Below are 55,802 nucleotides of genomic sequence, written 5' to 3' on the forward strand. Positions count from 1 at the left end.
GCGCAGCGCTTCCGAACTGCGGTAGCTGTTCGGAGACGTCTGCTGAGCAGCGCAGCCGGTGAAGACAATCGAAGCAAGGAAAAGCGAAATGACGCGCTTGAGCATGATGGCCTCTGAAAAAATGGGCCAACATGCCTACGGGCAGGATGGCCCGTAGGTGGGAGAAAAACAAATGTCCGGCTATACAACCGGAAAGGTCGATGCGTCTGAGACGCGGGTGATGAAGTAATGGTAGCAGGCTTACCCCGCGTTCAGCAATTGCTGATCGCAGCTATCGTTTTGACACCTTCCGCGAGATGGCTTATTCGAAGACCGGATCCACCTCCGTGGCATAGCCATCGCAGAAGAACGGACCTTTCAATGGCTTCAGCCGTCAGGACAGCAGCTTAAGGACTACCGAGCGGGTCGTCACCTTGATGCGGATCTTCTTGACGGCCGGCTTAGCGAGTGCTTCTCGCAGGTCGGCGACTTCCATGTCTATCCCGACATCGTCGCCGCCAAAAATCAGGAGAGTGTTCTCGTAGTAGTCCTCGTCCTTAGACGGATCGCAGCCTTTAAAGTAGAAAATGCATTGCTTGTCCGGGGTGAACCCAGTCATATAGCCGACGAAAGCGCCGCGGTCTCTGGCAACGTAGTACCTCTCAGATCCGGCGGCTTCGCAGAATGCGACCAGGGATTCGACTTGGGAACGGGAAAGGGTGATTTGCGCCATGGATAAGTGCTCCAGAGGATTGGCGGAGCACTCCCCTACGGGAGACGCCCCGCACGGGTTAGAAAGGGTTGGTTGGGTTCAGATTCCGGCGACTTCGCGTGCCAGTTGGTCGAGCATGGCTTCGACAATGCGCTCGCGTCGATGCTGCAACGCCAGCGCATTAAAGGTCGCATCGGAACTCAGGTGCGCAAGCGCATCCACGATGCCGACCCTGCTCTCCACCACTACGGCGACGCGGACGACATTCGGGCCGACTGGCGTCTTGCTTGCGATACACAGGAGTGCCTCGAAGCGCGAGAGATCCAGCGCGTGCTGAAGCTCCATACGTTGTTCGACGTAACCGGCAATCAGGAAGGAGCAGAAAGCGGACTGGCCAACGTACGCGTCGGCGGCCAGCGACTGAATCCACTCCAGCACGGCGGGCCGCACGTTCACAAATAGCGGCTCGCCAGAGGGCACTCGGTCAACTTCCGACAGCTTCCAACCCCAGTCCGGGCCGATGGTATAGAACTCCATCATCTTGCCATCGATGACCTGAGGCGAGACGTCAAACCACGTCACGCGCCCATCCTCGACCAGCGCGAACGCGTTCCGGCTCTTGTCGAAGCTCAGGCTGCGTATGTATTGGCACAACTGCAGGCCTTCGTGCCGCGTGAACAAAGGCGCTCGGAGTGGTTGCCAAGGCTTCCCGTTCGAGAATGCGATAGCGACCACGGGCATCCGCTGGCACGTCACAAAGATGCGACGTAGGGCCAGAGGCGATTGAGATTCAGCAACAGAGATACTCATGAATGTGCTCCAAAAAAAGTGGAGCACTCCGCCAGGGCAGGTGCCCCAACGGGTTGAGAAAGATGTGTGGCCATGGCCACGAAGTCGATGCGCCTATGGCGCGAGGTGTGGCGGCATCTTAGCAGCCAGGTACGCGCGATTGCAACGGTGCCACATAAGAAAAAGGCCACTCTCGACGTGAGTCGAGAGTGGCTGTTCAAACGGTCTGGCGCGACTTGCGCTTCTTCGGGGCGTTCAGCGTGTAGCCAAAGCGTTCCCATGCTGCAGGATCGACGGGCAGAGGACTTGTCCTGCCCGTTGCGAGGTTCACGAAGGCGCCGCAAAACTGCAGCGTGCCTGTACGGAACAACGTCCACAGCAGGTTGTAGGCCTGCACCGCGATCGCCATGTTGATAACGAGCGACTGCTTCTGCAATGCCTCCGCCATCGAGCAGGACGGCGCGGCGTCCGCCTTGTCCCCTTTCGGGTCCAGCAGCTGCGGATACAGATCGCCAACGTGCGGCAGACGCTCCGTTGCCTTGCCGCGGACTTGGCCGAGAATTACCTGACCGTCGTCCGCGTTGTTGCCGCAGTCGAGGTAGTAGCCACCGGTGCCGCGCTGCATGGCGTCCACGATCGCCTTGCGGGCGGCGCGGCTATCGACACAGCCAATGACCATGTCACACGCAAGGCGGTCAGCAGAGCCGATCCGCTGGACATGCGCTTCCCAGCGCGTACCCATCAGGTTGTTGAGCCGGTTCACGATCAGCGGCGCCTTGTGCTGGCCGACGTCGACCGGATAAAAGCCCTGCCGGCCGACGTTGGTCTCGCTGACCGTATCGTCATCGTAGACCGTACAGTCAATGCCACCGGGGTGTCCGAGTTCGAGCATCGCATGATGCAAGCGCGCGAGATTCGGCAACAGCGCACTGCCAGTACCGCCGGCACCGACTACCACGACACGCCAGGCCCGTCTCAGCATATGCTCAGGAATGCGATGAACATACGTCATACCGCAACCTCCGCCCGTGCAGCCGCGTACCACTCAAACGGGACCTTCTCGACGTTCTCGAAGATCCCCTTGGCGCACAGCCTCAGCGCCAGCGATGGCACCACGGCGTTGCAGCTACCCATGACGAACGCGAACTTCACGTCGTGGCGGTCGTCCGTATCATCGGTAGACGAGAAGAATGCCGGATGGCCACCATGAGAGTGGCAGTCCACCACCAGCACTTCGTCATCCGCCAGCGTGGGGCGTTCGTACTTCAGATGGCCCATCCCCTGATCCAGCACTCGCACGGGCATCAACCGAAACGCATGCGTGCGACAGTTCCAGACCACGAAAGCGCCCGTCTCGTTGGGATACGCAGCGCGCGCCATCACCGCGAACTCACCAATGACGTCTGGCGGGACACAACCGCAGAGCAACTCCGTCACCTCCACCGCCTCACCGTACGGAATGGCGGTGCGATGCTCGAACTTACCAAGGAGACGGACGACGCGAATCCATGGCCGCACGATCTCAAGAAACACCCCATTGGCAGCGATGAGCAGTCGCTCACCGGAGCCACCCATGGGAGCAACCTCGCCGAAGCGCGGCACCATCACGGAGGGAAACGATTGCTGCAATGCCATATCGGCAGGATGCATGATTAATTCTCCAGTTTGCCGGCGATCAGATCGGCCAGCTTCCATTTCATAGGGACGAGAACCTGCTTCGGAAAGTCAGCGAACTGACCATCGAGCATGTCCTTCCAGAAAGCAAAAGCACCGCGCTCGTACTCGACGCGCCTGGTGCCGTGATTCGGATGAGTGAAGGCGGAGTTAAAGAAGCCCTCCTCCCAGCCGGCGATTGAGGCGACGTCGATCTGCTTCGGTACGTGTGCGGTGCCGATGCAGATCCGCCCGCGGTCCCACGTGTTGAAGTACGGCGGCTCGAACAGCGCGCTGCCCGGCACCGGACGTTCTTCGTCCTGCAGCGCGAAAACGCTGAAGCCGGCATGAGACGCCTGAAACACCAACGCGGGATGCGGCACGATCGCGTTGCGCTGCCCCAGCTCTTTGCAATCGAAGAACACGCGGCGCTTCGCTGCCGGACACCACCACGTCACGGCCTCGGTGCTGACTGAAAGCACGTTCGGTGTCAGGAACTCGCCCTTGGGTAACGCATGCTCTGCAATTTCACGAACGGCGTGAAAAACAGCATCGCGGTTGAGCGGAACGCCGGCGCCAAGAATCGGCTGCCCGGTAGGGGTGGTCTCGATGCGGTGCGCGGTACCGTAGGAAAACTCGCCGGGCCGTGAGCCATAAAGCAAAATGGCCCCCTGAAGAGCCACGTCATGCGACCGCGATGCGGTCTGAAGTTCGGCCATGTGGCCCTCCTTTCATAAGAGATGCTCGAGCATTCGATCCAGTGCAGCGATCAGCTCAAGGGTGTTTTCAAGAACTGCGTATTGCTTGCGAATTGCAGCAGGCTTGCTAGCCAGGGGAATGAAGCACTGGAAGTACGTCGCAAAGCCACCCCCGCTTGCGCACTCGTAGTGGTCATCCAGCACTTCACCGACGTAGTCGCTATCCGCGTATGCGATCGTCGCCGCGGAATAGGCAGGCTCGGCCCATTGGGAGTTGGCCAGCAGCGAGCCCTTTCCCAGATGCTCCAGAGCGAGGTCGAGATCAGCAAGCGCGCCGCACAGCTTCCCGCGCCAGTCCTTCGGGCCGCGTCGTGCCAGCTCACGGAGCCGCCGCCGGCTCAACGCGGACAATTTCCTGTCCTTCTGCATCCAGGCATGTTTTGGCAGCGACTCGTCAGGCGCCAACTCCGGCCGAACCACCGACGGCAGGCAACGCTCGATATCCGAGTCGCCCTCCCCGAACCGCTCCGCAAGGCACTCACGCGCCGCGTTGTCGTCAGTGAGTGCCTCGAAGTCCCAATGCCAGCGCGCGAACATATCGAGCAGGTCGTCCGGTGTACGTACGTACAGCGATTTACCGGTCGCCGCACGAATGAGATGGAACAAGGTGTATATGAGGCAGGGATGCAGACTGCGCAATGCCTCGGCGCGTTCGGTCGTGAGCGTGTAGACGTTTTCTTCTTCGAGCCGTATGCCAAGGTAGAGCGCCGACTCCTCGCGCGGGTCCCAGCCGAACTCGGAGAGTTCATTTAGGACGCTGGCATGGTCAACCAGAACAAAGTCGAACTTCAGTGCTCGGGTCTTCGGCAGGCGCGGACCGAGCCATGCATTGAAGCCCTGCGCGAACGCGTCGCCAGCAGAATGCGGGGACACGACGGCCTCAGTGTCGAGCACCCCCGCGCGGAACTGCGCGATGACGAATTCCTTCAGATCGGCCTCGTCTCCGTAGTTCAGAAGACCGTGTGCGGGTACGACTGGCGGCAGCGCCGGCAGCGTCAGAAAATCATGGGCAGGTCGATGTCTGGCAACGGGATGTTGTCGCGCAAACGACCATCCGGGTTGCCCTCCATCGAGCGCTGGAACAGACGACCGAGGATCGAACAGCATTGTTGAGTCTCCTCAGAATGAAAAAAAACCGCCCTTCCGGGCGGCTCAGTGGTTGTGGGGAACTGGCCAGCGGCCAGTGCCTTCATCAGGTCAGCTTTGCGCATGCCGCGCCCTTGGCGCCGGCGGCGCGCACGAACGTGTAACGGGCAATCCCGTCCTTCACCTCCGGGCCGTCCACCGCAGCGGTGGTCAACTCGGGGTACTGGGCGGAATAAACGTCGCGCACCTGGTCCGGAGTGAACTGCGGACCCACGTCGACAAACGTCATGCCGTTGTAGGAGAACTGACGGATCAGCTTGATGACTTCGAGTGCCATGACAGTCTCCTTACAGCAGCGATGAGAGGTCGGTGCCCGAAGACACCGGCGTGGTGGTCGGCGCAGCTTCCGATCCGGCCTGTGCTTCACCCGTTGCCGGGGTAGCACCTTCCGTATCGTCGTCCGCGTCATCGTCATCGTTCGGCTTCGACGGCGTGGCCGCTTTCGCCAGCGCCTTCGTTGCCTTCGACGACTGGGTGGTCTTGGCCGCGTCGAGGATCGACTTCGTTGCTTCAACCTGCTCGGCAAGCGAGCGGTGCGAAGCAGTGACGCCCGCAACCGCAGCCGCAAACTCGCCGTCCAACTCCACGGGTGTCGCCGACAGCGAAAGAGGAGTGGTCAACGCAGCATCCGCAGCGCTCTTGATGACCGGAAGCACAACGACGGACATGCTGTCGCCCTGCATCGTGAGCGTAATGACCACCTTGTCGCTCGCGCGTACGAGCGGTACCAATTCAGTGAACATGGTGAATCCTTTTGAGGGAATAGGAAGACAGATGGGCGCCGGCGGCGCCCATCTGCAGAGTGGAGAGTGAATCCCGGTCAGCAGCCCAGCACTTTGGGCACCTTGCCGGTGTAGTCGAAGCCCTCGACCGCCAGAAGACCGGCGACGACTTCGGCCTTCGACTTGTTGAACAGCTTGGCGAACCCATCGCCCAGCGCCTTGCGAATGCCCAGCTCGTCCGCGAGCACCTTCATTTCGGACTTAGTGAGCATCTCCAGGAAGTCCTGCGACTTCTGCAGGTTCCAGTGCAGCTTGAGGTCAAGCTTGTGATAGCGGCAAAGGTCACGAAGATTCGTGACCTCCATGCCGTCAATCGCCGCCACAGTCAGCGCGACGGTCAGCTGATGACGCTTGCCGTCGTCCAGCGACTGCACGGCGCCAAGGCAGCCTTGCAGGGTCGAAGACGCCTTCTGCTCGGTCAGCTTCTCGAAGATCTTGCCCATCTTGTCGCCGGCGATGTTGCGCGCCAGTCCGCTCAGAGCGATCGAGATCAGATACGAGTTGGCCAGCGCAGCGTTCTGCGCGACTTCCTTGCGCAGGGCCTTACGCCAGAGATCGGTCCGATAGGCCTTGACCTTCTCCGACTCGCTGATCGACGTCACGGGTTTCTCGGTCGGTACAGCGGCTTTGCCGTCCCCCTTGGCGGGAGCCGACTTGCCTGCACCAGGTGCGCTCGCCGCAGGCTTCTGCGCTGCCGCTTTCGCGTCGCGCTCCGCCTTGAGTCGGGCGGCAACCTTCTCGGAATTGCAGACCGTGTCGAAGCACTGGCCACCATAGACCTTGCCGAGAGATCCCGGGAGGCCGCTCACCGCGGCGCCAAAATTCTGGCAGCCGTGGCAGGCCTTCGCCTGTTCCTCGCCAACCCCGGTCGGGCCATCGACCAACAACTGGACGCGAGTCTCGTTGTCGCCCGCGCGAACGATGCGGATGACCTGGTACTCGTCCTTCAGCCCGTAGGCAATGCCTTCGAGCTTTCGATCGGTCTTCTCGGTGTAGCAGGCGCGATTGGTACAGTTGCCCGTCGCGATTGCCTCGCCGAACATCTCCGTCTGCAACGAGGAATTGTGCTGGCAGGTGGTGCATTGCGCCTTATCGAAGATCGCCTTCTCAAGGCTGCACGCGGCGGCCTCGATCGTCTTCTTCAGTTCGGCAACAGGCTTTTTCTCGCTCACAATGACAGGCAGCAGCTTGTCCTGCGTGCCCTTCTCGAGCGTTGCCAGCAGTTCGGCATGGCCGAGCTGAATTGTGCGGGTGTTGAGCGATTCCAGAACGGTTTCGCTGCAGTTCATCAGCGCCAGGCGCTTGTCGAGCGTCGATCGCGACCAGCCTAGCTGACGAGCCGCCTCATCGCGGTCGCCCTGCAGCCAGCCGACGATCTTAGCCGCTTGCACCGCCTCCTCGGAGGGGGCCATGTCGGCACGCTGGATATTCTCGATGAGCGCAAAGCTATCTGCTTCGGCATCGGTCATAACTTTGATGATGACCGGGACGGGATAGCCTTCGCCGTGGGCCGCAAGGGCTGCGCGGTAGCGGCGTTCACCTGCCACGACCTCGTACTCACGGCCGCCCTCGTCTTCTTCGACAGGGCGAATCAGGATGGACTGAAGCACACCATTGACCCGGACGGACTCGGTGAGCTCGCCCATTTCGGCAGGATCGAAGTACTTGCGCGGATTACGGCCAGGACGGATCTTGCCAACAACTACGGTGGGAGTTTGCATTTGTGGGTTCTCGCGGAAATGGGGAACCCGTTGCCGCACCGGGAACGTGGTTCCCGATGGGATCGAAAGGCGAACTGCCAGGCTATGCCGGCGAGTCGCTTACTACAGATGCTGGCACCTTGCGGTGCAGGGTCGATGCGTCTTGGACGCGGTAGGTGCGCAGAGAATACCTAAAATGCTTCCGGCTTTCAAGCTGGTAAGCACGGGGGTAATGGCGACAGGAGCGGCGATCGGCTCAGCGTCCCGTGTGGCTCGACCATCGACGGCTTATCGGCATCTGTGCAACACCCCTCCTCAGCAGCAGGCCGCCTCCGCCGCCCATTCGATATCATCGCATCCAACATCCAATGCATCGCGAGGCGGGAAGAACCGGGCTATGAGCCAACATCAGATGTGGTTTCGATCGACCTTGTTTGACGCCGAAGCTGGTGGGCCGAATTACGCGAAAGCCCCGGCGGGGCGACAGTTGGCCGAATGGTTGCGCGACCGCCTCGAGAGTGAGGGGCAAGCCGTCGAGGCCGTTATCCCCGAAGACTGGGGGTGGTGCATCGTCGTGCAGCGAAAACCCTCTCGACTATGGATCGGCTGTGGTCGCGTCGAGGAGGACCCGGCCGACGCCGAGAGATCGACTGGGCGCTCTCCTGCAACGGAGGTGATCTGGTCATGCTTTGTGGCCGCTGAACGCTCGATCTTGGGAAAGCTGTTGGGCGGCCGGTCCTCGGGGAGCGCAGATGTTCTCTACCGGCAGATGTTAGCGATCGTTGAGAAAGATCCCGCAAACATGCTGGTCGAAGAACCGTGATCCCTCGACAGTGACGCGCCGTGACCGTACACAGCGTCCCAAAACGGCCAAGAGGAGTCATTTCATTGTGGCACCCAAGCAGCCGGTGTGTGCTTAGGATCGGCCATCAGGTAGCCGATCGGAGCCTTTGAGCGGCAGCTAGACGTCGCCGCTTACGGACGCGCCGGCAAGGCCCCAGCCCACGGGTCGTGAGTTATTGCGGCAGTTGGAGCAGCCGACTATCTGAGCTCACGTGTATCGTTTAATCGGACTAGGCGGTCCAGCTACGCGGCGGGCTGCAGGGCACGCATTAACGCGGTGACCTGCGCCTCGGCCTGTTCGGCGGAGGTGATATTGGTGTATCCAAGCAGCAGCGCGCGCCGGCCGGCCTTTCCTTTGCGCCAGGCCGTGAGCGAGAATACCTCAATGCCTGCTTTCCGAGCCCGATGGGCGAGTTCTACGTCGTCCTCGCCTTCCGGGACATCCAGCAGCAGATTCATGCCGCCGCTTTCCAGCGTGACCGAGTAGCCCTTGTCCGAATGGCGCCGCAGCGCCTGGACCAGCAGCGTGCGCCGCCGTGCGTATAGCGCCCGCATGCGCTTGATGTGGCGCGAGAAGTGACCCTGTTCGATAAACTCCGCAAGCGCGGCTTGCATCAGTTCGGGGCAACCGCCGTATACCGCGCGCTGGCTGGCCTGCGCGAACGCCGTGACGAGCGCCTTGGGTGCCACGATATAGGCAATACGCATCCCCGGAAACATGACTTTCGACATGGTCCCGGCGTAGATCACGCGATCCGCATTGTCCAGCGCCTTGAGCGCGGGAAGCGGGTGTCCGCGGAAGCGATACTCGCCATCGTAATCGTCTTCGAAAATCCACGCCCTGTTGGTCCTTGCCCAATTGAGCAATGCCACCCTGCGCGGCAGCGCCAGCGACACGCCGGTGGGACTCTGATGCGAGGGGGTCACGATCGCGACCCTTGCACTTCGGAACGACTGGGCGGCCATGCCGACGTTGATGCCTTGCTGATCGACCGGCACATGGCAGGGCCGAGCGTTCAGGCGCTCCACCATTACTGCGGTGGTAGGGAACCCGGGGCACTCGACCCACACGTCCGAAGGGCTCTCACGGCCTATTTCCCCGGCCAGTTTCAGCGCCGTGAACGCCAGCTCGAGTCCAGACGCATAGCAAGGCACCACGAACACCTGTGATGGCTCGACATCGAGGCCGCGCGCACGATTCAGGTGTCCAGCCAGGGCGTCTCGCAGTGGCGCATAGCCGTGCAATGCTGGCTTGAGCAGCGTGGTGATACGTCGGGCCTGACGCCCTATCAGTCTGGCCCAAACCTTATGCGGGAACTCATCCAGGGCGGGGTATCCCGGCTGCAGGATGGTCGGCGGTACGCCGGTGGCGCCGAGCGCCAGACTCTCGTCGTGCTCCATCGCTCGGAAGCATGCCATGGTCGCGGTGTTGCCGGCCGCGCCATCCGCGCCATCGCGGCTAGGCCGCTGGCGGAGGAGCGGCGTAGAGTCGGACACGAACGTGCCGGCGGGCCCTCGGGCCACCAAATATCCCTCACCCACAAGCCGGTCGTAGGCGACCTGAACGGTGCCACGCGCGACGCCGAGCTCCATGGCCATCGCCCTCAGTGAGGCAACGCGCTGACCGGGCCGGAGACGGCCCTGCTCGATTTGCGATCGAAACCGTTCATAGATTTGATCGTGAAGCGTTGTGACCGGATAAGACAGTTCGTAATCCTTGCGATCCAAATCAAATTGCTTGTTTAACAGCATATCAATTACTAAAAGCACCGAACATAAGAAAAACAAACAATTTTAATATTTCATCCGCAATCCACCATTCTTCTGGCAGATTCTTATGTGTGATTGTTTTCGTTCTTTCGCCAGTAAGCTGAGCACGACGCCCTGGTTTGTTCCTCGTGCAGCAACGATGGTATCCATCAGCAGTGCCGCCGTTCGCAGTGTCGTATAGGTTGACCAACGTTTGCTAGGCGCACTGACAGCATAACTGAGTGGACCATCTGTGCCATAACTACGCTGGATTCCGTTGGTCCCGGTAGTGGATTCTTGTCGCGGTCGGCCAACATGGTGACGCAACGCGGTTACCGGCAACGCACCAAAATGGAACGAATCTTCATCGACCATGGACCAGTCCAAGCTGCTGAATATGGCAAGATTTGGTCTTATTAAACAGACCATCCGCTGATAGGCTCGCTTGAACTGCGTCATCGAAGTCACATAACATCGATGGGTCGAGAATGAAATCAATCGCCTCAACGGAATCTGCGCACCTATCGGCAGTCGCAGGAAGGATTACCCATGCACAGCTCACTCGAGCCGATAGAAACGGTCTTGATCGTCGACGATGATGTGGGCGCCCGTCTGGCTCTCTCGAACCTGCTCCGCTCGGTCGATTTGCGTGTGCTTCTGTTCGCGTCAGCAGAGGAACTGCTCGCGATAACGCCGCCCGAGGGGCCAACGTGCCTCGTGCTGGACGTTCGGCTCAAGGGGCTCAGTGGCCTGGCATTGCAGTCGATTCTTGTGCAGGGACGGCGCGCGCTGCCGATCATTTTCATCTCCGGATATGCGGATGTTCCGATGGCCGTCGGGGCAATGAAGGCGGGTGCCGTGGACTTTATCGAGAAGCCTTTTCGCGATCAAGAGATGCTGGAGGCAGTCCGTGAAGCTCTGAAGATCGACATCGCGCGTTACAAGCGCCTGCGGGCGGCGGACGACCTGCGGCAGAAGTACGTGTCATTGACGCCCCGCGAAAGGGACGTCATGGCGCTGGTCACCTGCGGACTGCTGAACAAGCAGGTGGCGGATCGCCTAGGACTGAGCGTCGTCACGGTGAAGATTCACCGTCGTCAGGTCATGCGAAAGATGACCGCCGGTTCGTTCGCGGAACTGGTGAGAATGAAGGAACTCGTGGAAATCGCCATCTTGCCGCGCCACATGCCGGACGGCATCCCGGCCGTGACATATGTCGACAATGCTTCGCCACGGCTGGAGCTGCAATCCGAAAATGAAGTGTGTGGCGTTCACTTCAAGATGCCATCGTCTGGTGGGGGCGTGAACCTCGAATAACGTCCCTATGGCTGAGCATCTCAATATTGTCGTCACGCTGGAGCGAGGTGTGTCAGACTCTGGAGTTGCCCCCGTATCCCCGGACATGGTCACACCGTTAGATTGATAAGGCCATTGCACGCCTGAACTCCCGCGGGGAGCGGTAATTCAGGGCGCTATGGGGGTGCTGCTCGTTGTAATGCTCAAAGGCGATCGCCAGATTGCGAGCCGCCGTCTGCGCATCGGGCTTGGGCATGAACGCGACGTAGTCGCGCTTCATGGTCTTCACGAAGCTCTCGGCCATTCCGTTGCTCTGCGGACTGCAGACCGGCGTGGTCAACGGCTTCAGGCCGATCGCTGACGCAAACGCCTTGGTCTTGTCGGCCGTGTAGCCCGAGCCGTTATCAGTCAGCCATTCGACTTCTGCTGGAGCTCTCATAGCGTTGCCGAAGCGGTGCTCGACGGCGGCCAGCATTACGTCGCGGACTACGTCTCCACTATGCCCACCGGTGGTTGCCGCCCAGCGCAGGGCCTCGCGATCGCAGCAGTCCAGGGCGAACGTCACGCGCAGTGGCTCACCGTTGTCGCAGCGGAACTCGAAGCCGTCGGAACACCAACGCTGATTCGTCTTGTCAACAGCGACCTTGCCGTCGTGTCGCCGTCGAGGCCTTGGTGGAATCGGCCTGCGCTGCAGCATCAGTCCGTGTACGCGCATGACCCGGTAGACACGCTTCACGTTCACGGGCGGCACTCCATGGCGCTCGCGTTCCCGGCGCAATACACCCCACACGCGCCGATAGCCGTAACTGGGCAAGTGTGCCACCGCATCTCGGATCTCTTTGACCAACCCTGCGTCATCGATCCTTCTGGCGCCGCGACCATCCTGCCAGTCAGCAGGACGAGCCAGCTTCTCTGCCACATTCGAGCGCGCTACACCGAGAACTTCGCAGACCCGCTTCACAGGTCGTCCCCGGGCAATGAGGGTGAGCGCGCAATCCATTTTCGCGACTTCATTACCTCCACGGCCTCGCGGAGAATTTCGTTCTCCATCGTCTTCTTGCCCAGCAGCCGTTGTAGTTCTCGAATTTGCTTGAGCGCGTCACCCAGTTCGGAGGCAGGAACCACTTCCTCGCCAGCGCTGACCGCGGACAGACTGCCGTCCTGATACAGCTTCCGCCATTGGAAGAGCTGGTTGGGATTGACGCCATGCTGACGCGCAACCATCGATACGGTCTTGCCTGGCTCGCAGCTCTCGCGCACCATCGCAAGCTTCTCCTCAGGCGACCACCGCCGCCGGCGCTCCGGCCCCGTCAACACTTCTACCAATTCCTGCTTCGTTTTAGTCATAAACACAGTCGTATGCCTACCCGCTATTGTAAGTGGGTGACTGTGTCCGGCGATTCAGGGGGCTGTTCCAGACTCGGAACGAGTGAGTATCGTATCGGATCTATCGAGACTTTACGCATCGTACTTCGGGAACATTCAAGACGTTTGTCGCATCAGTTGCCGGACGGGAGAAGCCCGTTGCAAGTCCTGGCCTACGGCAAGAGGCATGCTGGAATTCCCTCTGACTGTCGACGAACTTTTGTTCATTTATGGTGAAAAACTGGATCCATCCGGTATTAGAGGTAGCGTCCACATTGTCGCAATCGCAGGAGCACAGGATCAATTAATACTACTGGCACGTGCCCCGCTACGGCCATCGGCCTGATTCAAAGGTATGCGTCACCATACCAAGTCGCAATTCCGGTTGCGCCTGATAATCAAGAATTGGATCTAAAATGCAATAGGCATACGCCATTGTTGCCGTGCATTCGGCACGTATCAAACATTAACGAGGATCTATCTTTGATGACCGATATCGATAACGCCATGCAGGTTAATTCCGCACGGCGGGACCTGCTCGCACTCGGCTTAGGGACGTTGTCCTTCGCGATGCTTCCGGCCATGCCGGCAATTGCCCAATCCACAACTCGAGTTCCAACCTCTCAGGGAAGTACGACGATGAGCTCTGTTACTACGCGCGACGGCGTTGAGATTTTCTATAAGGACTGGGGGCCCAAGACAGCTCAGCCCATCGTGTTCCACCACGGTTGGCCGCTGTCGGCCGATGACTGGGATAACCAGATGCTGTTCTTTCTGCAAAACGGCTATCGCGTGGTGGCACACGATCGGCGCGGGCATGGTCGTTCCACTCAGGTCAGCGAAGGGCATGACATGGACCATTATGCAGCGGACGTCGCCGCTGTGGTCGAGCATCTCAACCTCAAGAATGCCGTGCACATTGGTCATTCGACGGGTGGAGGGGAGGCGCTGCACTATGTGGTTCGTCACGGCCAACCGCAGAAGCGGGTGGCAAAGCTGGTGTTGATCGGGGCGGTTCCGCCGTTGATGGTCAAGACCGCGAGCAATCCTGGCGGCCTGCCCATCGAGGCGTTCGACGGACTGCGCAAGTCTTTGGCGGACAATCGCTCGAAGTTCTACGTCGATCTGCCGACGGGACCCTTCTACGGCTTCAACCGGCCGGGCGTGACACCGATACAGCCGGTGATTCAAAACTGGTGGCGACAGGGCATGATGGGCGGTGCCAAGGCTCATTATGACGGTATCAAGGCCTTCTCCGAAACCGACTTCACCGAAGATCTCAAAGCGGTGGAAGTACCGACACTGGTCATGCACGGTGACGACGATCAGATCGTACCGATTGCGGACTCGGCGCTGCTGTCGGTCAAGCTGCTGAGGAACGGCATGCTCAAGGTGTATGAGAAATTCCCGCACGGCATGTGCACCACGCATGCGGGCGTCATCAATCCGGATCTGCTGGCCTTTGTGAAGAAGTAGTATCGGGGATAAAGCGTGGAGGGATGGTCGATGGCAACGTCGATAGCTCCCGCCACGCCCGAGCACATGATTGCTTCAATGACTTTTCTCGGGCTCCCATCTGGAGATGCGCTGAGACCTTCGTACCGGTGCAGCCCAGATGGTTGACAAGCACCCCATACTGAGACTTTTCGGCGTACGCGTGATGTCCATACGACGGCGCGCGCACGTGGGCAATGCCGGAGAGTGTCCGTCGGAAGCACCGGCCTCGATCCATACCTTGAACCCTCAAGTAGCAATAGAAATGATTAGCCCGATCTACCTCCAAAGATCCGGCTCTCATTCGGATGATCGGCTGATTGGGAACGGAAAATGGCGGCCTGCTCTTCGAGCACTCCTCGGTCGACAAAGGAGTGTTGAAGGATCAGTGTTCAATTGTCTGGGCTAACCGGCTGAATGCATGCGGGTGGATTGCGTGCCTCGATTACGCCTTTGCCGCAACTGGAAGCCGAAACGGGGCGCCGAGACGATTGAATGCGTTCATGGCGGCAATCGTTATCGTGAGATCAACGAGGTCCTTGGGCGAAAATGCTGCCGATGCGGCCGCATAGGCTTCGTCTGAGGCATGCGTCTCACTGACGCGCGTCACTTCCTCCGCCCAGGCCAATGCGGCCCGCTCTTGCTCGGCGAATAGGTGCGGAACTTCATCCCACACCGGAACCAGCGTGATCTTGTCGACCGACATGGTCTTTCTGAGATCGCGACTATGCATGTCAATGCAATGCGCGCATCCGTTGATCTGGGAGACGCGGAGGAACACGAGGTGGACAAGCTCCTCGGGGAGATCCGTCTTCTTCGTGACGTAGTGGTGGATACCAAAAAGCGCCTTCGCGCCGTCAGGCGCTATCTCTTGCCAGTTCAAGCGGGTCATCTCGGTCCTTTTCTGTTGGTGATTCGGTCCAGCGTCGCGGTCAGCGCGCCCGAGCCGCCTATCGACTTGGGCCGCGATTCGTGTCATAACGCAAAGTTACTCCGCCAGGCATTGAAGATACAGGCCCAAAAATTGGAGAAACGACTGGCCCAAAATGACTCACCCGAACTCGCCCGCTGCGCTGTCCATCCTGGTGGACCGTGCCACTGCCATGCCGATCGGCGATCAGATCCATGCGAGCTTGCGACAGGCAATCGTCGAGGGTCGGCTTGCACCTGGACAGCGTCTTCCTTCCGGTCGAGACCTCGCTGCGCAGCTTGGTGTCGCCCGCGGCACCATTCGCGTGGTCTACGACCGTCTGATCGCCGAGAATCTGGTGTTCGGCGCAGGCTCTTCGGGCACACACGTATGCTCGCGGCTGGACGTCGGGAGAGCAGGCCGCGAAGCTTCGCTCGACGGGCCTCTGGCGGATTTCAACCGCCCATTTTCGAGCGCGCCGCTTCCGTTTCAAATGGGCGTACCTGCCCAGGACGCGTTTCCCGCCAAGCTCTGGGCTCGCATGCGGACGCGCGCCGTACGTGCCGATGCTATCGCTTACACGGCCTATGGCGATCCACGCGGCGAACCTGCCCTGCGGGCTCAGATAGCGAGCCACCTAGCCGTAAGCCGACAGATGCAGTGTCATCCCGACCAGATCCTCGTCACCAGCGGATACCGGCAGGGCCTGATGCTTGCACTCACCGCACTGCGCGCGCATGGACGCAAGGCGTGGCTCGAGGAGCCAGGGTATCCGCTGGGAAGACGCGCGCTGGAGGTGATTGGAGCCGAGGTCGTACCCGTACCCGTTGATGCCGAGGGGTTGCGCGTGGAAGCTGGCGTCGCCAGCGCGCCAGACGCCTTGCTGGCGCTGGTCACGCCGGGCCAGCATGCACCGCTGGGCGTGACCATGTCGCCTGAACGAAGGCGCGCGCTGCTTGACTGGGCGGCGGCACGGGGTGCCTGGATCATCGAGGACGACTATCTCGGAGAAATACAGCTCGACGGACGAGCCGCACCGGCCCTTGCGGCTGGCGAAGGTGCCGAACACGTAGTTCACATCGGAGCGTTCAGCAAGACGATCAGCCCGGCGCTGGGCCTCGGGTTCGTCGTCGCCCCACGTTCAGCGGCGGAGCGCCTGGTGGAGGTCTCCGCCGTGCTGGCCCCAGCTCCGAACCGGACAACCCAATTGGCGGTGACAGAGTTTCTGCGGGATGGGCACTACCTGCGGCACCTGCGCCAGATGAAGGCTCTCTACGCCGAGCGCCGCCGCCTCACATTAACGCATGTAAGGGAATTTTTGCCAGGCACGCTGATGGCGGGCCTTGGAGTAATCGCACCGCTCCCACAATCCGCCGACGACCGCGTCATCGTCGGCATCGCCCGCGCACACGGCCTCGCGCCTTCGGCCCTCTCTGCCTGGTACCTTCGCCGCAGTCACGCGCAAGGTGGCTTGATACTCAGCGCGACGAACGTGCACCCCGACAACATCGGTGCCGTTTGCGCGAAGCTTGCGAGTATCGTTGCTTCATCGAGTTCTGGCACACATTAGTCCAACGATCACGAACGCGGCCTCGGAACGTGGTCCCGGAAGCGGCCCTGACTGTCCGAATCAAGAAGACTTTCGATACTCTCGTCCTTCTTGGACTCTCGAAGCGATGCCAGCGGACCCCAGTTGACATCACCGGATCGACACTGGCGCCGCGCGTTGCGCTATGGCCGATCTGCCCCCAAGAACGGACAGAATAAGGGGAACGCTGACAGGCCGGAAAGGGTCGGAAGCGGCCATCCCGGGTAAAGACAAGGTCCTCATTTCGAGCATCGAACAAGTGCCGCATCGGTAACCCAAAGCTCAGTGGTCCGCCCCAACGCGCCACCTAGTCAACGAGCGGCAATCGCAATTGCTGTCTCATAAAAAAAGCCCCTCGCAAGGAGGGGCTGGTAGGAACGGGTCCATCTGAGAGAGCCTGTAGCGGTGTCGTGCTACAGAGATCATCTTATCGTCAGACCCCCGCCCCGCAGGAGGCGAAAGCTCGCCAATTTCGGGGGTGTTTTGCGGTTAGAACAGCGCGAGCTGGTCGTCAGGCACAAGGACGCGCAGTGCCGCTGCGGGAATGGGAGCTTCGTCAGCGCGCAACGACACGTCGGCCGTACGGTCGGCGCCCTCCGTCTCGTCTACGCGCTTCTGGCTCTGGAGCAGCTCCCGCATGGCCTCGGCCAGCCGGCGAAACCTGAGCTTTTCTCCCCAGCCGCCCACAACATGCGCGGGCGTGAACCACGTGGACCACGCCTCGACAGACAACGCATTGCCGTGAACGACGATGGCGGGAATGTGCAGCAGGGACAGCTGGACATAAGTCATGTGCACGCACCGCGGATCGATATCGATGCACGTGGCGTGCATCGTCAGCTGGTAGTTGTGGCCGGCATCGTGCAGCGCATCGGCACAGGCAATCGCCATGCCGCCTGCGCCGCAGGCTGGTTCGCTGAGCGTCACGAACCCATCACGCTGGATGAACGGAGCACCATCGCCGATGTTCATCCGTGCCATGAGCCGCGAGACGCTGTACGGTGTAAAAAACTGCCCTGCCTTGTCGTTTCCGAGCTCGAGCATCATGTACGTCTGGCCAAGGACATCGGCCAGGCCGTCACCGTTCGGTACCCATCCCTGCACCAAATCCTCGAACGTCTGCACGAGCGCCCCGAACATCTGGGGAAAGCGCTCGCGGTCCGCGCGCTCGTACCGCTTGATGATCTCTTCGTACCGCTTCTCGCGAGCCTCGGCTTGGTGGCGATCAACGGTGTTGCTGATGGACAGGGATGCGATCTCCACGAAATCGGAGAACACCTCGTGGACCGGGTATCGGGGGCCGAACTGCTTGAAGTGCGAGAGCAAGGCCTTGTGAGGCTCGCTCGCGGTGCCTTCGAACTTTCGTTTCGCGGCGCGGCTCATTTCGCCCACCCACGCAGAAACGGGTACGCTGCGGTGCCGGGGCAAGCCATCGGCGGATGTGTGTGGGGCATTTCGATCAGCTTTTTGGCCGGAGAAACGCCCCACCGGGACGTATCCCGGCAGGGTTAAAGAATTGGTTCAGTGCAGACGGTAAGCCGTCGTGACAGGCGTGAACCCCATGGCCCACCATTGGGCGATGGGATGGTTGGGAAACTGCGGGATCTGCCCGCTCCGGAACACGTCCGGTACGAAGGCGAGTGCTTCGGGACGGACCATCACGGTCGCCCGCCATTTCGCCTGAAGCTCGAGCCAGGTGAGTTCGGCGCGCGCGATGTGGTCCCACTGCATCGGAAGCATTGCCTCGTCGAAGCGCTTCGCGCCCTCGGCCGTCATGACGGCCACCACTTCGTGGTAGCGCCCGAGTTCATGCGGAAAGCCGCAACGAACAAATCGGAGTTCCGCCGGATCGGGATTACCGAAGATTCGCTGCAACTGCCGGATGTACACGGCACACTCGCGCCGCGATCGTTCGCTGTAGTCGTCGTGGCCCACCTGCGCGCACGGCTCTTCCGCGGGCACGGGGCCGACTTCGATGCGGGTAGTTCTGGGGTAAGACATGTTGCGTTTCCTTTGTGGATATGGGAAACGCCCCAACCGGGAGGTTTCCCGGTGAGGAGGAGCCGCGCGAGCCCGATGAAGGACTGCGCGCGGCGATGCTCAGGCCAGATGGCCAGAGAGATGCGAGAACTTCGACAACACCCAGGCGGCGGCAACCACAAGGACGGCCGTTGCGAGAGAGGTCAGTTGGAAGTACAGCAGTGCGAGGCTCGCCGTCGTGACGATGAAGAACAATGCGGCGAACAGGATCACGACCAACGCAACAACGGCGATGGCGGTCTCACGGGTCTCGATAACAGGCATGATGGCTCCAAAGAAAGATGGAGCCATGACCCATAGGGGACAAAGCCCCAATGGGTGGAAAAACAAGATGGCCGGTACGCCGGCGAGGTCGATGCGCAGTAGCGCGGAGAAGCAGGCAGATAGTAGCGTGCCCGCGCCGAGCTTTCAACTGCGTTTCGTTGCCAGGCGCGCGAGACGATTTGCCTCACGCAGCCGGTTGACCACTGCCCATCGCCGCTGGGCGACCTCCTCGGGGTTCTCGAGATTCGAGTAGTCCTGCGGCCCCATGAACGGCTCATATTCATCGGGAAGCTTGCCTGTCGCTGCGGCCGATTCGCGCAGCAGACGGGAAAGACCGTCCGTCGTTTCGCTGATGGCCACGTAGTCCCAGCGCTGGGGCACCGCGGCCTCCGAGAACCAGATCTCGCCCTCTCCCCGCCCGATCAGCGCGACCACGTCGTAGCGGCTCCCCTCTGCCGACGGGGTAGCTCGCACTTCGAAGCGCAACACATCCGGCCGCGGATGCCAGAACACGCGATCGAGGTACCGCTTGAACGTGAACGCGTCCAGGCGCGCGATATCGGCGTACTGCGGCTGCCCGGCGGCAATGAACTCGGGCTCGCTCCTCGGGCGGGTGCCCAGAGAAACTTCACGGAACTGCGGCGTTGGAACGAACGACATGGCATCTCGGGGTAAAAAGCGCACGAAATTCTAAAGCTTTCCGGGCCAAATGCAGTCCCCACTAAAGCCAGAATGGTTGCAGGCGAACTACGCCCGTCAGTTGCCTCGACATTGCGCCGCCGCCGGTATCGTGGTCTCAGACACTCAATACACAGCCACCATGCGCTTTACCCGATTCCGATTCGAACGCTACGCTCCCATCCAACGCAATGCGCGCCGCGAGTCCGCCTTTGCCCGCAAGCAGACGCGCGAACGTGAACGGTATCCGCTCTTTACCGACCATGTCGCCGCTGACCAGCACAGTGCTGACGACGAGTTCGCGCGCCGTCAGCGCCAGTCGGATCGCTTTGAGGCCACACAGCGGGCGTTCCACGCACGTGTCTGGAGAGAGTCCCGTACCCGTTTCTTCTCGTTGCCGGAGCCGGTAAAGCAGCAGATTCGCGACAAGTGGCGCCTCTGGACTGGCCCCACGACCGCACTGTATTTCAGCTTCATGGTGGACGAACTCAGCGGTGACCAGGCGCGCCGCGTGGCCGAAGCCGCAGCACGGCAGCGTGAGTACATGGCACGCCGGTACGGCGATCTGGGAAACCAGCAACCACTGGAGCTGGCGCGATGAAGCCGACTGTCGAGCAGCAGCAGGTCGTCGACACCGTGCGAGACGGGAGTACAGTCAAGGTCTTCGCCCGAGCCGGCGCCGGCAAGACATCGACGCTACGTATGAGCGCCGAGGCGCGCGGACGGGCGCGCGGCCTGCTTCTGGCCTTCAACACGGACATCGCCAAAGAGGCGGCGAGCAAGTTCCCACAGAATACCCGCTGCCGAACCTTCCACTCGTTTGCGTTCGGCGCTACCAGGCCGGAGATCACCCGCAAGCTAAGGAATCCCGTCGAGCCTCCGTATCAGCTGGCACTACGCTACGGCTTCGGAAAGCTGCGTCTCCCCACTACCATCGGCAAGGATCTGGAACTGGCCCCGGCCGCTGTCGCGCGACTGGTGATGGATGGCGTCGCCCGATTCTGTAGTTCCGCACAGGCGGAGCCGCAGGCGTGGCATATCCCCGTCGCCTCGATCGTCAGGGAGAACGAGGCGCAGCATCTGCGCGAGTCGCTGCTACCGTCTGTCCAGAAGCTCTGGGCTGAATACATCGATCCCGCATCCCCTTCCGCGATCTCCCATGGGGTGTACGTCAAACTCTGGGAGCGCAGCCGGCCGCGCATCGGCGCCGATTTCATCCTCTTCGACGAGGCGCAGGACGCCGACGGGCTGATGCTTTCAGTGCTCCGCGCGCAGCAGGCTCAGGTGATCTACGTGGGCGATCCGTACCAGCAGATCTACGAGTGGCGAGGGGCCGTCAATGCGATGGACCATATCCGTGCGCCGGAATGCATCCTGACCGAATCCTTTCGCTTCGGCCCCGCCATTGCCCAGCTCGCGAGCCGCGTACTTCAGCTGATGGATGAGCATACCCCCGTGCGCGGCCAGGAACAGATCTCATCGCGCATCGTGCATGAGTCGGTGCCGGGCCAGGATAGATATGACGCGATCCTATGTCGCAAGAACGCCACGGTGCTTACCCATCTCGCGCAGGGTATCGGTAGAGGCGATCGGGTGGCGGTGCGCGCAAAAGTCGATGAACTGCGCGCCTTCGCAGACGGTGCCGAGAAACTGATGCAGGGGCAGCGCATCAGCTACCCCGCCACGCTGGCGCTCTTCGAGACATGGGACGAGGTGCAGGAGTACGCCGATTCGTTCGCCGGCCGCGACCTAAAGCCGCTGGTGAAGCTGATCGACGACGAAGGCGTGGACTACCTCCGACTGATCCTCACGCGCGTGTCGCCCGAAGACGAGGCCGACTACATCGTATCCACCGTTCACCGCGCCAAGGGCCTCGAATGGGATCGCGTGCAGCTGGCAGGCGACTTCAAATTCAAGCACGGCGAAGACGGCAAGATGACCATGGCGGCCGAGGAAATGCGGCTGCTCTATGTGGCCATGACGCGCGCCAGGCATTTGCTGGATGTCAGCGAGATTCGCCGCGACCTCTACACGATGTTCCGGGACGCCGGAGTCTAGGAGAACAGACCATGATCACTGTGCGCATAGGCGGCACCGAGTTCCCGCTCGACGACGTGCTAGACGACCCGGGCCGCTATGCCCGCCAGCTCGAGCGGGCGAAGACGGTCCAGGGCTTTGCCGAGTGCGGCTGCACCACCGCCCGTCCCCGCCCCAAACTGGTCATCCGGCGCCACCGCGAGATTTTTCTGCTCGCGCGCTGGCCGGAACAGGCGCACCATCACGGCGTGGCCTGTCCCTTCCACCGGCAGGCGCACGCCAGCGGCGGCACTGCGGACAGTCTCGATGCGTTTCGCATCCGCGACGGTCATCACGACATCCGGCTTGATGCGACCTTGTCCGCATCCACCCATACGCCGACCAAGACCGTGCAACGCACGCCCCATGGGCAAAGCGCGAAGCCGCAGCGCCGTTCGGCGGGCCTGCTGGCGCTGCTCGAGTACGCATGGGAGCAGGCAGGCCTCAACGTCTGGCCCGGTACCGGCTCGCGCGGCTGGAGCGCCTGCTGGTCACAACTGACGACGGAACTCGCCGACTGCCGCATTAACGGCAAGGCGGCAGCGGACCTGCTGCACGTGATGGAGCGCTGGGACCCGGCACGCAAGGCGGAAATCCTCGGTGCCTTTGAGGCGTGGCAGGCCCGCCTTGCCCCGACAGCGGTCGGCAAGCCTCGGGGCATCCTGATTGGCGAGCTCAAGTCTCATGGCGAGAGCAAGTATGGCGGCAAGCTGGTGCTACACCAGAACACCCAGGCGCACTTCATGTCGGCGGAGCTCTACGCACGCCTGCAAGCCTCGTTTGGTAGTGCCCTCGCTGCGACCGAGAAGGCAGAACAGCGGTGCATCGTCGTGATGCTGGTCGAGAAATCGCGATCGAACTACCTGACCGTGGTCGATATCGCCGCGATGCTGGCCAGCCGCCAGTTTCTGCCCTGCGATTCTTCGCACGAGGTGACCATGGCCGATCATCTCGTCAGCCGCGGGCGCGCCTTCCGCAAGCCCCTGCGCCACATCGGCCGCGCGGCCGTGCACCCGGACTTTGTGCTCACCGATGTCAACCCGGAGGTCGTCATCGAAGTGCTGGGTATGACGGGCAGCCCCGAGTACGACGCACGAATGGCGGCCAAGCGCCAGCACTACCGCGAGCACGGTATCCCATGCATCGAGTGGGATGCTGTGAATACCGCGATCAACGGCCTCGAACTTGGCGTGGGCGGCAGGACACCGAATGCAGGCTGATGTGTTGTTCCAGAAAGCACTCGAGCTCGTCCACCAGCATCGCGCGGCCTCTGCGGCGCTGCTGCACCGGCACCTTGGCATTGACCCTGCGTCGGCCGAGATGCTGCTCGAGCGCATGGCGAGCGAAACAACCGCCGTCCGCCGTATGCCCAATGGCCTGTACCTCTACATCCACGGAGCGATTGGCGAAGAACTGGCCGCGCTGCACGGCTTCGCGCAGGTTGTACTGAAGGCGCTTGCGCAGGACAGGGTCGATGCTGGCCAGCTACGAGCGGCGGCCGTTCACTTTGGGCTGGCGAAGACGCTCACGAGCCCGTAGACACGAGGACGACTTGACATTGTTGCCCTGTCGATAGGCTGAGAAGGTCCAACACTTCTCCGTCGCCATGCACCTGCCCCCTCCTCCGTTGCTCCCGCCGCGCTCCGCGCCGGCCCCTAACGTCCAGCATGCCCTCGATCGCATGGACGCGCTGATCGACCCGGCATGCGGTCTGCTGACCAACCCCGCAAACTCCGCAACCGCGCAGGCCAGCCGCCGCGACATGGCACTCATTCGTGCTGCATGCACGTCCGCCGCCCTTCCACCGCCCGGGCCCTCTCCAGTCTCCGGACACTGGCGAAGTGGCAATGGCGTGATCTCATGCGGAACGCTGCGCATCTTCAGCGAGAACTTCGACACGAACCCAGCCGACCACATCAAGGCCGGCATCGTGCAATGGGTCTGCAACACGCTGAATGCCGCGCAACCGTCGCGCGCGCTCGCCGTGCAGCGGGACTGCGGGCCGGAATCCATCTATTCCCCGCCCCTCCATCTCGTGAACCACCTGGCCGCGCTGATCGCCGCGGATCTGCTGGGGCAGGCAACGGACGATGACCGGCTGCTGGTATCTATCCGTCTGGTCGAACTGCTCGTGCGCGCGAACACGCACCCGCGCTGTCCGCCGCCGCCGGACGAGGCCCGAGGCGGCCGAGCGCGAGCACCTAGGCTGCGCGAACTGCGGCACCGGCATTTACCACGCGCTCACAAATCCGCCCGCCACGAGCTAACGATGCCCAAGGACGATCGCTACTTTGGCAAGACCATCGACGAGCACTACGACGCCGGTAGCTGCTGGTTGTGCGGAAAATCCGTCGAGTACTCCCTGGGCTATCACACGCCTACGGGTGCGCACTGGGATTGTGTATCCGCGCTTCGAAGTCAGTTGGAGGATCTCGCCACCGACCGCCGGACAGTTCCGTATCTGGCCCGCGCCAACGGCGGCCACTACATCCACACCGTCGATCCCAGGACTGCCAGGTCGCTATGCGGGCACACCCCCAAGGACACGGCGCGACGCATGCGCTCGCGCGGCCGATGGATCGAAGTCCGAGACGTGCCGCGCGGCTACCGACGTTGCCCGCACTGCGAGCGCCTGGCCTCGGCCAATGGCGCCGTTGAGTATGAATCGGCCGACGCCACCAGTCGGCATGACGTCAAGAACACCGAAACCGACCGCGACACCCGCACGCGAGATTTATTCGAGGAAGAATCGCCATGAGTGAAAACAGCGCCATCGAGTGGACAGACCACACGTTTAACGCTTGGGAAAAAGGCTGCCAGAAGGTCGGCCCCGGCTGCGATCACTGCTACGCCGAGACGCACAACGCGCGATTCGCTGGCGGTCACGCCGTGAACTGGGGACCGGGTGCGCCACGCCGACGCACCTCCCCTTCGAACTGGCGGAAGATGATCCGCTGGAACGCCGCGCACGCAGCCTTCGCCGCAGTGCACGGACGGCGACAGCGAGTCTTTTGTGCCAGCATGTCGGATGTCTTCGACAACGAAGTGCCGATCGAATGGTTCGTCGACATGCTCGACGTCTGGCGTGTAACGCCGAATCTCGACAAGCTGGTATTGACGAAGCGAATCGGCAACGCCACGAGGCGGCTGGCGGAAGCCTTCGACGCCCTGATGATGCGCAACGACTGGGCGGACAACCCCCTTGTCCCGTGGCTGGCCACGTGGATCGCCGGGAACGCCCCTGCCGATATCTGGTTGGGAGCAACGGTCGTGAACCAGGCCGAAGCTGACCGCGACATCCCGAAACTGCTTCGGGTCCCAGCGAAGATCCGCTTCCTCTCCATTGAGCCGCAGCTCGGCCATATCGAGGTGTTCTCGACGCTCACGGGCGAGCTCCTCCACACATCCGGCAACAAATACGATCCGGGGGCAATCGACTGGATCATCGCCGGCGGCGAAAGCGGTCCGGGTGCGCGATTCACGCATCCGGCCTGGCCACGCTCGCTGCGCGACCAGTGCGCCGCGGCCCATGTGCCGTTTCTGTTTAAGCAATGGGGACGCTGGCACACTGCATTCGTAGATATCGGCACCGGTATATCCGTGTACCGCGAGTTCACCAGCTTCCAGCAATGGGTGAACAAGGCCGACACGTGGGTGGCAGGCGGCATCTGTATCGACCGGCATGGAAGGCAACTCGAACGCGGCGAGGATTTTATGCGCGCCCGCGATGAAACCGCCTTCCCGGTCACCGTGCTCCATGACGTTGGCAAGAAGGCCGCAGGGCGGCTCCTTGATGGCGTGCTGCACGACGCGTTTCCCGTGACGGCTTTGGCCTTCCGACGGGCAACCGAACCGAAGTGACAATGGCCCAGTACGACGACAACGAGCGCGAATACCCCGAGCCCGAGACGATCCTTGCCATCCGTGGAGCAATCAACACAGGACTACATGGTGGCCCCATGGGCCCGCCCGGACACTGGCTGAACGAATTCTGGCGAATTGGCGCAGCGCTGCGAGACCATACGGCCATGTTGCATGGTCAATTGGACACGGGACCTAGCGCGGGCGGTGACTGCTGACGTTTAGGTCTTGCTCGGCGGCCGACGGACCGCTCCCACGGCCGTCGGTAGTTTCGCGTTAGCCGGCGCGGCGCTCGTATTCGTTTCAGGGAATGCTGCGGCGTTCACACCTTACCGGAGAACACTGTCAGAGCCGTCGGAGGGGTCCCGCGCCGCGTCGGTGCATGGACGGGCGCTGCGGGGTTTCGATTAGCAAGTGCTTCATACACTCCGTAGCGAGCTGGAGAGGGAGCATTTCTGAGTCAGCCGACAGCATGACTGGATGGAGGTGCTTGGGAAGCCTCGACCCTAACCTGCGGCTGGCCTATTGCTGATGCTTTTGACGCAGTCCGTGGCGCCATTGCCTCGGCGCAAATGATCGTTTCAGTAACGGTCACGATGGGCTATACTTCACCGTTACTGAAACAAAAAGGAGCGAACGATGGCACGAGACGTTGCGTTACGTGTCCGGGAACACCGAGCCGCCAAGATCGCCAAGGGGCTCAAGATGCATCAAATCTGGTTGCCAGATACCACTGCGCCGGGCTTCGCTGACATGTGCCGACGGGCCGTGGAGGGCCTGAAGAACGCACCTGAGCAGCAGGAAGCCCAAGAGGACATTTACGCTCTCTTTGACATGGGCGACGACGAATGAAGCGTGGCGATATTGTGACGGTGGCAGCTAAGGGCAGATTCACAAGTAAGCCGCGCCCGGCCGTTATCGTCTCGTCTGACTTCTTCGAAGGGCATAGCTCTGTGGCGGTCGTACTCCTGACCGGCGAAGTGAGGGACATCCCGATGCTCCGCTGGACAGTTGAACCGAGCGCACAGAATGGACTGAAAAAGGCATCGCAGGTCCAGATTGACAAGATCACCGCAGTCGCAGTCGAAGACGTGGGCGAGCCGATCGGGCAACTGAGCACCGAAGACATGACAGAGATTACCCGCTACCTTGCGACGTACCTAGGCGTTAAGTAACGCAGCACAATGGCAAGGCCGGGACCTAGCCTCGGCGCATCCCATGTGGGGCAGCTATGGCTCAGACGCTTTTTGGCATTCGCGGGCCGCGTCTCTTCCTGAAGACGACGAGGAAGAGGCAAGTCTTCTTCCGGCCTACATGCAATAGCAACGGAACGGCGCGCGTGTGATTGCGTTAGCGAAGCTGACGTTGGGGGGAGCAGGACGCAGGGACGCTGCTCGCATTCGGGACGTGGCCCGCATCAAGGCCGTGAGTCTTCCCAACTCAGGAGTCGTGTAGGCCGCTGATCGAACAGGACAGCCTCAAACGCCTGATATGGAAGCGTCTCGGGCAGGCATAATCCCGGCTTTCAGCACCGGATTTGTGCCATGCCCAGCGGCCTCCTCCAATGCGCCCACTGCGACGGCGCCCCACTCTTCATCGCCGGCCGCCTGCAGGCCCTGATCGTCTGCGAAGAATGTGGGATCTCTACCCCACCCATTGACATGGACGGGCAGAACCGCGACGCCGCGTTCACTCAACTCAGCGCCATCTGGAACAACCGTGTCGAGCACCGCCCCGCCGACGCGACCGCCATCTCCATGACCGCGCGTCGCGCGTTGACGGCCTCCGACATCCCGTACTTCCTGAATCTTGTTGCCTTGACGGCGGCCGGCGATTGGGCAACGAATGGCCCGCGGCTGTCGGCCATGGCCGCAGCACTCGCGCAGCCAGGATACGAGTTTAAGCATGTCGATCCGCCCGAGACCGTCATCTCGCAGGCCGTGCGTTACCAGAAGCTGCTCAAGCGCGCCAAGATCATTTATGTGGACGGTGCCCCGATGGTTCGCTTCGAGCCGGTGCCCGCGCTTTGCGCCGAGATCGCCGAGGAAGCGCTGGCCGACAGGGATTGGCCGCTGCTGGATCTTCACGAGTACATTGGCAAGGCCATCGACGGCGTGCCAGACCACTGGCAGCCTTGACATTGCCACGCCGCGGGTAGGCTAGGTTTAACTCTGGCCATCAATTTCCCCAATGTTCCGCCGACCGCTTCTCATCTTCGCCCTCGCCCTGACCGCAGCAAATGCCAGTGGCAAGGAGTCCGCATCCTGTGCGCATGTACTGGAATCTGGCCAGCCTGCCGTTCATCGTTCGGCGGCTGAATCGCAACTGCTCTGCTACCGTGCCTTCGCGGTGCTCTACTCAGGCCAGACCCGGACCGCCCTATGGTCGGCCGAGCGGCTGACCGGGGCAGCGGCCGATGCGGCCCGCTCGTTGCCGCGCGATAGCGACTTCTACGAGGAGGCCCGCGTGCCTCCGGCCGATCGCGCGAAGCTGAAGGATTACGCCCGATCTGGAATGGACCGCGGCCACCTCGCTCCAAGCGGGGACTTCCCCGACAAGGCTTCGCAGGCCGAGAGCTTCAGCCTCGCCAACGTCGTACCGCAGGACAGAGATTCGAATCGCCGCACGTGGAGCCACATCGAAACGTCCACGCGGCGACTAGCGCGGCAATATGGCGTGATCCATGTCGTGACCGGCCCAGCGTTTACGCGGGACAGCCCGACGCTCAACGGTCGCATTCGGATCCCGGCGTTCCTCTGGAAGGCGATCTATGTGCCAGGCCTCGGCGCGGCCGCGTATGTTGTTCGCAACGACGCGACGCCGGCGTACAGCGTCACCAGCATCGAAGAGCTTGCGCAGTTCAGCGGCATCGATCCGTTTCCTGCGCTCGCCCGAAGCCAGCGCGCCGCCGCCATCGACCTCCCCCCGCCGGCGCCCCATCCGGGCGAAAGGGCCGCCCGGCGCGTTCCATTCGCGGCGCTTGTCTCCAGTGGCACCACGGATGTGGGCAGCAACATATCATTGGATGCGCTAGCTGCGCGCGCTGGCGCACTTGCCGGCCGCGTTACCGCTTACCTGAAGTAGTGGGTCCGATCGCGAAGAAAAACGTTCCTTTCGAACAATGCAAAAGAGGCGTCCGAAGACGCCTCTTTTGTGTTCCAAGCGCGGCGCCGTTATCGCAGCAGCCAGAATGCCAGTAGCCCGTAATAGAACGAGAGCGGTATGCCCGCGCCGAGAAGCGATGCCGCAACGAACCGCAGCCGGGAAGGTCGCGGTGCATGGGCCAACGCTCGCGCACGCTCCCTGACCGTCGGCACCATGCTGCGAACTGGAGCACTCGAGACCGCGTCGATATCGCAGCCCGCGAGCCACTCCATGTCAGAGTTATGGATCTCCCCAACGAAGAGCGATATTTCCTTCGCGCCCAGACGACGCGCTCGCTCCGTCGCAAACTCGAGCATGAACACGCTTCGCAACGGAATGTTGAGCTCAGGCTCGATCATCGCCAGCCATGCCCAATCCGGATCAGGGAACACCGGTCCACGCAAAGACCCAAGGCCCAGGCGCCGCCAGCAATTCTCTACGAGATATTCGTGCGGGCCGGGGAACCCAGCAAGCCTGCGGCGCTCGCCAGGCGCGATTTGGTGGAATGCGGCAGAGCCGCCAATGTCCTGCAGGCGCCGGGGGCCATCGCGCCCAAATCGATCGCGCCCGGTTCGTCGCTCACGCCAGCTGCTATACGCAACGCGAAACAATCTGGCGGGCGTCAACGCAGCTTTGAACTGCATGCGAAACGCATCCCGCAGCGGTATCTCGGTCCAATCGTCCATCTCGACCTGAATTCCGCGGTAGAGCTTGGAAAACTTCGTCTCACCGAATACCAGCTCCCCGGGGGCGCTCTGAATCGCTCGCTCGACCAGCGCCTTGTACTGGCGATTCGTGCCACCCGTCAGCCCGTGGAGCACCCCGAAGACATGGCATCGCACATCCGCGTAGTCGAAAGTCAGGCCGTCGATGCGCTGAGCGATATCCTCTTCGCCGGCGAGAACGTCCGAGACGGAAAGATAGGCTGGCGCGCAGGCAGCGGCGGCATCAGCCACGACCGCCTCCGTTTACAGCCTCCCTGAATTTCTGCCCAGCCTTGAATCTGACCGTCTTTGCAGCCGCAATTGCGATTTCCTCTCCCGTGCGCGGATTGCGCGCCATGCGGGCAACACGGGCCCCGGGATTGAAGGAGCCGAAGCCGACCAGCGACAGCGTCGCGCCGCTGGCAACCGCGTCGATGATCGCATTCAGCGTAGCGTTGAGAACCTGCTCGGCCTTGGCCTTCGACACGCCATCGACGCCCGCCGCGATCACGTCGATCAATTCCGCTTTGTTCACTTTAATTCTCCGCTAGGTTGGTGAACGGTCATTCAACCATGCGGGTCCTGCGGGCGACCGCCAAAACCAGTGCCATTTCCTCGACGTTTCTCAGTCTGGTCTGTCTTCCTCTAACCGCTGGCGAAACGGGACTTCGAGGAAGGACTTCAGCCCAAGCAGATATGCACTGCCTTGGCAGCATTCGCCAAGACTCTCTACGTCGGCTCGGACAAGCGCGGCGGCTAGCGACCTCCCGAGGCGCCTGCCCTGATCGCGACTTGGCAGCTTCAGCTCAGCAGAGACGCGGAAGATGCAGCCCGCCTCGTGTAGCTTGCTGGGTTCCTGCAGCCAACCGGCCCGCGTGAGCATCCGCTCCGCCAGCCTCGCGAAGTGCATCGCCACGAGATCACTCAAGTAAGTGCCGATGGCAGGATCGCGCTCCCACATCTCCCCCAGCGCCAGATAGGGATTCTCCGCAAGCCGGCCCTCGATGCCGATCTCGCGCTTGTCCGCGACATCGTAGGTATAGAGAAGGATCGTACCCCACGCGCTTCTCAACCCGCGCCTCTTCGCCACGCCTCCCCCCTGGCGGGACACCACTTGCCAGGGCCAGTCTGCAGTGGCCTCGGGCGTCAAGCCCTTCTCGAGCACGCGGGATATATCGCCGTCCGAGTACAACTTGTCTACATACATTGCAAGCTTTCGTGGATCCGGGCCGCCAAAGCCGAGAGACACGCTATGTTTATGTCGCGTTACCAAGGAAATAGGTCGAGCATGCTCGAACTTTCCGGCGCAACCATCTATCTCAGGACTGGTCTCCGGACTCATAACGCTCGAACAGCCGATAAAGTGCACGTCGGCTAATCCCCAGAGATAGTGCAGCCCGGCTCTTATTCCCCTGGTGCTCCGCAACAGCGTGAACAGCCTGCTTCGGACTGATCACAGGACGTCTCTTCGCCTCCTGCGTCGCGTAGGTAGACAAGTAGGCGTTGGCCTTACTGACACGACTGTGCCCCGCGGCCTCCGCCACCCGTCGCTGCCCTTCCCGGTGCACCTCACGATCAATTCTGTGTGAGCCTTCCTTGATCGGCGCGAGCGCACCGGTGATGTCCGAATAAAGTCCTTGCAGGTACTCGTGGCGCAGGCCGTGCGCAGTCCGTCCCAACCGGCCGTCTTTCGTTACGCCATGTTTGGCCAGCAGATCGTAGAAGTGATCGGACCAGGAGTCATAACTGTGCGCATCAGGAATAGTGGAACCCGTCCGGCTGTTCGTGAAGCGTGCGGCGATCTCCAGCAGGTCATATTGCTCTTTTGGCCGCGTGATGGGGACGGGCCGGCTCCTGCCGCCCTTCGACCCCTCGCTGACATAGATGGCACCGTCTCGCAGATCCCGCACGGGCCGGAATTTGAATGCCTCCTCAACGCGAAGGCCGAATTTCCACATCAGGCGTAGTTGAACCCCTGCAAGGACATCTTCTGCCTCGACTCTCCGGATCTCTGCTTCGATATCGATGCCCTTCGCCGACCAGCTCAGATCGTCTTGCGCTGTGTAATAGCGTTTCAAGCCTGCTGCTTTCCTATCCACGTAGCCTTCGAGCGTCAGCACGAGATTCGGCTTTCCCATCCAGTGGGCGATCGCCCGCAGGTACGTCAGCTTGTTCTCAATCGTACCGGCCGTCTGCCCCTTCTTCACCCAATACGTCACCAGCCACGCCACGTGCTTGTGACGGATCGACCAGGGCGACTCAATGGCATACCCACCGTCGTTCCGCAGCTCACGAATCGCCGCACATAAGCCGACGAGCCGATACTCCTGCGTTTTAACGCTCAGTGCATTTCGACTACGGCGCGTCTGGCTGTGAATCCGATCGACATTGTCCTCAAACAATGCGATCAACTCGCTCTCAAGGCGCTTTGGGAAGCCGTAGCTACGGATCTTCCCCCGGTAGTCAATTCTGATGCCCATCCTGTCTTTCCTGTTGCTCGTGCTGAGCCGCCGCGCTACGCGTTTCCGCGCACTTTGCTGTCCCATCCCGCAGTTGAAAGCCCCGTTCATCCAACCGCCGCCGACTGATTGTCCCCATCGGCACAGGGCACTGCCTTCCTATCCTTTAGCGATAACATCGATCAACCAGACACAGGGAAGAACTGTGCTCCGGCTGCCCGTGAAGCTGCCCAAGCGGCTCGCGCCGCCCGGTCTCCACGGATACCCCGCCTGCCGCGTGCATGACGCGTTCCGCAACCCGCGGACGTTCCGGGGTCGCAAGCCTGCTGGGCAAATCGTTCTTGCGCATTCTGTTCCGGCTGCGCCTACCGGTCGTCATGTGAAGGGATTCGCGATAGCCGAAGGCCCAATCGCTTCCAATCCCCCGTCCCCAAGTCGATTCACCTTGGCCGCAGTGTGTCGGGCCGCCTGAACCGTACCCAGCGCTATCGCTGTAAGGACGTATCTTCCGTTGGATGATGGGTGTGCGACTGTGCGCCTCCCAATCGGTCTCAATATGTTCCAGCGCACGCTTGGGCGCTGAGATCGAGTGTTATCGCGGTGTGCAGCCTTCCTCAGTGTCGGCCACTTTCTGCTTGATTAGACTGAAAAAAATGCCGGTTCAATTTCCGGCGGGCACAGTGCGGCTTCGCGAGGTTCTTCGCACGGAAGAACCGGATGCCGTTGTTGCCGCGCGAAGGCGGCGAGGTCGATGCGTCGGGGACGCGGTAAGAGCCCACAGAATAGCCGAACACCGGCGCATCGAACAACCGAAACGCGCGCGATTTTGGGAGGTTTCGACGACTTGACATTGAATTCTGCTCGGTAGAGTTGGTGACATAGGGAGGCACTAGGTGGACCTATCGGTGAGCATCTGTCAGTTGCTCGCCGATAGTCACCGAAGCATCTGCCATCAACTGTCAGATACCGGACGAAAGTCACCGGATCTGTCAGATTGAATCGGGCATTCCCTGTTCGTCATCAACCTCGCAACAAACCTCCCGGAGCGAATCCATGCAGCAACAGTACGGCGAATCGAAGATCGCAAAGACTGCCACCCTTGCGGTCGATGTGGGCTATGGCAACACCAAGACCGCCTTTGCGCTCGGTTCCGAGATCAAAACGAGCATGTTCCCTTCGCTCGCCCCGCAGGCGGCCACCTCGAGCCTCACGCCCGAAAGCGGCACGATCTTCCAGGCGCGCAAGGTGGTCAATGTCACGGTGGACGGCGCCCGGTATGAAGTCGGGCCCGGCGTGTCGCTGAGCGGGGCGTACAACACCGGACGTGCGCTGGCGGAGGATTACGTCACGACGCCGAACTATGCGGCGCTTCTCGCTGGAGCCCTCTTCTACTCCGGCGCTGCCGAAATCGATCGACTCGTCCTTGGCCTGCCGGTTCACAACACGCAGAAGTACGCCGGCTTCCTGCGCGACCGGTTCGTCGGTCAGCACGACTTCGGCTGGGGCGAAGTAATTGTGAAATCTGTGATGCCGCTACCGCAGCCCCTCGGCACGCTCGTGACCTACATGCAGCAAAGCGGCAAGCAATACGACCCCGAAAACTCGTATCTCGTGATCGACGTGGGGTACTTCACGACGGACTGGATCGTGGCCCGCGGCTACACGATGGACGATACCCGCAGCGGTGGCGTACCAGGTGGCGCGGCGCGCGTATATCAGCAGATCGCCAGCCTGATCGCGGCCGAGCAGGGTCAGCCGTTTGACGCGATCGAGCGCGTCGATCACGCGCTGCGCACGACGGGCAAGCTGCTGTTCTACAAACAGGATCTCGAACTGAGCCGCTACCTCCCCGAGGCAATGGCTGTCACCAATCCGGCGATCAAGGAGCTGCAATCGCGGGTGGGGCGCACCGATGATATCCGGGCCGTCATCCTGACCGGCGGCGGTGCGGCCCTCTACGCGCCGACGATTCGCGCGGCCTTCCCGCTGAACGACATTCACATGATGGACTCGCCGTGCTTCGCCAACGTGCGAGGTTTCTACACCATTGGCGCCGCACGTCAGGCGACCAAGGCGGCCGCTTGATCGACGGGGGGCACATATGGACAAGCTGGAGATGAAGGTCACGCTGACGTCCGACTCCACGCCAGAGCTGCTTCGCTATCTCAGCGGAATCTCCAGCGCCCGGGATCGCGCATTCATCCTGAAGCGGCTCGCAACCGTCGGGCTGTCGATGCTGGGCGACGGCGCGGGCGCCGACGCGATGCTTCTGCCGTCACCGTCCGCCGCATTGCCGACTGGGCGTCAGCCCGAAGCTGTGGAGCAACAGCAGGCTATGCAATCGACGCCGGCCGAGAAGACGCACGCCCCCGCGACGGTGCTTGAGCCTGCGGCAGTACCCTTGGCCCGTCCTGCGTCGGTGTCCCGCCCCGTCAATGATGAGGCAGTGGGCCAGCCAGATCCGGAGGACGCTCCTCTGGCTCTGGGATTCGACTTTCTGGATCTTGATGCCCTCAACGCAGCCACCGCTCAATTCGATTGAGGACTTGACATACATATCCCTCTGGCAAGCTTGTACTATCTCTTAACAAACCGAGGAGTAAAGATGTTCGATTACCTGTCCACCACCGCTGACGTGAATCGCTTTGTCTTCTACGTCGCAATCGGCTTCTGCGTCCTGCAAGCCGTCATCGAGGTCTACAAGGTGGTTCGCCGCCGTAACTAACACCTCGAGCGCGCTGAGAAATAAAAAAAGCCCCAGCAATGCTGGGGCTTTGTTCGTCAGGGATGGGCAAGCTTCAGTGAAGCGTGCCGTGGGCCAGGCAGAAGTCAGCGGCCGAGTCGAAGGACAGATTGCCTTTGACGAGCGTAAGATCGCGCGAGGGCTCGCGGCGATACACGTGAAAGAATTGCGCTTCCGACTGGATCGCCGGAACGTCGGACGTACCAGTCCGCCGCATCGCGTGAATCTGCAACTTGTTGACGATCGCGGTGAAGCCTTTTTGCGGCATTGCATTACTCCTGAGAGAGAGCCTGCCGAGGTAAAGATCCGCCCTATGGGACGAACCCACAGGGCAGAAGATAAAAAGAAGCCGCCTCGAGGGCGGCGACGAATCAGGCTGGGACGACTTGCTGCGACATCTGGCGCAACTGATGAACGGTGCGCCATTCATCGCAGAAATCGGTGCCACGCACCTTGGGTCGGTGCATCACGACCTTGAAGCCGGCTTGCCGCAAGCGCTTCTGCAATACCAGTGCATCGGCCATGCCGGGCGACTTGTGGGTCTCCGGATCAATGGCATCGAAATCGGCAAAGATATGGACCGTTTCGATGCCAAGGCCTTGCGGCACCACGAACTGGCTGAGCAGCACCCGGTTCAGGCAGTACCAGGTGGGGACGCCGAATTGCATGTATGCGGCATACGCCGTTTCCATGCCTTCGGCAATTCCGAGCTCACCATTGCGTGGCGCCATCAGCCGCACTGCGCCGCCCGCCGGCGGCAATGCCGAAACATCGTTGCGCTTGGCAGGTAGCACCTCTCCGTCCGGCGTGATGACGATGGCTTTCTCCGGCTTGCGGGGATCCAATGACGTTCGATGCACGGTCGCCATACGGCCGTCAGGCAGCGTGAACTGCGCAACGATCGTAGGGTATCGGCCGACCACCCGCTTCTCGTACCAGTAGTCCTGCACTGCGAGCCTCAAGGCCTGCGGCCGTGGTGCTCGCAAGCCCGGAATGCGGGCCGCAAGATATCGCATGGCATGGTCGCCAGCGGACAAGCATGATGCGGTCGCCCACTGCTTCTCGATCCTGCGCAGCTTGGTCGCCGAGTCGGCCCGCGTTCGAGCGGGGCTGGCCCCGGATGTCGCAGGCACGCGGGCTTCGATCGGAGCACCGTTGAGGATCCGCTTCAACTCCGAATACGACATTTCGGTGTAGCGGCGGACAAGCTCAAGCCCGTCGCCTCCGGCCGGACTGCCGTCATTGCACTTGCGACACACCCAGTCACCGCGACCACGGTTGCGGGTATAGGTGAAGCGGTCTTTACCGCCGCACATCGGACAGGGGCATGGACGCCCGCGCCAGAAGGCATCCGTCAGGACGCCGGCTGGCAGGTACTGAGCAATGAGGGCGTCCCACTGCTCAGACTTCCAGCTCTTAACAATGTCACTGATAGCTTTCATGGGATGACTCCTTTTGGGAGTGGTGGGTCGATGCCTGAGACAGGCGAAGGAACGCTTGCTCAAAAGACATCCCGGCGGCGAGCCAGAAGGTCTTTTCAGCATGGCGTTTGCGGTTGAGCGAAAGGGAGATGCGCTGCGGGACGGCAGCCAGGAGGAAGGAAAGAACTGCTACCGGAAAACCGGCAGCAGGAGGAACGTGTAACGGTTGGCGAACCCCGGATCAGCGTCGGAACGGAATGCCGTCCAACGCCAGGGGCGCCGCAAAGGGAATGTCGTCGTCCATATCTCCGAAGCCGCCATCGCGCGGTGCACCGCCGCCGCCATAGCTTCCAGCTGACTGCTGTTCGCTGTTGGAGGGCTGGCGCTGCTGGCCGCGGCCCGCGCCTCGCTGGGAGCCTCCGCCGTACGCCCCCGCATCGGCGCCGTCGTCATCGCCCGGCCGGCCACCCCGGCCCCCCAGCATCTGCATCTGGTCGGCCACGATCTCGGTGCTGTACCTGTCCTGCCCCGACTGATCCTGCCACTTACGTGTGCGGATGCGGCCTTCGATATAGACGGAAGAGCCCTTCTTCAAGTACTGGCCGACGATCTCCGCGAGCTTGCCGAAGAACGCAATGCGATGCCACTCGGTGGCTTCCTTAAACTCGCCGCTTTGCTTGTCCTTGTAGCGGTCGGTCGTCGCGAGCCGGATGTTGGCCACGGCGTCGCCGCTGGGCATGTAGCGGACTTCAGGGTCTGCCCCGAGGTTACCGACGAGGATGACTTTGTTGACGGATGCCATGTAGTTCCTTCAGTGGATGCGATTGATTGACCAGACCCAGCGGTCCCAAAGCTTCTGCTGGTTGGTCGCACGATCAATAATGGGACGCCCGGTCTTCTGATCGAAGGCCGGCACTTTTTCCTTATGAAGCCGGCGAATGCCAACGCGCTCGCCTAGCTCGCAATGGGCGCTGGCCAGGACGTCCTTGAGGCCTTCGCCCTGCAGCACCTTCTCGCCAGCACTGGTTTCGAGCTTCACGGCGAACGAGGTGTAGGTCGGCTTGCCGCCCGGCTTGGGCTTGCGATTGGGAAACTCCATCTCGCCCCACTCCACCAGCTTTCCGACTGTGTAGTTGGACGAGGAAGCTTCAGCAGCGCGCGGTTTGACATGAGGCTGCGCGACGGCGTACTCATCGCGCGCCGCTCCACTGGGTTGCGTCTCCGGCTGGGCGCTCTTTCGAGCGGGCTGGATCGATTGCATCCTCGCGTCACGCACTACGTCTTCAGCGACCTTCTGCGGCGTGACGCCAGGCTGATCGTAGGTGCGAACCTTGCTCCAGCGCGGCACGACGTCGGGCAGTAGCTTGTTACCGAATGCGGTGTGGCGAATGCGACGATCGAACTCGGCCACGAAGTGCACCACGCGATCTCCTTCATCTCGAAACAGATGAGGGATGCCATCGATCTGCATGTGGAACTCGTTATCGGCGCCAGTGCCGACCGCGATCATGTCCGCCGGCGAGGGGTGGTCGCTCTGGAGCTCAGCACGGTCGCTGACCAGCGCGGCAGCGACCTGCTTGATTAGATTGAGCAGTGACATGGGGATTTCATAATAGAGAGCCGTAGCACTGGCGCTTGACCTCCTCGAGGACAGCCGTCAGGCGAGCGTGACCAAAGACAACGTCTTGCAGGACGTCAGGGCTCACGCCGCTGATGTCGCAGACGTACTTGTAGGGAATGGCGCCATCCCAGAACCCGAAAATCCAGCCGATCGTCATGAAGAGCTCTTTGCGATCGACGGCTTCGTTACGGATGCACTCCCGGAACAGCTTTGCGCAGTCCAGCAGCGATTCGGGCATGTTGACGCCATGGCGGCTGCCACAGGCGAGGTCGATGAGCGCATCGGTCAGGCGCTCGCGCAGCGACTCGTCGACTGGCTCTCGCCGGCTGCGATCCGTCGGGGGAGGAGCAACGATGGCGGTCGCTTCTCCGAAGAAGTCCAGTTGCCATCCTGCGTTGGTTGTTTCCATGATGGTCTCCGGACGGGCGTCCGAAGACCCACCTGCCGGCGGGTATCGGATACCCGCGACAGGTGGAAGAAGGCCGCCCGGGAACCGGGCGGCGGTGGATCAGGGACGGTTGTCCGTCCCGGTTCGACGAATCGGTGTCACAACTGCCGAGCGTTCGTACTTGCGCTCGGGCTGCTCCTCCGGTTGAGGCGCGTCGGCTTTCGGCTTGGACGGATAGTCCGGCATCGATACCTTCGGTGCTGCAGGGATGCTGCGGCTGCTGTTGACGGCCTTGTTGTACAGATACGAGATCCCAACGACCGTCACGAATACACCGACGGGAAACGACTGGGATGCGAGATACAGCACCATGCAGAGCACGAGCAGTTGCAGGGGGCGCTTGACGAGATGAGCAAGGGATTCCACGGTTTCTCTCCGAAACATTGCAAGGGATGGTCCTGACGGATGTCAGGCGCTGGTTCGATGCTCAATGAGCAAGGAAGCCCGTGGACTGCGCGCGTGAACGCACTTGCGTCATGCCGCGGCATGGCGCAAAGGCGCTGGTGCTGGGGAAAGAAGGGAATGGGCGAGCGGCACGTAGCCAACTTCGCGCTGATCGATGCGTGTGGACGCGGTGTTCCGTAAATCCTAGCCGAAGATTCGAGGCTCAAGAACCCGGAAAGCTCACCAAAACCATACGTCTTTCTGCCGAAATAGGTCGAGCATGCTCGGTAGATTTCATAATACGAAACAAATGTATCTTCAGAACGGATACAAACGATTTAGATATTACTTAGATCTGATCTTCTTTTTATGCAGCTCTATCCCGTAAGTTGGGGGTAACTCACTAAAGCTGTCCTTTCTCACCCCGATAAGACGCATACATGTAACCGTCTTAAGGCCGCCTTCCGAAAAAGGGGCCCGAAAAAACGTAGCTTTCTGCCGGCTGCTGTGGCCGGGCGTTTCGTAATCTCTGCGGAGGCTTGACAACGCAAATCAAACGCTACGCTGGTTGTCATGTTCATCAACGAGAGTGAAACATGCCAGAAAAGAAGAAGAAACTTGATGGTCTATCGGTGCCGCCTGCGGAGTCGGCCAAGAAAGCCGATATCGTAGATTTTCCTGTCTCACGCCTGCAGGCCTCCATGGACGCTCGGTTGCGCGAGATCATGGGCCCCAGCCTCAGCGAGGATCAGCTTGGCCGCCTTGGCGACGCCATCCATAACATTCGGCGGGTGCGCGAGAAGATCGAGCGCGCGCTGCTCGAGATGGGCTCCGAGTTGCAGAACATTCATGACCTGTCGATGGAATCGGTCATCGGGGAGTTCGGCGACACGCGCGGGGCGCGGATGCGTGGCTGGACCAAGTTCAATCAACTCGCGAAGGAACTGCTCGAGCTTCAGCCCAACCAGGCGAAGCTGTATCTTGGCCTGTATGTCCGCTTCCAGAACCACAATGGCGCACTGAGCAAGCTCAATACCGGCGAACTGATGATCCTGCAGCCCGCCGAGTACACCGATGAGGAAGTCGACGCTGTCATCGAGTTCAAGGACACCGACCCAACGTACCGCCGCGGGAAGATCCGTGACTTCATCAAGCAACTGCGACGAAAGCACGAGCAGGTCATCGATGTGTCCACCCGTCTGGACATTGCAACCTCTGAACTTGCCAACACGGTTCAGGACAATGCTGACAAAGACCTCGAAATCCGTCGGCTCAACGAAGAAGTATCGCGGCTTGCTGCGGAGCGCGATGCCGATCGCGATGCCCTGAGTCACGTGCGCGAAGAACTCACCCGGCATAACCATTCGCAGAGCATGCAGCAGATGCGTATCCAGGATCTGGAGCGCGAGACCCGGGAGTTGCAGGAGCGCGTAGCGAGCGCGCGCGCGAATGCGCGCACCGAGACGGTGGAGGTACCGATTGTCCCCCCCGGCTACGCTACGATCGAAGAGGCGCTGGCCGCGAAGAATTCGGAGTTGGAAGCAGCACGGAGCCAGCTTGCCGATATCGAAAACCGGCGCCTCGGGATCGAACAAGAGATCAAGGACCGCGCTAGCGTTCTGGATCGTCGCGCGAAGGCCGACGGCGCACTCGCGACGCTTGTCGATCAGTTTGAGAAGACGGTCTCGGCGTTCGCGGCCACGCAACTGGCCGTGCAGATGGACGGCAGCGTCGATCAGTTCCAATCGACGCTCACGGTGCTTGACAGCATCGTGGGTCGCCTCCACGCAGATATTCGCGCTGCCCTCCAAACTCGCTGATCAGACCTGCCATGCAACAACAATCTTTGACGGCGGATTTTGAGCGCCTGCAATTGACCCGAATGACGTGCGATCGCATTCGTTCGGCCAACTACCATCTCACCGCTCACCTCGCCGAAGCGCTGAGCGCGCACCCCCAGCTGGATGCCGTTCTGCACATTGATCGCGCGCATATCGACAAGCTGCGGAAGGCCGAGGCAACGCAACGGGACCTGATGGGTACGCCCTTCCTCGTTGTGGTACCGACACTCATGGACGTGCACGACTGGAAGTGTCTGACGGAGGGTACGACTACCACCGTCGCCGTGGACAAGCTCCGCCACCAACTGCCCAAATGGAGCAACGACGACAAGCTTCGCCTCTTCTTCAACAACCGCCATTACATCTGGCTGATGGTCGAGCTGCTGCATGTGAGTATCCTCGCTGCGCCGCTCCTCGGCATCAGCAAAGAGCTCGCCGAGTACCTTCGATCGCTGCCGCAGCACGTTCTCGACATGGTTATCGCGAAGGTCGATTTCCCGATCTTCCGCTGGTGCCTCGACAACAGGCGCTTCTGGATCGACTTCGAAACATCGCGCCTGTCCTCGGATGCGATCGGCCACCATTTCTTGGCCACCGTGCCCATCCGCGCCGATCGGATCGAGGCGAACCAGAGTTGGACGAACCTCCGCCTCGACCCGTTGAAGAAGAAGGTCTACGGTGAATTGATGATCCGGCAATACTGTCGCGCCTCCACGGTCACGTCGCTGCTCGGTATCAATTCGACCAAGACTCGCCAGCTCTTCCAGTCAATTCATGGAGCCTCTTCGCCGACGGGTCAGCTGCCGACCTCGACAGCATGGTACTTCGAACAACCGTTGCATCGCATGCAGGCAACGATGATGGTGACGCTGTACCGGATCGGTCTCGCCTTTGGGGGCAGTGTCCCTGAAGCATTCATTGCCGCCTACGACTTGTTCGACAAGTTCTTCGGCCCCGATTCGCGGATCTCCGCAGACCGGGCGTGCCACATCTGCCGATCGATGTCCACGGACACACAGCTGGACCTTGCCCCCTGCCGAAGTTGCCGCACCCCTTACCTTATCGCCAACACAGCGCCCAAGATCGAGCTCAGCAACAGCTTCTCGTGCCCGGGCTGCAGCGGGGCGCTGGGGAACGGACAACTCGGCCGCCGTCGCAAGCAATAAGAGAGGGAAGCCATGGAATTCGTACTCAAGAAAATGCTCGAGATCGCGTTCTTGCACGTGCTCCCCTGCTATTTCGCCTTCAAGTGGGCGAAAAGAGTCGGGAAGAATCCGTGGATGTGGGCGGTGCTCTGTTTCCTATTTTCGTACTTCGCACTGTTCTTGTTCGGCTTTCTACAGAACCGCAAGCGGCTACCCACCTACGAGGAATACCGCAGGGCGCATCCGAGCCACACCACGGCGAACGGCGTCTCCTGCAGCGAATGCGGATCGCGCAGCATCCGCATGTGGCGTCACCAGGTGTTCCTTCATGTGTACCAGTACCACCGGTGCAATCATTGCGGAACCACCCTTTATAGATCGCGTTAGATAGCCTTACCCCCCGCAACGGGGGTAAAGGATAGACGTCAGACCGCCGTTGTAATAGCGGTCGCGGTTCTTGTATCCTTGCGATCCTGTCGAATTTGTTACTTCCCAACGATGCGCCTGCTCCTCGCTATCCTGCTCCCGTGGTTCCAGTTCTTCACGATCGGGCGACCGTTCGCCGGGATCATCTGCTTCATCCTTCAAAGCACCATTATCGGCTGGATTCCGGCGGCGATCTGGTCCACCTACGCGCTGAGCCAGTACAAGACTGATAAGAAGATTGAGGCCGCTCTCAACAATCGCGGCCGCTAGGCATTTGGCACGACTTGACATTGCCGCTCCGTCTGTAGGATGAAATCAGGTAGTCCGACGGGTCTGCCACTCATCCAAACTCTGAGAAAGAAGAAATCATGCAAAAGAACAAGATCTCCTTCGCGGGCCTTACCACTCTGGCTGCTCTCGCACTGTCCGCCTGCGGTAGCGGCGGTGGCGATGCACCGGCAGCTCAGCAACCCGGCAATACTGCTCCGCCTGCTCCGGTGATCACCGTGCAGGGCACCGCTCCGTCTGTGTCGGCTGACCCACTGGCGTTCGTCTATGTGCCTGTGGACGCCTCGTCCAGCGGCTTCTCGTCTCGAGCAGGCGCGACCGCGAACGCGCCTGCATCGCTTCAAGCCGTCACTGGCGAAGGCGCTTACAAGACCATCGCTGGCAACACTGCCAGTGCCCTCAGCCTGACGGCCGGCGTCATCACGGACGTAAGCGGTGACGGTCAATATTCGATTGGGCGTTGGACGAATGGCACGACCGGCATCGGGACGATCAGCGCGAATCAAGGCGCCCATTACGTGGTAGGACGGCCACTCGCGCTGGCCCGTGTCGCAGGCCCGACCGCGACACTCTCTTGTACTCTTAAGGCAGCGACTCTTCCGACCGCCGTGTCCGGGAACTTCCCCGCTGGAAAGGTCAACGCCGCTACCGCTCTTATCAATCTAAATGGTCCGCTGGTGGACACCCTTTCGATTGACCTCTCGATCGGGTCGGACCATGTGACCAAGGCCTTCTCCGGTGTCGCGGTCACCGGTGCTAACCTTTCGGCTAGCGGTGCGCTTCTGACCGAAACGATGGGAACGGACCAGGCAGCGCCCTACCTCTCTGTCGGCTACACGGTGGCGACTCCCTCTAGCGGCGACGTGGCCGGCACTATCGTGCTGAAGTGTCAGTGACCTATGTCCGCAAGACTTATGGAAGCCGGCTCACGCCGGCTTTTTTATTCCTAGTTGCCGTTGGATCCCCCGTTTGCGGTAGAGCCGGCGAGCCACGAAATGGTCCCCACAGGGCACGGTTGTCCGTAGGCGCCGAAGCTCGCTTCGTTCCCTTGGCCGCCAGGCCACAGGATGCACAATCCCCAACCGGATTGCTGGCTATTCATAGACAGCTTGCTCCAAGTTGCCACGACTGTTCCTTGGCCGGCTCCGCTGGCGGCTCGCCACACCCCATTCTGACATGACAACGATTTGCCATTAGGGTCGCTGCGAATCGCACCCTGTGGATCTCCGCACCCCTGGCCCTCCGAGACCTTCTGTGACGGATCAAGCGAAGGGATGAGAGCACCGGACGCCGTGATGTAACCTGCGGCCGAGACGCTGCCGTATGACGCTATCGAATTGCCTGCGATCTGATTTGCGGTCATCGCACCGGCGACGTAGGCACTGCCATTCGACTGAACGTAGTTTCCGTACACTCCATTCCCGCTGACATTCGCCCCTGCGCTAACATTCCCGTCAGCGATGAGGCTGCCATTTGCAGTTACATTGCCCCCAGCTCCGACACTGCCTGCGGCCGATACCGAACCATTCGACTGGAAATTCCCCACCCGATTCATCGCCTGATTATTGGCGTCCATCGGACCCGTCAGGTTCAGCGAGCCATCACGCTTGTAGAACTGGTTCATCGACTGCGCAAGTAGCGAGCTCGAGCCCGTGCGCATTGCCAGCACGCCGGACGGCTGACCCGCCACCGGGTTCACGGCCGACCAGCTGGCGGACATGCCCGTGATCGTCGCCGGCGTCTCCGCATAGGAGACGCCCGCATCCTGCCCCGCTTTCGCGACGGCAAGGCCAAGCAGGTCAGTCCGCACGCCACCCGTCGCGTCACGGTAGCCGGCGGTCGAGTACACCAGTCCGGGGATCGAGCATGCGCTCAGGTCCGCGCCGCAGTTTGCCGGCTTCAGATCGATTCGGAAGGACAACCCCAGCGGGCTCACATCCGAGTAGCCGATCGGCAGCAGATCGAAGTTGATCAGATCCTGCACCGTCGGGTGAAGCGGGCTCTGTATGCCAATGGTCTTGCCGCCGACAGTGAGGTTCGTGGGCCCTGCGGGACTCTTCGCGAGATCCGTGAAGGCCTCGAACGTATAGGTGTTCGCCGCGGCCGCAATATTGGCCATGTAGTTTCCAGTCCCGATAGACTGGATCTCCTCCACCTCGGCGTAGGTCCACGCAACCGATCCCAACAGCCCCACGCTGCTCAGTGCGAGGCCCAGGGCGTAATTCGACATCAGCATTTCCACTCTCCTATGCCAAAGCCCGGCCATCGGCCGGGCGTGTCATGCATGACGGTTGTGATCGGTCAGGACATGTAGAGATCGATCGTGTTGCTGTCGCTGCTGCAACGCACCTCGGTCATATTGACGCTGCTGCCGACATCTTTGATCGCCGTGCCATTGACGACGATCTTGCCCGCGCTGCTCTGGAATGCCGCCGCAATCTGCGTGCACGCCGCATCAGGCTGATTCGGGATCGTGTACTGGACGGAGTCGTTGGTGGTCAGCAGCTTCCCCGGCGCGATCGTCAGCGAGCCGCCGCCCGGCTGCACCGTCACGGTGTTGCCCTCCACCGTCATCGTGGTCAGATCCTTGAACGTGCCGTTGCCCACGACTGCGGCAATGGTCACCGTGCCGTAGCGCCCGCGATAGTTCGTCTTCACCTTGCCCATCACCTTGTTGAGCTCGGTCGTGAACTGCTGCACCTGCGAATCAGTCGAGTTGCCGGAGAACAGTACGAGGATGGCAACGAGCGAGAAGGCGACAAGCAGCAGGTAAAAGCCGTATTCGTCAAGAATGCCGCCGTGCTGGCCACGCAGCCGCGGGTTGATGCGGATGCGCTTCCATTGTTGAGCACGGCTCACCGTGCTGAGCGCGTTGGCGTTGTCCGCGATCGCGGCATCGCGGCTGTCGTTATGAGTTTGGCGATTGGTTTCCATGTTGCGTGTCATCAGTTGGATGGGAGGTGGGAGGGGCTGATACTCTTTTGATGCGTGCGAATGCCATTGGTCTGCATGCTCTGCTTGAGCTCACGCGCCATGAAGGCAGGCATGAACGCGAGCGCCGTGATAAGCAGAATGAGCAGGATCGATGCGCGGCGGTTGAACTTCGAGGCCTTATGCTCGAGTTCGCGCGGCGCGGCTTCCAGGACCGTCATCGACACCGTGTTGAGCATCTTCGACAGATCGTCTTCGTACTCGGCGATATCCTGAATCCGGTAGGTCGTGTCGCGGTCGAACAGACCCGTGTCAAACAGCTTCCCGCCGGCGTTGGGCGACTCTTCGAGCATCGCTTCCATGCGGCGGATGTGTTGCGCCAGGTAGGGATAGGCGTTGCTGCGCATCATCTCCAGCGCGTTGGTCAGGTTGTTCATGTCACCGCCGAAGTTCTGCGTCACGGCCGACATGCCCGCCAGAAACTGCGCGCCCTGAAACCTGCGGAAGAAGTCGAAGACAATGACCTTGCGATCGAGCCATTCACGATACGGACCGGTGTAGTGGCGCAGCGCCCGCACGACCCACCACACCGCCGCGGCCTCGCCGATCAGCACCAGCCAGCCCCACTCGCGAAGGAAGGTCGTGCCGACGTGGAACGCCTTCGCGATCGGCCCGTAAGCCTCCACCGGGAGCAGGTTGGCGAAGCTGCGGTCGAGCATCGGCGCGACCATGAACGCCATCGCGCCAAGATAGACGTGCAGAATGATCAGCGTGATGCCGACGCTCGCCAGCATGAGCAGGATGTTGGACTTGGCGCTGCTCATGGCGCGCAGGTTCTCCGCCAGCCGGAACAAGCCCTGCTTCACGTCACCGCCCTGCTCGGCCACCGCGATGATCGCGAGATCTTCGTCCGGTACCGTCCCGCGAAGAATCTCGGCGAGGCGAGACTCCTGCATCTGACCGTCAAGACCCTCATAGCGCGCGAGCCAGAGAGACGCCAGCAGGCCCAGCGGCTCGCCCGCGCGGCGCGCGGCATCCTTCGCAAAGTGGTTCGCAATCGCCTCGCCCGGCATCTTCTCGATGCGCATGGCCAGGTCGTAGTAGTAGTCAGCGCGCTTGGCCGAGAACTCGAGCTTTGCCCACCACAGCTTGTCCGGAAAGCGGCCGGTTGCACCGCTGAGGCTTTGCGAAGCCGCCGCGTACTTCCTGCGCTTGAACGCCGCCAGGGCTTCTTTGATTCGGTTCATCATGCGCGGGCTCCATTCATGCGCTTGAGTTTGGCCTCATAGGCATCGAGCGAGAGAATCCGCTCGGCCTGCCGGGGATCGACCGTGCCAGCGAAGACGTGGTACATGGCGACCTCGAACACCGATTTGCCAGTGCAGTCCGGAATGTCGAAGCCGGTGGTGCGCTTCTCGCGTTGATGCGCCTGCAACTCGATAGCGCGCGCATCACGGATGTACATGAGGTCGAGCTCGTCGGGTTCGAACATCTCTGCGGCCATGACGCGCCCACGGATGCCATTGAGATCGGGCAGATTGGCGCGGCGGCACTTCGGACAGCCCTCTTCACGACGCACGCGGATGCCCTCGACGTCGAACTGAAACAGCCGCTCGATCTGGCGGAGCTTTGCCGCGCCGAGGATGGCCTTCGCTTCGTCGCCGTGATGACCGCACTCGCACGTCTTCGCCAGCAGCGCCTGATACACGTAGAGGTTCACGAATCCGGGTGTCGCGAGCACGCTGCGGGGAATCTGCAATTCGCTGTCAGCCAGGCGGTCCGTCGCCGCGGTGGCGGACGGCGCGTGCACCGTCGTCATGGCGCGCAGACCCGCGCCGGCGACGTCGCGGAAAAGGCCAGCCGATTCGAAGTCGCGCACCTCGCCGATCATGACGAAATGCGGGTTCATCCGCTTCAGTTGGCGCTTCGCGACGATGAAAGGATCTTCCGCACGGTTGGAGCCGTCGAGTTTGCGAGCCACCGAGAAATGGTGCGTTCCATGCGCCATCAGTTCGACCGGGTCTTCGATCGACATCTTGTTCATCCATCCCGGCAGGCGCTGCATGACAGCGTGCGCGGTCGTGGTCTTGCCGGAGCCGACCGTGCCGACAAGCACCACACCCCCGCCCATCTGCATCGTGCAGCGGTCGATGACGTCCGCCTGCTGCTGGAAGAACGCGAGATCCTTCACGAAGTCCACCTGAGTCGTCGTCGCATTCTCGGGATTCATCCGCATGACCGTCACATGGCCATCCGCGCTTTGCATCGACGCCCACCGAAACACCATCGGGACGCCATCGACGGCAGTCCGGATGCTGGTCTGCTGCGGCAGCACGCGGCTGAAGACGCCATGCGAGCCGCCCTTACCCTTCTGGTAGACGTGCGACAGCATGTCGAGCAAGTCGGCTGTCCGGACACGAAATTCGGGCGGCAGCACCAGGTGCCCATCGATCGCGAACCGAATCTGCGACAACTCGCTGTTGTCCTTCACTTCGAAGTGGATGTCGGAGGCCTGCTCGCGCTTGGCGAACTCGGCCGCAGCGAGGAACGTCTGCCAGAGCCCATTCGCGTTGCGCAGACTGGTCGTCTGGACACCATCGATCCGCGCGCTGCCCTCCACGCCGCGAGACAGAGCCGTCATGACCTGTGGGGTCGCGGCGAAGAACAGCGGCTCGGCGGCATCCCACCGCAGGCGCGCCTGCCGTACGATTTCGTCCGTGAAGTCCGAATGTCGCATCTCGTCGAGCAGGATCAGGGCGAACTTGCCCCGTTCGCCGTCTGCCGGCGACTCCATCAGCACCGGGCAGATTTGATGGCGCAGAGACTGGGCCATGCCAAGATCGTCATACAGCGCCCGGACGAACGGAGGCAGTTCATCTGTGGTCTGCACCTCTGCTACATCGGCGCTGCCCGTCGGCAAGGCGGGCTCATGCCGTGACGGCTCGGCACGGGCGGGCGCCGCCGGCCGCGCCGGGGCGTTGCCGGATAGCACCATGATCCCGCTGGAGGCTTCCGGCACGAGTGCCTTTCTCGATCGATCGAAGAATCGCATGATCGCTCCTCCTCAGCCTACCGAAGGCGCGGCAGGCGAAGCGGGCGCGACGGGCGGCGCCATCGCGGGGACCGGCGCGGGCATCGAGGGCGCGAACGGCATCGGTGCGGCCAGATTGTTTGCAGGGTTCTGACCGGGCAGCGGCTCCGCGGGGCGCGCCGCCGCGTTCACCGTGCGCGGCGCGGGCTCCTCGAGGAGAACGGCTTCGTCGTCCGCTCGCGCCGCTGTCAGCGTTTGCTTCCCCTTCGCGAACGTCGTGCCGTTCTCGGTGATGGAGATCACCTTGTAGCCACGGACGCTTCCGCCCACGCGTGCCGCATACAGTTCGTTACCCCACTTCACGTAGCTGCGAAGCGTGACCGGCAGTCCCGCCTTGCTGCCATCGATACCAAAGACAGCCACCGTCTTCGGCACCGAATGCGCCTCGCGGCTCGGAGCCGCGGGCGGCGTCACGACCACCGGGGCCGGGTTGGTCTTCGCCAGCTCCTGATCGGCCTTTTGCACGGCAATCTGAGCGTCCTTCTCGAGCAGCACGCGGGTGACGGACTTGTCGCCCTCCGCGTGTGCGCAAGTCGCGGTCATCGCGAGCGCAATAGTTGCCAGCGTCATGTCGAAGCGGTTCATTGGTTTGCTCCATCGCGGGCGTACGCATCGCCCTTCACGTTGATCTCGAACTTGGATGTCTGGATGGTGGGTTCAGCGTCGAGCTTGACCGCCAGCTTGATCGCGGACACCGCCACGTTTGGCGGGAAGGTGGCGATCTCCCCGGCATTGCGCAGCGGGCCGTCCATCTCCCATGGCGCGCTCTTGTAGACCTGGGGCACCGCTGCCATGCCCTCGCCCGGGATGGTCCCGAAGAGCGCGATATCACCAAGCACCGCCTTCGTCGCGGCGGGTCGGAGCAGCTGGAGCGTCGAGCCGAAGTCCGTGCGCAGCGCCATCGACGTCGGGAGCGCATCAAGGAGTGCCCCGAGTTTCGTTCCATTACCGAACGGCACGTCCGCCTGCACCACGACCTCCTTGTCTTCCTTCGAGAAGACGGGTGCGGTAAATGCGTCGGGCAAAGCAGCCAGGAACGTGGCATTGGTGACGCCGCGAGGGCTTTCCTTCGCACCCTCGCCAAGGCTGTAGGTCAGCGAGCATGCCGCCGCCGGGGTCACGACCGCCGGGCAATCCACCTTGGTCAGTTTCCAGCCGCCTACAAACAGCGCGTCGGTGTCGGCAAACCATTTCGCGAACCGTGGCACGGCCTCGGATGCCCGTGCGGACGGCGCCATGCCACGCGCGAGGATGTCCTCTGCGTAGCGCTGGGCCGGGCTCTTCTGCGGTGGAGGCGGATGCTTGCGGGCTTCGTACGCGCGGTACTGTGCCATCCCGTACTTTCCGCCGATGGCAGCAACGACAGCCAGGACGGCAAGCGCCGCTGCGCGACGTTTCATGGCCGTCGAGCTTGGCTTGCGCAGGGCCGCATGGGAATCCGCCGCGTCAGCCAGCTGCTCGAGCGTCAGCGCGGAGAATGCGAGGCCAGGCACGTTCCCGAGCAGATGGCTGAGCTCAGGAAGGTTTCCTGCAAGGCGGAAGGAGCCGCCCGCGACACGCGCAAACTCCACCACGACTTCGGACAACGCCTGCTCATCGTGAATCACGCGGTCAAAGCCGACGCGCGGGCGGCCTTTGAGGACGCCGCAGACGAGATACCCGACCTGTTGTCCAGCGTGCTCGAGTCGGTAGGCGAAGAAGACATTGGGCATCAGGCCCGGAATGCGCGCCACAGTGGCGGCGGCCGAGTACAGCTTGTCCTTGACCTTCGTCTGTCCATCCTCCGGCGCGAGGTAGCCCATGTGGAGGGCAGACCCATCGTGCCAGATTCGATTGGCCTTCACCTCACGTGCAACCTTGGCCGCGAGGTCCGGGGCGGGCGCATTGCCGGTCAGCGTGCGCCACTGCATGCCGAAAGCGATCGCCTTGCCATGGACGTCGAGGATCATCGGACAACTCCCGGCGACACGGTGTCGGTATCCGCCTTCGACAAGCGCATGCGCAAAAAGGAGCGGAACTCAGCCCTCTCGGCTGCGGGACCGCGCCTAGTACCGTCGGGGCTGAAGAGATCCACGCGCGCTGTCGTCGGTAGATTCAGTCGATGGCACAGGAAGTGCTCCAAGTCCGCGCGAAACTGGTTGCAGAACCCAATCGCGTTCGGCATGAACATGCCGTAGATCACAGCACCCCATGCGACCACCAGCACAAGGCCCTTAGCCATTGCATAAGCGAATGACTCCGGGGACGTCTGAGCTAGCGCCCAAAGCTTACGCGCTAGGGCCAGCGCTGTAACTGTGTCGAGAAGCAGGCCACCAATCACGATCCAGAATGCAAGGAACGGAATGGCCCGCGTCATTAAACGGACGGAGTTGAAGGCCATCTCGCAAAGGTTCGCGATTTGGCGCAGATAGTTTGCGCCCGAGAAGGCTGCGTGATGACGCAACGAGGCGTATTCGACGTCTGAGATCACCCCGACATCCATCCCGTGGACCTGAACCGTCCAGGTGCGGTCGGTCGTGGCCAACATCCGTTGCTCAAGCGACAGGCCGAAGATAGATAAGATCCCTTGGCCAATCAGTGTCAACACGGCCGACACCACGGCCACACCAACCATATCCTCAACATGTTGTATGAGGACCAACGAAAGGCCCGGCAAGCACGTCAGGATCGCCACAAGCGGATAGCGGCGATACAACGCCAGCGCGTCAGAGAGAAGCGTTCGGATAGCCAGCATGATTACTTCCCCTCCCCATGGTCTTGCACCATGACGGTCGCCAGCAAGAGCGTGAAGGTGCGGGTCTTCGAGACGGTCTGCGAGCCACCGAGGATCATCGGCAGCGACTCGCCGAGCGTGCGACGCGTATTGGCGGTGTCGTCCTGGTCCAGAGCCGTCATCAGCACGGTTTGTCCGTTGCGGACGATGATGTCCTGCTTCGGAATGCCCTTGCCGACAATGTTGATCGTCTGCACCGACTGCTGGTTGTCGCCGGAGCCTGACGTGAACTTCTCGAGCGGGCCATCCTGCTTCGATTGGTCAAGCGCGATGGTGAGATTGACGTCATCGCGGGACGTCGCATCGGCGTATGCGGCAAGCTTGAAGCCCACCGTTGCCGTCGACGTCACGATGCCGGGAATGCCACCGGTGCCACCGGCCGTGGTCGTGGCGGGCGTCGAGCCGGATGCATACGAGAAGGTGCGACGGTTGTTGTACTGGAAGCCGTGCCGGTTCCGCATGGACACGGGGATGGTCAGACCGGATGTGACCGTGCCGTATTGCTTCAGCGCGTTCACGATGGCCTGCGTGCCATTGAATCCTCCGGACGTGATACCCAGGCCGACACTGCCGGCAGCCGATGACACCAGCGTCGCCGGCGACAAAGCGTTGACCGTAAACCCCGGGATATTCTGCAGCGCCTTGGTCAGTATGACGTTCCAGTCGTAGCCGGCCTCACCCAAGTCCGCCACGGTCAGGTCGATCATCTGAAACTTGAAGATAATGACACGCGAGTAGATCGCGATCTGCCTCCGGATGATCTCGTCGGCGGCATCGACCGCCTCTTTGGTATCGCGCAGCGTGAGCACCCCGGTCGCCGGATTGAGCTCCGGGTTGCCGACCATCGTGAGCGCAGGCAGGATGCTCGCCTTGATCCCTTCGAGATCGTTCTGTTCCTTGATCTCGGCCTTCGCCGCAGCGTCAATCTGCGCCGACTGCCCCGATCCACCGCCGCCTGCACCACCGCCACCGGACGAGTTACCCTGCGCGGATTGCTTGAACTCGGTCGTGAACGAGTTGGTGCCACCTGCCATCGGCAGCTGCCAGGTCTTCGTCACCAGACGGTAGAAGCGCACCACGCCCTTCTCGGTGTTGTATTCCCAGTTGATACCCAGGCGCGTCGCGATCAGGTCGAGCATGCTCGCGAGGGGCATCTTCTCGCTGTTTCGAAACTCGACGTTCAGCGGGGTTTCGAGCAGCGCAGTGCTTTGCGTCACGCCAGACGCGCCTCCGGCCGTCAGCGCAGTGGGGAGCGGCGAATTGAGGGCCGGTGCGGGACCAAGGCCTTGCGCGATCGGGTTGATGGCACCGGCCTGCCCAGGCTGCTGCGTGCGCAGCTGCTGGAGTGCCTGCGTGCCCAGCGATCGCGGCAGCAGCAGGTTCGGCGGCAGATAGACATCGGATTCGATCTTGACCGGAATCCCGGTGGCCATCTGCACGCGCTGGGCGGCTACCGCGAGCGACATCGTGCGCTCCGGGAACATCACCAGCGTGTCAACATTGTTCCGTAGCGCCACGGGCAAGGTCACGTTCCGCGCGACGGGGACGCGCTTGCCCGCGAGGAAAGGCCGATCCACGTCCTGCTCCGCTTCTACCGCAGCCCGGTCGCGGCGGATACGCGCGTAAAGTTCCTCGGTGGTCTGCGTGACCTGCGCGGTGGTGTTGTCCGTGGTGCGTCGCACATCGTTGAGCAGCGTGGGCGAGACGCAGCCAGCCAGCGTGCTGCACACGAGGATTGCACCGGTCGTCGGACGGAAGATTCGATTCAGCATAGGGCCGCTCACTTGGTCGGATCGCACTTCGTGGTGAGCTTCACCACACGCACAAGGTTGTTGGAGTAGAAGCAGGGTTTCAGGCTGTAGTCGGTCATCTCGGTCGAAGCGAGCGCGCGCCGCACCGCGGCCTTGAAATCCCCCGTGAAGGCGTCCGCGCCCTCGATCTGCACGTCCTGATCCGGCTCCCACGGCGCGGCCGTCCAGCCCACTTCGCGCGCCCATTTCTCGATGAGCAGGCGATAGTTGCCATCGGCCGGTGACACAGACCAGTCGCGCGTGCTGGTAGCTGTCGGTGCAGCGGCTACCGGAGCAGCGATGACAGGGGTCACGGTCGCGGCAGGGATGGGTTGCGCGGCCGGCAGCGCAGCCGAGGCACTCCCGGTCCCAGTCGCCGGCGCGGCGGCGACCGGCGCCGCGGCGAGGGTTGCTGACTTAGGCCGCGCGCTGCGGCTATCCGACAGCAACTGCCATCCGCCACCGGCCAGCGGCTTGGTTGGCTCGAAGGTTCCCGAAGCATCGGCGCCGAAGGGCGATGCGCCCGGCACTGCCGCGTGCGCGCTGAGGACAACAGCGGCGCCGCCGCACAGCAGAACCCGGCACATCCGGGAGAACAATCGAGGCAGGTACATGGCTGATTTCCGTTGAATATTCGAAGAGTTCATTTGCGCAGCATCTCGTAGACGCGTGTCGCGTAGCGCAGGCGCTTGTCCGGCGCGCCGGCGTTGTAGCAACCGACGGCGGTCCACGTCTCGCCGTAGCGGCTGAGGCAGTCGGCAAGAATCCACGTGCCCACATACGCGTTGATACAGGGGTCGAACAGGCTCTGGCGGGTGATGCCGAACTTCGCCAGGCGCGGCAGATGAACGGAGTTGATCTGCATGAGGCCGATGTCCTCGGTGCCGTTCGTGTTGCGATTCGTCGCTCCGGCGCGCATCCCGGATTCGACCTGCGCGATGCCGCGCGCAAGCGTCGGGCTCACCCGGTGGAACGCGGCCGCATCGTCGAGACAGTCGGCGTGTGCGGCCGACACCAGAGTCAGTGCAGCAACGAGAAGGAGGACTGGACGCAGCGAGCTCATTGCACACTCGCCGCACGCTCGTAGAAGCGCACTTCTGGAAGACGATCCACACGCACGATGTTGCCGTCGGCGATGACGGTCAGATGGTCAGAGACGCCGTTGAATTTGAAGTAGCGATCCTTCTGCTCCCCACCGCCCTGATGGTTGTCGCCGAACACCGAAATGCTCGCCATCGATTTGGCGAAGCTCAGGTAGGTGTTGCCGTCCTTCTCGAACACGCGCTCAAGACCAGCGTCGTTCTCGCGCGGGAACAGGAAGCTGATACCGGGCACGCGTGCGACCTCCACCCGCTTGCCGGCGGCCGCGACGGTGAAGTGGTCGACGGTGGGGAACGAGAGGACCTTCTCGGTGTCGTCCCATTTCGTGCGCAGCTTGTCGCCTGCGGCATCGCGCAGCTCCAGGCCGCTCGGCTCCGCGTCGAAGCGCATCTCGATGCGCCCATTCTTCGCGTCACGAATCGCCAGCGCGTTGAAAGCGGATGCGAGCGTAGGGCCTTCCGGCAACGGCGTGCCACCGCCGCCAGCGGCAGCCGCCGGCGCTGATGTGGCGCTCTTTGCGACATCTGACACAACGTCAGTCGCGGGCGCGCTGGTGCGCAGCATCCCGCCGGGCGCCGGAAGCTTCTCCGTCTCCACAGCGAACGCCTTGGGGGGCGTGGCGCGCAGGGAGATACTGCGGCGCCCGAAGTCGACCTCCGCATAGAGATTGCGTTGCTCGAGGACGCGCGCGAGGGCCTGCAGCCAGTTCTCGCCACTGCGCGCGTCGAGCGATACATCGTCCGTAAGCGAAATGTCCTTCTGCGCCGTGCCGCTCCATCCCGCCGGGGCTATCGACTTCACCATCTGCGCGAGGGGCAACGAAGAACGGCCCGCGCGCACAACGGGAAGGTCCGTGAAGCTGCCGATGAGCGCCAGACGGCCGGAGATCGCAGCCAGACTGCGCGGCAGATCTCCGCTCGGGTTCGCCGGCTCGGACGTGAAGCTGTTCGCACGCTTCCAGCGTGCAACCACCATCTGACCGTTCACCGAGTACCGCACCACGTCCGGCACGCCATCGATGACCCAGTACGGACCATTCTGGATCGCGCCGTCAGCATCGATCTTCTGGCCAAACCGCGGCTGGATGTAGGTGGCGACGCCGTCGTTGAAGACCATCGCCGGACGCTCGGACGCCCGTGCGACCACCTGATAGTCGAAGTCCAGCGGATCGGTATCGGCCGCAATAGCGGGAAACGCCATCAGCGCCAGAGCAGAGAAGATGAGCGGCCGGATCATTGGAATTGCGCCACGTGTTTCATGAATCGGGAGAAGTACGGACCACCGCGCTCAGGATTCGCGCTGTGGTACCAGGCCACGGCCTTCATGGGTGAGCCGCTGCGCTGGAGGTTCTCGGCAAGGATGTCCTCCGCGACGCGGATGTTGGTGGCGGGTGCCAGCGCCTCCCACGGCGAGGCAAAGCGCCTGCCGTGGTAGCACCAGTTCACCTGCATGAGGCCGACATCGAAGTCGCAACGGTCACTGGCTAGCAGGCGGTTGATGGCCGCATAGGCTTCCTCGCGCGAGGCGAAGAACATGCCCCGCCCCGCGACGTTGAGCGTCCACGGCCAGGGGCGGCCGCGATACGACGACTCGTTCATCGCGATGCCCGCCGTGATCTTGGGATCGACCCGATGGCCCATCTGCGCGAAGGGCTCGGTCTTGGGTGCGCATGCCCAGCCACCGCGGCGCTCGGCAATAGCTTCCTGTGCGGCGTCGTTCAGGACAGCAGGCCGTAGCCAGCCTTCCCGCGCGAACAGGCGCGCGATAGGCACCGACTTGCCGCCAAGCGTCACCACTGAACCTTCATCG

61 protein-coding genes (2 of these 61 running past the window's edge) are annotated in these 55,802 nt (G+C 61.8%); 21 read left to right on the forward strand and 40 right to left on the reverse strand.

Annotation, left to right across the window (positions count from 1 at the left end; translation table 11 throughout):
- From FOB72_RS17850 to FOB72_RS17895, 10 genes are all read right to left on the reverse strand, one after another.
- Positions 1-105, reverse strand: the beginning of a protein-coding gene (locus tag FOB72_RS17850) for a hypothetical protein (RefSeq protein WP_150374082.1). 369 nt of this gene lie to the left of the window's left edge; the window shows 105 of its 474 coding nt (coding positions 1-105); the start codon lies at positions 103-105; its stop codon lies off the left edge, out of view.
- 268 nt (positions 106-373) lie between these two features.
- On the reverse strand, positions 374-712 hold the full coding sequence (locus FOB72_RS17855) for a DUF3085 domain-containing protein (RefSeq protein ID WP_150374083.1): 339 nt from the start codon (positions 710-712) through the stop codon (positions 374-376).
- A gap of 78 nt (positions 713-790) precedes the next feature.
- Positions 791-1,501, reverse strand: a complete 711-nt coding sequence (locus tag FOB72_RS17860) for a hypothetical protein (protein WP_150374084.1) — start codon at positions 1,499-1,501, stop codon at positions 791-793.
- Positions 1,502-1,697: 196 nt separating this feature from the next.
- Positions 1,698-2,492, reverse strand: a complete 795-nt coding sequence (locus FOB72_RS17865) for a PRTRC system ThiF family protein (protein ID WP_150374085.1) — start codon at positions 2,490-2,492, stop codon at positions 1,698-1,700.
- Positions 2,489-3,130: a PRTRC system protein A gene (locus FOB72_RS17870; RefSeq protein WP_150374086.1), complete on the reverse strand. Its 642-nt coding sequence runs from the start codon at positions 3,128-3,130 to the stop codon at positions 2,489-2,491. The genes FOB72_RS17865 and FOB72_RS17870 overlap by 4 nt, the downstream gene beginning before the upstream one ends.
- 2 nt (positions 3,131-3,132) lie before the next feature.
- Positions 3,133-3,852 carry a PRTRC system protein B gene (locus tag FOB72_RS17875; RefSeq protein ID WP_150374087.1) on the reverse strand — a complete coding sequence of 240 codons (720 nt, stop codon included), beginning with the start codon at positions 3,850-3,852 and terminating at the stop codon, positions 3,133-3,135.
- 12 nt (positions 3,853-3,864) lie between these two features.
- On the reverse strand, positions 3,865-4,998 hold the full coding sequence (locus tag FOB72_RS17880; RefSeq protein WP_150374088.1) for a PRTRC system protein F: 1,134 nt from the start codon (positions 4,996-4,998) through the stop codon (positions 3,865-3,867).
- A gap of 85 nt (positions 4,999-5,083) precedes the next feature.
- Positions 5,084-5,314, reverse strand: a complete 231-nt coding sequence (locus FOB72_RS17885; protein ID WP_150374089.1) for a PRTRC system protein C — start codon at positions 5,312-5,314, stop codon at positions 5,084-5,086.
- A gap of 10 nt (positions 5,315-5,324) precedes the next feature.
- A complete protein-coding gene (locus FOB72_RS17890; protein WP_150374090.1) occupies positions 5,325-5,780 on the reverse strand; it encodes a PRTRC system protein E in 456 nt (151 codons plus the stop codon).
- 77 nt (positions 5,781-5,857) lie between these two features.
- Positions 5,858-7,540 carry a PRTRC system ParB family protein gene (locus FOB72_RS17895; protein ID WP_150374091.1) on the reverse strand — a complete coding sequence of 561 codons (1,683 nt, stop codon included), beginning with the start codon at positions 7,538-7,540 and terminating at the stop codon, positions 5,858-5,860.
- A 376-nt stretch (positions 7,541-7,916) separates the two neighbouring features.
- Here FOB72_RS17895 and FOB72_RS17900 point away from each other — a divergent pair, with 376 nt between their 5' ends.
- On the forward strand, positions 7,917-8,342 hold the full coding sequence (locus FOB72_RS17900) for a hypothetical protein (RefSeq protein WP_150374092.1): 426 nt from the start codon (positions 7,917-7,919) through the stop codon (positions 8,340-8,342).
- Positions 8,343-8,605: 263 nt separating this feature from the next.
- On the opposite strand, the gene FOB72_RS17905 is transcribed toward FOB72_RS17900, so the two are convergent.
- Together FOB72_RS17905 and FOB72_RS17910 are read right to left on the reverse strand one after the other, a co-directional pair.
- Entirely contained in the window at positions 8,606-10,114 is a 1,509-nt protein-coding gene (locus tag FOB72_RS17905) for a PLP-dependent aminotransferase family protein (protein WP_109584439.1), read from the reverse strand.
- A 42-nt stretch (positions 10,115-10,156) separates the two neighbouring features.
- Complete coding sequence (locus FOB72_RS17910) at positions 10,157-10,570, reverse strand: hypothetical protein (RefSeq protein ID WP_150374093.1); 414 nt, start codon at positions 10,568-10,570, stop codon at positions 10,157-10,159.
- A gap of 90 nt (positions 10,571-10,660) precedes the next feature.
- Between FOB72_RS17910 and FOB72_RS17915 the strand changes: the two genes are divergently transcribed.
- Complete coding sequence (locus tag FOB72_RS17915) at positions 10,661-11,428, forward strand: response regulator transcription factor (RefSeq protein ID WP_150374094.1); 768 nt, start codon at positions 10,661-10,663, stop codon at positions 11,426-11,428.
- Between the two features lie 97 nt (positions 11,429-11,525).
- Here FOB72_RS17915 and FOB72_RS17920 read toward each other — a convergent pair.
- Positions 11,526-12,754 (reverse strand): IS3 family transposase gene (locus tag FOB72_RS17920; protein WP_223851545.1). Its coding sequence is split into 2 segments (ribosomal slippage): positions 11,526-12,412 and positions 12,412-12,754, totalling 1,230 coding nucleotides; the frame shifts between segments, so codons are not numbered across the junction.
- A gap of 657 nt (positions 12,755-13,411) precedes the next feature.
- On the opposite strand from FOB72_RS17920, the gene FOB72_RS17925 reads away from it, so the two are divergent.
- Positions 13,412-14,248, forward strand: a complete 837-nt coding sequence (locus FOB72_RS17925; protein ID WP_109584287.1) for an alpha/beta fold hydrolase — start codon at positions 13,412-13,414, stop codon at positions 14,246-14,248.
- Positions 14,249-14,711: 463 nt separating this feature from the next.
- On the opposite strand, the gene FOB72_RS17930 is transcribed toward FOB72_RS17925, so the two are convergent.
- Positions 14,712-15,158 (reverse strand): carboxymuconolactone decarboxylase family protein, encoded by a 447-nt coding sequence (locus FOB72_RS17930; protein WP_109584440.1) that lies wholly within the window; start codon positions 15,156-15,158, stop codon positions 14,712-14,714.
- Positions 15,159-15,312: 154 nt separating this feature from the next.
- Between FOB72_RS17930 and FOB72_RS17935 the strand changes: the two genes are divergently transcribed.
- Entirely contained in the window at positions 15,313-16,746 is a 1,434-nt protein-coding gene (locus FOB72_RS17935) for a PLP-dependent aminotransferase family protein (RefSeq protein ID WP_150374095.1), read from the forward strand.
- Between the two features lie 507 nt (positions 16,747-17,253).
- On the opposite strand, the gene FOB72_RS17940 is transcribed toward FOB72_RS17935, so the two are convergent.
- The 4 genes from FOB72_RS17940 to FOB72_RS17955 form a co-directional block, all read right to left on the reverse strand.
- Complete coding sequence (locus tag FOB72_RS17940; RefSeq protein WP_150374096.1) at positions 17,254-18,147, reverse strand: N-6 DNA methylase; 894 nt, start codon at positions 18,145-18,147, stop codon at positions 17,254-17,256.
- A gap of 138 nt (positions 18,148-18,285) precedes the next feature.
- Positions 18,286-18,765 (reverse strand): hypothetical protein, encoded by a 480-nt coding sequence (locus tag FOB72_RS17945; RefSeq protein WP_150374097.1) that lies wholly within the window; start codon positions 18,763-18,765, stop codon positions 18,286-18,288.
- A gap of 99 nt (positions 18,766-18,864) precedes the next feature.
- Positions 18,865-19,068 (reverse strand): hypothetical protein, encoded by a 204-nt coding sequence (locus tag FOB72_RS17950; RefSeq protein WP_223851546.1) that lies wholly within the window; start codon positions 19,066-19,068, stop codon positions 18,865-18,867.
- A 144-nt stretch (positions 19,069-19,212) separates the two neighbouring features.
- Positions 19,213-19,728, reverse strand: coding sequence for a hypothetical protein (locus FOB72_RS17955; RefSeq protein ID WP_150374098.1), 516 nt, complete (start codon positions 19,726-19,728; stop codon positions 19,213-19,215).
- Between the two features lie 76 nt (positions 19,729-19,804).
- On the opposite strand from FOB72_RS17955, the gene FOB72_RS17960 reads away from it, so the two are divergent.
- The 10 genes from FOB72_RS17960 (at position 19,805) to FOB72_RS18010 (ending at position 28,767) form a co-directional block, all read left to right on the forward strand.
- A complete protein-coding gene (locus tag FOB72_RS17960) occupies positions 19,805-20,347 on the forward strand; it encodes a hypothetical protein (protein ID WP_150374099.1) in 543 nt (180 codons plus the stop codon).
- The gene (locus tag FOB72_RS17965; protein WP_150374100.1) at positions 20,344-21,804 is read left to right on the forward strand and encodes a 3'-5' exonuclease; all 1,461 of its coding nucleotides are present in this window, start codon (positions 20,344-20,346) and stop codon (positions 21,802-21,804) included. Before FOB72_RS17960 ends, FOB72_RS17965 begins: the two co-directional genes overlap by 4 nt.
- 11 nt (positions 21,805-21,815) lie before the next feature.
- Positions 21,816-23,042 carry a DUF1173 family protein gene (locus FOB72_RS17970; protein ID WP_150374101.1) on the forward strand — a complete coding sequence of 409 codons (1,227 nt, stop codon included), beginning with the start codon at positions 21,816-21,818 and terminating at the stop codon, positions 23,040-23,042.
- Positions 23,032-23,361, forward strand: coding sequence for a hypothetical protein (locus tag FOB72_RS17975; protein ID WP_150374102.1), 330 nt, complete (start codon positions 23,032-23,034; stop codon positions 23,359-23,361). Before FOB72_RS17970 ends, FOB72_RS17975 begins: the two co-directional genes overlap by 11 nt.
- Positions 23,362-23,503: 142 nt before the next feature.
- Positions 23,504-24,580 carry a hypothetical protein gene (locus FOB72_RS17980; RefSeq protein WP_150374103.1) on the forward strand — a complete coding sequence of 359 codons (1,077 nt, stop codon included), beginning with the start codon at positions 23,504-23,506 and terminating at the stop codon, positions 24,578-24,580.
- Positions 24,577-25,683 (forward strand): phage Gp37/Gp68 family protein, encoded by a 1,107-nt coding sequence (locus tag FOB72_RS17985; RefSeq protein ID WP_150374104.1) that lies wholly within the window; start codon positions 24,577-24,579, stop codon positions 25,681-25,683. The genes FOB72_RS17980 and FOB72_RS17985 overlap by 4 nt, the downstream gene beginning before the upstream one ends.
- Positions 25,684-26,322: 639 nt before the next feature.
- Positions 26,323-26,535: an antitoxin MazE-like protein gene (locus tag FOB72_RS17995; RefSeq protein ID WP_150374106.1), complete on the forward strand. Its 213-nt coding sequence runs from the start codon at positions 26,323-26,325 to the stop codon at positions 26,533-26,535.
- A complete protein-coding gene (locus tag FOB72_RS18000) occupies positions 26,532-26,858 on the forward strand; it encodes a type II toxin-antitoxin system PemK/MazF family toxin (protein WP_150374107.1) in 327 nt (108 codons plus the stop codon). Before FOB72_RS17995 ends, FOB72_RS18000 begins: the two co-directional genes overlap by 4 nt.
- Before the next feature lie 369 nt (positions 26,859-27,227).
- Positions 27,228-27,821, forward strand: a complete 594-nt coding sequence (locus tag FOB72_RS18005; RefSeq protein ID WP_150374108.1) for a hypothetical protein — start codon at positions 27,228-27,230, stop codon at positions 27,819-27,821.
- A 52-nt stretch (positions 27,822-27,873) separates the two neighbouring features.
- Positions 27,874-28,767, forward strand: a complete 894-nt coding sequence (locus FOB72_RS18010; RefSeq protein ID WP_150374109.1) for a DNA/RNA non-specific endonuclease — start codon at positions 27,874-27,876, stop codon at positions 28,765-28,767.
- Positions 28,768-28,856: 89 nt separating this feature from the next.
- Here FOB72_RS18010 and FOB72_RS18015 read toward each other — a convergent pair whose 3' ends face one another.
- The 4 genes from FOB72_RS18015 to FOB72_RS18030 all read right to left on the reverse strand — a co-directional run bounded on the left by FOB72_RS18015 (position 28,857) and on the right by FOB72_RS18030 (position 32,011).
- Positions 28,857-29,783 (reverse strand): hypothetical protein, encoded by a 927-nt coding sequence (locus FOB72_RS18015; RefSeq protein ID WP_150374110.1) that lies wholly within the window; start codon positions 29,781-29,783, stop codon positions 28,857-28,859.
- Positions 29,776-30,066 (reverse strand): HU family DNA-binding protein, encoded by a 291-nt coding sequence (locus FOB72_RS18020; RefSeq protein WP_150374111.1) that lies wholly within the window; start codon positions 30,064-30,066, stop codon positions 29,776-29,778. Before FOB72_RS18020 ends, FOB72_RS18015 begins: the two co-directional genes overlap by 8 nt.
- Before the next feature lie 90 nt (positions 30,067-30,156).
- Positions 30,157-30,738 carry a hypothetical protein gene (locus FOB72_RS18025; RefSeq protein WP_150374112.1) on the reverse strand — a complete coding sequence of 194 codons (582 nt, stop codon included), beginning with the start codon at positions 30,736-30,738 and terminating at the stop codon, positions 30,157-30,159.
- 112 nt (positions 30,739-30,850) lie between these two features.
- A complete protein-coding gene (locus FOB72_RS18030; protein WP_150374113.1) occupies positions 30,851-32,011 on the reverse strand; it encodes an integrase domain-containing protein in 1,161 nt (386 codons plus the stop codon).
- Positions 32,012-33,043: 1,032 nt separating this feature from the next.
- Between FOB72_RS18030 and FOB72_RS18035 the strand changes: the two genes are divergently transcribed.
- Both FOB72_RS18035 and FOB72_RS18040 read left to right on the forward strand, forming a co-directional pair.
- Positions 33,044-34,075, forward strand: coding sequence for a PRTRC system protein D (locus tag FOB72_RS18035; protein ID WP_150374114.1), 1,032 nt, complete (start codon positions 33,044-33,046; stop codon positions 34,073-34,075).
- Positions 34,076-34,091: 16 nt separating this feature from the next.
- Positions 34,092-34,532, forward strand: a complete 441-nt coding sequence (locus FOB72_RS18040) for a hypothetical protein (RefSeq protein WP_150374115.1) — start codon at positions 34,092-34,094, stop codon at positions 34,530-34,532.
- Between the two features lie 256 nt (positions 34,533-34,788).
- Here FOB72_RS18040 and FOB72_RS18045 read toward each other — a convergent pair whose 3' ends face one another.
- From FOB72_RS18045 to FOB72_RS18070, 6 genes are all read right to left on the reverse strand, one after another.
- Complete coding sequence (locus FOB72_RS18045) at positions 34,789-35,001, reverse strand: hypothetical protein (protein WP_150374116.1); 213 nt, start codon at positions 34,999-35,001, stop codon at positions 34,789-34,791.
- 103 nt (positions 35,002-35,104) lie between these two features.
- Positions 35,105-36,175, reverse strand: a complete 1,071-nt coding sequence (locus tag FOB72_RS18050) for a primase-helicase zinc-binding domain-containing protein (RefSeq protein ID WP_150374117.1) — start codon at positions 36,173-36,175, stop codon at positions 35,105-35,107.
- A gap of 220 nt (positions 36,176-36,395) precedes the next feature.
- Complete coding sequence (ssb, locus tag FOB72_RS18055; protein ID WP_150374118.1) at positions 36,396-36,956, reverse strand: single-stranded DNA-binding protein; 561 nt, start codon at positions 36,954-36,956, stop codon at positions 36,396-36,398.
- A gap of 9 nt (positions 36,957-36,965) precedes the next feature.
- Entirely contained in the window at positions 36,966-37,754 is a 789-nt protein-coding gene (locus FOB72_RS18060) for a hypothetical protein (protein ID WP_191002261.1), read from the reverse strand.
- 7 nt (positions 37,755-37,761) lie between these two features.
- Entirely contained in the window at positions 37,762-38,184 is a 423-nt protein-coding gene (locus FOB72_RS18065) for a hypothetical protein (protein ID WP_150374119.1), read from the reverse strand.
- A gap of 99 nt (positions 38,185-38,283) precedes the next feature.
- Entirely contained in the window at positions 38,284-38,589 is a 306-nt protein-coding gene (locus FOB72_RS18070) for a hypothetical protein (RefSeq protein WP_150374120.1), read from the reverse strand.
- Between the two features lie 614 nt (positions 38,590-39,203).
- Between FOB72_RS18070 and FOB72_RS18075 the strand changes: the two genes are divergently transcribed.
- The 5 genes from FOB72_RS18075 (at position 39,204) to FOB72_RS18095 (ending at position 43,203) form a co-directional block, all read left to right on the forward strand.
- A complete protein-coding gene (locus FOB72_RS18075; RefSeq protein WP_150374121.1) occupies positions 39,204-40,427 on the forward strand; it encodes a hypothetical protein in 1,224 nt (407 codons plus the stop codon).
- Positions 40,428-40,438: 11 nt separating this feature from the next.
- A complete protein-coding gene (locus FOB72_RS18080) occupies positions 40,439-41,614 on the forward strand; it encodes a FlhC family transcriptional regulator (protein WP_150374122.1) in 1,176 nt (391 codons plus the stop codon).
- Positions 41,615-41,626: 12 nt separating this feature from the next.
- Positions 41,627-41,980 (forward strand): hypothetical protein, encoded by a 354-nt coding sequence (locus FOB72_RS18085; protein ID WP_223851547.1) that lies wholly within the window; start codon positions 41,627-41,629, stop codon positions 41,978-41,980.
- Between the two features lie 111 nt (positions 41,981-42,091).
- Positions 42,092-42,289 (forward strand): YqaE/Pmp3 family membrane protein, encoded by a 198-nt coding sequence (locus FOB72_RS18090; protein WP_150374123.1) that lies wholly within the window; start codon positions 42,092-42,094, stop codon positions 42,287-42,289.
- 98 nt (positions 42,290-42,387) lie between these two features.
- Positions 42,388-43,203, forward strand: coding sequence for a hypothetical protein (locus FOB72_RS18095; protein ID WP_223851548.1), 816 nt, complete (start codon positions 42,388-42,390; stop codon positions 43,201-43,203).
- A gap of 50 nt (positions 43,204-43,253) precedes the next feature.
- Here FOB72_RS18095 and FOB72_RS18100 read toward each other — a convergent pair whose 3' ends face one another.
- The 12 genes from FOB72_RS18100 to FOB72_RS18155 form a co-directional block, all read right to left on the reverse strand.
- A complete protein-coding gene (locus FOB72_RS18100) occupies positions 43,254-44,543 on the reverse strand; it encodes an adhesin (RefSeq protein WP_150374124.1) in 1,290 nt (429 codons plus the stop codon).
- A 65-nt stretch (positions 44,544-44,608) separates the two neighbouring features.
- On the reverse strand, positions 44,609-45,241 hold the full coding sequence (locus FOB72_RS18105; protein ID WP_150374125.1) for a type 4 pilus major pilin: 633 nt from the start codon (positions 45,239-45,241) through the stop codon (positions 44,609-44,611).
- A gap of 11 nt (positions 45,242-45,252) precedes the next feature.
- Positions 45,253-46,488: a type II secretion system F family protein gene (locus FOB72_RS18110; protein WP_150374126.1), complete on the reverse strand. Its 1,236-nt coding sequence runs from the start codon at positions 46,486-46,488 to the stop codon at positions 45,253-45,255.
- Complete coding sequence (locus FOB72_RS18115) at positions 46,485-48,290, reverse strand: ATPase, T2SS/T4P/T4SS family (protein ID WP_150374127.1); 1,806 nt, start codon at positions 48,288-48,290, stop codon at positions 46,485-46,487. Before FOB72_RS18115 ends, FOB72_RS18110 begins: the two co-directional genes overlap by 4 nt.
- 12 nt (positions 48,291-48,302) lie before the next feature.
- On the reverse strand, positions 48,303-48,914 hold the full coding sequence (locus tag FOB72_RS18120) for a hypothetical protein (RefSeq protein ID WP_223851549.1): 612 nt from the start codon (positions 48,912-48,914) through the stop codon (positions 48,303-48,305).
- A complete protein-coding gene (locus FOB72_RS18125; RefSeq protein WP_150374128.1) occupies positions 48,911-50,278 on the reverse strand; it encodes an ATPase in 1,368 nt (455 codons plus the stop codon). The genes FOB72_RS18120 and FOB72_RS18125 overlap by 4 nt, the downstream gene beginning before the upstream one ends.
- Complete coding sequence (locus tag FOB72_RS18130) at positions 50,275-51,063, reverse strand: hypothetical protein (RefSeq protein WP_150374129.1); 789 nt, start codon at positions 51,061-51,063, stop codon at positions 50,275-50,277. The genes FOB72_RS18125 and FOB72_RS18130 overlap by 4 nt, the downstream gene beginning before the upstream one ends.
- Before the next feature lie 2 nt (positions 51,064-51,065).
- Positions 51,066-52,874: a protein PilN gene (locus tag FOB72_RS18135; RefSeq protein WP_150374130.1), complete on the reverse strand. Its 1,809-nt coding sequence runs from the start codon at positions 52,872-52,874 to the stop codon at positions 51,066-51,068.
- A gap of 8 nt (positions 52,875-52,882) precedes the next feature.
- Positions 52,883-53,539: a toxin co-regulated pilus biosynthesis Q family protein gene (locus tag FOB72_RS18140; RefSeq protein WP_223851550.1), complete on the reverse strand. Its 657-nt coding sequence runs from the start codon at positions 53,537-53,539 to the stop codon at positions 52,883-52,885.
- A complete protein-coding gene (locus FOB72_RS18145) occupies positions 53,536-53,955 on the reverse strand; it encodes a lytic transglycosylase domain-containing protein (RefSeq protein WP_150374131.1) in 420 nt (139 codons plus the stop codon). Before FOB72_RS18145 ends, FOB72_RS18140 begins: the two co-directional genes overlap by 4 nt.
- The gene (locus FOB72_RS18150) at positions 53,952-55,229 is read right to left on the reverse strand and encodes a pilus assembly protein PilL (protein WP_150374132.1); all 1,278 of its coding nucleotides are present in this window, start codon (positions 55,227-55,229) and stop codon (positions 53,952-53,954) included. Before FOB72_RS18150 ends, FOB72_RS18145 begins: the two co-directional genes overlap by 4 nt.
- Positions 55,226-55,802 carry the 3' portion of a transglycosylase SLT domain-containing protein gene (locus FOB72_RS18155; protein ID WP_150374133.1) on the reverse strand. Its footprint extends 218 nt past the window's final position, so 577 of the gene's 795 nt are visible here — the last part of the coding sequence; its start codon lies beyond the right edge, outside the window; it ends in the stop codon at positions 55,226-55,228. The genes FOB72_RS18150 and FOB72_RS18155 overlap by 4 nt, the downstream gene beginning before the upstream one ends.

The sequence above is a fragment of the Cupriavidus pauculus genome (assembly GCF_008693385.1).
Classification (GTDB): domain Bacteria; phylum Pseudomonadota; class Gammaproteobacteria; order Burkholderiales; family Burkholderiaceae; genus Cupriavidus; species Cupriavidus pauculus_D.

Coding starts and splice junctions, on each gene's coding strand:
- FOB72_RS17855 (WP_150374083.1), bottom strand. CDS start 712: ATGGCGCAAATCACCCTTTCCCGTTCCCAAGTCGAATCCCTGGTCGCA.
- FOB72_RS17860 (WP_150374084.1), bottom strand. CDS start 1,501: ATGAGTATCTCTGTTGCTGAATCTCAATCGCCTCTGGCCCTACGTCGC.
- FOB72_RS17865 (WP_150374085.1), bottom strand. CDS start 2,492: ATGACGTATGTTCATCGCATTCCTGAGCATATGCTGAGACGGGCCTGG.
- FOB72_RS17870 (WP_150374086.1), bottom strand. CDS start 3,130: ATGCATCCTGCCGATATGGCATTGCAGCAATCGTTTCCCTCCGTGATG.
- FOB72_RS17875 (WP_150374087.1), bottom strand. CDS start 3,852: ATGGCCGAACTTCAGACCGCATCGCGGTCGCATGACGTGGCTCTTCAG.
- FOB72_RS17880 (WP_150374088.1), bottom strand. CDS start 4,998: ATGCTGTTCGATCCTCGGTCGTCTGTTCCAGCGCTCGATGGAGGGCAA.
- FOB72_RS17885 (WP_150374089.1), bottom strand. CDS start 5,314: ATGGCACTCGAAGTCATCAAGCTGATCCGTCAGTTCTCCTACAACGGC.
- FOB72_RS17890 (WP_150374090.1), bottom strand. CDS start 5,780: ATGTTCACTGAATTGGTACCGCTCGTACGCGCGAGCGACAAGGTGGTC.
- FOB72_RS17895 (WP_150374091.1), bottom strand. CDS start 7,540: ATGCAAACTCCCACCGTAGTTGTTGGCAAGATCCGTCCTGGCCGTAAT.
- FOB72_RS17900 (WP_150374092.1), top strand. CDS start 7,917: ATGAGCCAACATCAGATGTGGTTTCGATCGACCTTGTTTGACGCCGAA.
- FOB72_RS17905 (WP_109584439.1), bottom strand. CDS start 10,114: ATGCTGTTAAACAAGCAATTTGATTTGGATCGCAAGGATTACGAACTG.
- FOB72_RS17910 (WP_150374093.1), bottom strand. CDS start 10,570: ATGACGCAGTTCAAGCGAGCCTATCAGCGGATGGTCTGTTTAATAAGA.
- FOB72_RS17915 (WP_150374094.1), top strand. CDS start 10,661: ATGCACAGCTCACTCGAGCCGATAGAAACGGTCTTGATCGTCGACGAT.
- FOB72_RS17925 (WP_109584287.1), top strand. CDS start 13,412: ATGAGCTCTGTTACTACGCGCGACGGCGTTGAGATTTTCTATAAGGAC.
- FOB72_RS17930 (WP_109584440.1), bottom strand. CDS start 15,158: ATGACCCGCTTGAACTGGCAAGAGATAGCGCCTGACGGCGCGAAGGCG.
- FOB72_RS17935 (WP_150374095.1), top strand. CDS start 15,313: ATGACTCACCCGAACTCGCCCGCTGCGCTGTCCATCCTGGTGGACCGT.
- FOB72_RS17940 (WP_150374096.1), bottom strand. CDS start 18,147: ATGAGCCGCGCCGCGAAACGAAAGTTCGAAGGCACCGCGAGCGAGCCT.
- FOB72_RS17945 (WP_150374097.1), bottom strand. CDS start 18,765: ATGTCTTACCCCAGAACTACCCGCATCGAAGTCGGCCCCGTGCCCGCG.
- FOB72_RS17950 (WP_223851546.1), bottom strand. CDS start 19,068: ATGCCTGTTATCGAGACCCGTGAGACCGCCATCGCCGTTGTTGCGTTG.
- FOB72_RS17955 (WP_150374098.1), bottom strand. CDS start 19,728: ATGTCGTTCGTTCCAACGCCGCAGTTCCGTGAAGTTTCTCTGGGCACC.
- FOB72_RS17965 (WP_150374100.1), top strand. CDS start 20,344: ATGAAGCCGACTGTCGAGCAGCAGCAGGTCGTCGACACCGTGCGAGAC.
- FOB72_RS17970 (WP_150374101.1), top strand. CDS start 21,816: ATGATCACTGTGCGCATAGGCGGCACCGAGTTCCCGCTCGACGACGTG.
- FOB72_RS17975 (WP_150374102.1), top strand. CDS start 23,032: ATGCAGGCTGATGTGTTGTTCCAGAAAGCACTCGAGCTCGTCCACCAG.
- FOB72_RS17980 (WP_150374103.1), top strand. CDS start 23,504: ATGGACGCGCTGATCGACCCGGCATGCGGTCTGCTGACCAACCCCGCA.
- FOB72_RS17985 (WP_150374104.1), top strand. CDS start 24,577: ATGAGTGAAAACAGCGCCATCGAGTGGACAGACCACACGTTTAACGCT.
- FOB72_RS17995 (WP_150374106.1), top strand. CDS start 26,323: ATGGCACGAGACGTTGCGTTACGTGTCCGGGAACACCGAGCCGCCAAG.
- FOB72_RS18000 (WP_150374107.1), top strand. CDS start 26,532: ATGAAGCGTGGCGATATTGTGACGGTGGCAGCTAAGGGCAGATTCACA.
- FOB72_RS18005 (WP_150374108.1), top strand. CDS start 27,228: ATGCCCAGCGGCCTCCTCCAATGCGCCCACTGCGACGGCGCCCCACTC.
- FOB72_RS18010 (WP_150374109.1), top strand. CDS start 27,874: ATGTTCCGCCGACCGCTTCTCATCTTCGCCCTCGCCCTGACCGCAGCA.
- FOB72_RS18025 (WP_150374112.1), bottom strand. CDS start 30,738: ATGTATGTAGACAAGTTGTACTCGGACGGCGATATATCCCGCGTGCTC.
- FOB72_RS18030 (WP_150374113.1), bottom strand. CDS start 32,011: ATGGGCATCAGAATTGACTACCGGGGGAAGATCCGTAGCTACGGCTTC.
- FOB72_RS18035 (WP_150374114.1), top strand. CDS start 33,044: ATGCAGCAACAGTACGGCGAATCGAAGATCGCAAAGACTGCCACCCTT.
- FOB72_RS18040 (WP_150374115.1), top strand. CDS start 34,092: ATGGACAAGCTGGAGATGAAGGTCACGCTGACGTCCGACTCCACGCCA.
- FOB72_RS18045 (WP_150374116.1), bottom strand. CDS start 35,001: ATGCCGCAAAAAGGCTTCACCGCGATCGTCAACAAGTTGCAGATTCAC.
- FOB72_RS18050 (WP_150374117.1), bottom strand. CDS start 36,175: ATGAAAGCTATCAGTGACATTGTTAAGAGCTGGAAGTCTGAGCAGTGG.
- ssb (WP_150374118.1), bottom strand. CDS start 36,956: ATGGCATCCGTCAACAAAGTCATCCTCGTCGGTAACCTCGGGGCAGAC.
- FOB72_RS18060 (WP_191002261.1), bottom strand. CDS start 37,754: ATGTCACTGCTCAATCTAATCAAGCAGGTCGCTGCCGCGCTGGTCAGC.
- FOB72_RS18065 (WP_150374119.1), bottom strand. CDS start 38,184: ATGGAAACAACCAACGCAGGATGGCAACTGGACTTCTTCGGAGAAGCG.
- FOB72_RS18075 (WP_150374121.1), top strand. CDS start 39,204: ATGCCAGAAAAGAAGAAGAAACTTGATGGTCTATCGGTGCCGCCTGCG.
- FOB72_RS18080 (WP_150374122.1), top strand. CDS start 40,439: ATGCAACAACAATCTTTGACGGCGGATTTTGAGCGCCTGCAATTGACC.
- FOB72_RS18085 (WP_223851547.1), top strand. CDS start 41,627: ATGGAATTCGTACTCAAGAAAATGCTCGAGATCGCGTTCTTGCACGTG.
- FOB72_RS18090 (WP_150374123.1), top strand. CDS start 42,092: ATGCGCCTGCTCCTCGCTATCCTGCTCCCGTGGTTCCAGTTCTTCACG.
- FOB72_RS18095 (WP_223851548.1), top strand. CDS start 42,388: ATGCAAAAGAACAAGATCTCCTTCGCGGGCCTTACCACTCTGGCTGCT.
- FOB72_RS18100 (WP_150374124.1), bottom strand. CDS start 44,543: ATGCTGATGTCGAATTACGCCCTGGGCCTCGCACTGAGCAGCGTGGGG.
- FOB72_RS18105 (WP_150374125.1), bottom strand. CDS start 45,241: ATGGAAACCAATCGCCAAACTCATAACGACAGCCGCGATGCCGCGATC.
- FOB72_RS18110 (WP_150374126.1), bottom strand. CDS start 46,488: ATGATGAACCGAATCAAAGAAGCCCTGGCGGCGTTCAAGCGCAGGAAG.
- FOB72_RS18115 (WP_150374127.1), bottom strand. CDS start 48,290: ATGCGATTCTTCGATCGATCGAGAAAGGCACTCGTGCCGGAAGCCTCC.
- FOB72_RS18120 (WP_223851549.1), bottom strand. CDS start 48,914: ATGAACCGCTTCGACATGACGCTGGCAACTATTGCGCTCGCGATGACC.
- FOB72_RS18125 (WP_150374128.1), bottom strand. CDS start 50,278: ATGATCCTCGACGTCCATGGCAAGGCGATCGCTTTCGGCATGCAGTGG.
- FOB72_RS18130 (WP_150374129.1), bottom strand. CDS start 51,063: ATGCTGGCTATCCGAACGCTTCTCTCTGACGCGCTGGCGTTGTATCGC.
- FOB72_RS18135 (WP_150374130.1), bottom strand. CDS start 52,874: ATGCTGAATCGAATCTTCCGTCCGACGACCGGTGCAATCCTCGTGTGC.
- FOB72_RS18140 (WP_223851550.1), bottom strand. CDS start 53,539: ATGAACTCTTCGAATATTCAACGGAAATCAGCCATGTACCTGCCTCGA.
- FOB72_RS18145 (WP_150374131.1), bottom strand. CDS start 53,955: ATGAGCTCGCTGCGTCCAGTCCTCCTTCTCGTTGCTGCACTGACTCTG.
- FOB72_RS18150 (WP_150374132.1), bottom strand. CDS start 55,229: ATGATCCGGCCGCTCATCTTCTCTGCTCTGGCGCTGATGGCGTTTCCC.